Source organism: Leisingera sp. (genome assembly GCF_034669605.1).
Lineage (GTDB): Bacteria > Pseudomonadota > Alphaproteobacteria > Rhodobacterales > Rhodobacteraceae > Leisingera.
Genome location: NZ_JAXMOX010000004.1, coordinates 1 through 52,025 on the forward strand (window position 1 = coordinate 1; position 52,025 = coordinate 52,025).

59 protein-coding genes and 2 tRNA genes are annotated in these 52,025 nt (G+C 63.5%); 34 read left to right on the forward strand and 27 right to left on the reverse strand.

Annotated features, from left to right (window positions below):
* The 3 genes from VOI29_RS00800 to VOI29_RS00810 form a co-directional block, all read left to right on the forward strand.
* A partial coding sequence (locus tag VOI29_RS00800) for a fructose-bisphosphatase class II family protein (protein WP_323775563.1) occupies nucleotides 1-718 on the forward strand: 718 nt, incomplete at its 5' end.
* A 108-nt stretch (nucleotides 719-826) separates the two neighbouring features.
* Complete coding sequence (gene recJ / locus VOI29_RS00805; protein ID WP_323775564.1) at nucleotides 827-2,566, forward strand: single-stranded-DNA-specific exonuclease RecJ; 1,740 nt, start codon at nucleotides 827-829, stop codon at nucleotides 2,564-2,566.
* A 104-nt stretch (nucleotides 2,567-2,670) separates the two neighbouring features.
* Nucleotides 2,671-2,745: transfer RNA gene (locus tag VOI29_RS00810), tRNA-Glu, on the forward strand.
* Nucleotides 2,746-3,179: 434 nt separating this feature from the next.
* On the opposite strand, the gene VOI29_RS00815 is transcribed toward VOI29_RS00810, so the two are convergent.
* From VOI29_RS00815 to VOI29_RS00835, 5 genes are all read right to left on the reverse strand, one after another.
* Nucleotides 3,180-4,229: a GGDEF domain-containing protein gene (locus VOI29_RS00815; protein ID WP_323775565.1), complete on the reverse strand. Its 1,050-nt coding sequence runs from the start codon at nucleotides 4,227-4,229 to the stop codon at nucleotides 3,180-3,182.
* Nucleotides 4,226-4,813, reverse strand: coding sequence for a heme NO-binding domain-containing protein (locus VOI29_RS00820; protein WP_024090866.1), 588 nt, complete (start codon nucleotides 4,811-4,813; stop codon nucleotides 4,226-4,228). The genes VOI29_RS00815 and VOI29_RS00820 overlap by 4 nt, the downstream gene beginning before the upstream one ends.
* A gap of 432 nt (nucleotides 4,814-5,245) precedes the next feature.
* Complete coding sequence (locus VOI29_RS00825) at nucleotides 5,246-6,805, reverse strand: trimethylamine methyltransferase family protein (protein WP_323775566.1); 1,560 nt, start codon at nucleotides 6,803-6,805, stop codon at nucleotides 5,246-5,248.
* Between the two features lie 240 nt (nucleotides 6,806-7,045).
* Nucleotides 7,046-7,735 carry an HAD family hydrolase gene (locus tag VOI29_RS00830; protein WP_323775567.1) on the reverse strand — a complete coding sequence of 230 codons (690 nt, stop codon included), beginning with the start codon at nucleotides 7,733-7,735 and terminating at the stop codon, nucleotides 7,046-7,048.
* Nucleotides 7,736-7,792: 57 nt separating this feature from the next.
* Nucleotides 7,793-8,077: a DUF3572 domain-containing protein gene (locus VOI29_RS00835; RefSeq protein WP_323775568.1), complete on the reverse strand. Its 285-nt coding sequence runs from the start codon at nucleotides 8,075-8,077 to the stop codon at nucleotides 7,793-7,795.
* Nucleotides 8,078-8,192: 115 nt separating this feature from the next.
* Here VOI29_RS00835 and VOI29_RS00840 point away from each other — a divergent pair, with 115 nt between their 5' ends.
* Entirely contained in the window at nucleotides 8,193-9,587 is a 1,395-nt protein-coding gene (locus VOI29_RS00840) for a diguanylate cyclase (protein WP_323775569.1), read from the forward strand.
* Between the two features lie 221 nt (nucleotides 9,588-9,808).
* On the opposite strand, the gene VOI29_RS00845 is transcribed toward VOI29_RS00840, so the two are convergent.
* The 4 genes from VOI29_RS00845 to VOI29_RS00860 form a co-directional block, all read right to left on the reverse strand.
* Nucleotides 9,809-10,309: a periplasmic heavy metal sensor gene (locus VOI29_RS00845; RefSeq protein ID WP_323775570.1), complete on the reverse strand. Its 501-nt coding sequence runs from the start codon at nucleotides 10,307-10,309 to the stop codon at nucleotides 9,809-9,811.
* Nucleotides 10,306-10,680, reverse strand: coding sequence for a hypothetical protein (locus VOI29_RS00850; protein ID WP_323775571.1), 375 nt, complete (start codon nucleotides 10,678-10,680; stop codon nucleotides 10,306-10,308). Before VOI29_RS00850 ends, VOI29_RS00845 begins: the two co-directional genes overlap by 4 nt.
* Nucleotides 10,673-11,254 carry an RNA polymerase sigma factor gene (locus VOI29_RS00855; protein WP_323775572.1) on the reverse strand — a complete coding sequence of 194 codons (582 nt, stop codon included), beginning with the start codon at nucleotides 11,252-11,254 and terminating at the stop codon, nucleotides 10,673-10,675. The genes VOI29_RS00850 and VOI29_RS00855 overlap by 8 nt, the downstream gene beginning before the upstream one ends.
* A 67-nt stretch (nucleotides 11,255-11,321) precedes the next feature.
* Nucleotides 11,322-11,804: an EF-hand domain-containing protein gene (locus tag VOI29_RS00860; protein WP_323775573.1), complete on the reverse strand. Its 483-nt coding sequence runs from the start codon at nucleotides 11,802-11,804 to the stop codon at nucleotides 11,322-11,324.
* 200 nt (nucleotides 11,805-12,004) lie between these two features.
* On the opposite strand from VOI29_RS00860, the gene VOI29_RS00865 reads away from it, so the two are divergent.
* Nucleotides 12,005-12,427 carry a DUF983 domain-containing protein gene (locus VOI29_RS00865; RefSeq protein ID WP_323775574.1) on the forward strand — a complete coding sequence of 141 codons (423 nt, stop codon included), beginning with the start codon at nucleotides 12,005-12,007 and terminating at the stop codon, nucleotides 12,425-12,427.
* Nucleotides 12,428-12,431: 4 nt separating this feature from the next.
* Nucleotides 12,432-13,163, forward strand: a complete 732-nt coding sequence (locus VOI29_RS00870) for an NUDIX hydrolase (RefSeq protein ID WP_024090876.1) — start codon at nucleotides 12,432-12,434, stop codon at nucleotides 13,161-13,163.
* A 93-nt stretch (nucleotides 13,164-13,256) separates the two neighbouring features.
* Here VOI29_RS00870 and VOI29_RS00875 read toward each other — a convergent pair whose 3' ends face one another.
* Genes VOI29_RS00875 through VOI29_RS00885 form a run of 3 tightly spaced genes read right to left on the reverse strand, consistent with a single transcriptional unit; the run spans nucleotide 13,257 to nucleotide 15,291 of the window.
* The gene (locus VOI29_RS00875; protein ID WP_323775575.1) at nucleotides 13,257-14,159 is read right to left on the reverse strand and encodes an EamA family transporter; all 903 of its coding nucleotides are present in this window, start codon (nucleotides 14,157-14,159) and stop codon (nucleotides 13,257-13,259) included.
* A gap of 18 nt (nucleotides 14,160-14,177) precedes the next feature.
* Entirely contained in the window at nucleotides 14,178-15,092 is a 915-nt protein-coding gene (locus tag VOI29_RS00880; RefSeq protein WP_323775576.1) for a fatty acid desaturase, read from the reverse strand.
* Nucleotides 15,085-15,291, reverse strand: a complete 207-nt coding sequence (locus tag VOI29_RS00885; RefSeq protein WP_323775577.1) for a DUF2061 domain-containing protein — start codon at nucleotides 15,289-15,291, stop codon at nucleotides 15,085-15,087. The genes VOI29_RS00880 and VOI29_RS00885 overlap by 8 nt, the downstream gene beginning before the upstream one ends.
* Nucleotides 15,292-15,405: 114 nt before the next feature.
* Between VOI29_RS00885 and VOI29_RS00890 the strand changes: the two genes are divergently transcribed.
* Complete coding sequence (locus tag VOI29_RS00890) at nucleotides 15,406-16,266, forward strand: helix-turn-helix transcriptional regulator (RefSeq protein ID WP_323775578.1); 861 nt, start codon at nucleotides 15,406-15,408, stop codon at nucleotides 16,264-16,266.
* A 114-nt stretch (nucleotides 16,267-16,380) separates the two neighbouring features.
* Here the strand turns inward: VOI29_RS00890 and VOI29_RS00895 are convergent, their stop codons facing one another.
* The 3 genes from VOI29_RS00895 to VOI29_RS00905 form a co-directional block, all read right to left on the reverse strand.
* Nucleotides 16,381-17,154: an SDR family oxidoreductase gene (locus VOI29_RS00895; protein ID WP_323775579.1), complete on the reverse strand. Its 774-nt coding sequence runs from the start codon at nucleotides 17,152-17,154 to the stop codon at nucleotides 16,381-16,383.
* A complete protein-coding gene (locus VOI29_RS00900) occupies nucleotides 17,151-18,626 on the reverse strand; it encodes a carnitine 3-dehydrogenase (RefSeq protein WP_323775616.1) in 1,476 nt (491 codons plus the stop codon). Before VOI29_RS00900 ends, VOI29_RS00895 begins: the two co-directional genes overlap by 4 nt.
* An 84-nt stretch (nucleotides 18,627-18,710) precedes the next feature.
* A complete protein-coding gene (locus VOI29_RS00905; protein WP_323775580.1) occupies nucleotides 18,711-19,628 on the reverse strand; it encodes a 3-keto-5-aminohexanoate cleavage protein in 918 nt (305 codons plus the stop codon).
* Between the two features lie 133 nt (nucleotides 19,629-19,761).
* Here VOI29_RS00905 and VOI29_RS00910 point away from each other — a divergent pair, with 133 nt between their 5' ends.
* Nucleotides 19,762-20,745: a GlxA family transcriptional regulator gene (locus VOI29_RS00910; RefSeq protein ID WP_323775581.1), complete on the forward strand. Its 984-nt coding sequence runs from the start codon at nucleotides 19,762-19,764 to the stop codon at nucleotides 20,743-20,745.
* A 295-nt stretch (nucleotides 20,746-21,040) separates the two neighbouring features.
* Here VOI29_RS00910 and VOI29_RS00915 read toward each other — a convergent pair.
* Nucleotides 21,041-21,130, reverse strand: a tRNA-Ser gene (locus VOI29_RS00915).
* Between the two features lie 241 nt (nucleotides 21,131-21,371).
* Here VOI29_RS00915 and VOI29_RS00920 point away from each other — a divergent pair.
* The 7 genes from VOI29_RS00920 to VOI29_RS00950 all read left to right on the forward strand — a co-directional run bounded on the left by VOI29_RS00920 (nucleotide 21,372) and on the right by VOI29_RS00950 (nucleotide 27,998).
* Nucleotides 21,372-22,307 (forward strand): SPOR domain-containing protein, encoded by a 936-nt coding sequence (locus VOI29_RS00920; RefSeq protein ID WP_323775582.1) that lies wholly within the window; start codon nucleotides 21,372-21,374, stop codon nucleotides 22,305-22,307.
* 52 nt (nucleotides 22,308-22,359) lie between these two features.
* Nucleotides 22,360-23,505, forward strand: coding sequence for a D-alanyl-D-alanine carboxypeptidase family protein (locus VOI29_RS00925; RefSeq protein ID WP_416361467.1), 1,146 nt, complete (start codon nucleotides 22,360-22,362; stop codon nucleotides 23,503-23,505).
* Nucleotides 23,502-24,149 (forward strand): dTMP kinase, encoded by a 648-nt coding sequence (tmk, locus tag VOI29_RS00930; protein ID WP_323775584.1) that lies wholly within the window; start codon nucleotides 23,502-23,504, stop codon nucleotides 24,147-24,149. Before VOI29_RS00925 ends, tmk begins: the two co-directional genes overlap by 4 nt.
* Complete coding sequence (locus tag VOI29_RS00935; protein WP_323775585.1) at nucleotides 24,146-25,264, forward strand: DNA polymerase III subunit delta'; 1,119 nt, start codon at nucleotides 24,146-24,148, stop codon at nucleotides 25,262-25,264. Before tmk ends, VOI29_RS00935 begins: the two co-directional genes overlap by 4 nt.
* Before the next feature lie 41 nt (nucleotides 25,265-25,305).
* Complete coding sequence (locus tag VOI29_RS00940; protein ID WP_323775586.1) at nucleotides 25,306-26,115, forward strand: TatD family hydrolase; 810 nt, start codon at nucleotides 25,306-25,308, stop codon at nucleotides 26,113-26,115.
* Nucleotides 26,115-26,912 (forward strand): MBL fold metallo-hydrolase, encoded by a 798-nt coding sequence (locus VOI29_RS00945; RefSeq protein WP_323775587.1) that lies wholly within the window; start codon nucleotides 26,115-26,117, stop codon nucleotides 26,910-26,912. Before VOI29_RS00940 ends, VOI29_RS00945 begins: the two co-directional genes overlap by 1 nt.
* A gap of 153 nt (nucleotides 26,913-27,065) precedes the next feature.
* On the forward strand, nucleotides 27,066-27,998 hold the full coding sequence (locus tag VOI29_RS00950) for an AEC family transporter (protein ID WP_323775588.1): 933 nt from the start codon (nucleotides 27,066-27,068) through the stop codon (nucleotides 27,996-27,998).
* A 123-nt stretch (nucleotides 27,999-28,121) separates the two neighbouring features.
* Here VOI29_RS00950 and VOI29_RS00955 read toward each other — a convergent pair whose 3' ends face one another.
* From VOI29_RS00955 to VOI29_RS00965, 3 genes are all read right to left on the reverse strand, one after another.
* Entirely contained in the window at nucleotides 28,122-28,856 is a 735-nt protein-coding gene (locus VOI29_RS00955) for an aspartate/glutamate racemase family protein (RefSeq protein ID WP_323775589.1), read from the reverse strand.
* Nucleotides 28,857-28,865: 9 nt separating this feature from the next.
* On the reverse strand, nucleotides 28,866-29,558 hold the full coding sequence (locus VOI29_RS00960; protein ID WP_323775590.1) for a GntR family transcriptional regulator: 693 nt from the start codon (nucleotides 29,556-29,558) through the stop codon (nucleotides 28,866-28,868).
* A gap of 93 nt (nucleotides 29,559-29,651) precedes the next feature.
* Nucleotides 29,652-30,554, reverse strand: a complete 903-nt coding sequence (locus tag VOI29_RS00965) for a LysR family transcriptional regulator (RefSeq protein ID WP_323775591.1) — start codon at nucleotides 30,552-30,554, stop codon at nucleotides 29,652-29,654.
* A gap of 102 nt (nucleotides 30,555-30,656) precedes the next feature.
* Between VOI29_RS00965 and VOI29_RS00970 the strand changes: the two genes are divergently transcribed.
* The 6 genes from VOI29_RS00970 to VOI29_RS00995 all read left to right on the forward strand — a co-directional run bounded on the left by VOI29_RS00970 (nucleotide 30,657) and on the right by VOI29_RS00995 (nucleotide 36,925).
* The gene (locus VOI29_RS00970; protein ID WP_323775592.1) at nucleotides 30,657-31,784 is read left to right on the forward strand and encodes an enolase C-terminal domain-like protein; all 1,128 of its coding nucleotides are present in this window, start codon (nucleotides 30,657-30,659) and stop codon (nucleotides 31,782-31,784) included.
* Nucleotides 31,781-33,034 (forward strand): FAD-binding oxidoreductase, encoded by a 1,254-nt coding sequence (locus VOI29_RS00975; protein ID WP_323775593.1) that lies wholly within the window; start codon nucleotides 31,781-31,783, stop codon nucleotides 33,032-33,034. Before VOI29_RS00970 ends, VOI29_RS00975 begins: the two co-directional genes overlap by 4 nt.
* Nucleotides 33,035-33,083: 49 nt before the next feature.
* Nucleotides 33,084-34,058, forward strand: a complete 975-nt coding sequence (locus VOI29_RS00980; RefSeq protein ID WP_024090899.1) for a TRAP transporter substrate-binding protein — start codon at nucleotides 33,084-33,086, stop codon at nucleotides 34,056-34,058.
* A gap of 74 nt (nucleotides 34,059-34,132) precedes the next feature.
* Complete coding sequence (locus VOI29_RS00985; RefSeq protein ID WP_024090900.1) at nucleotides 34,133-34,666, forward strand: TRAP transporter small permease; 534 nt, start codon at nucleotides 34,133-34,135, stop codon at nucleotides 34,664-34,666.
* A gap of 5 nt (nucleotides 34,667-34,671) precedes the next feature.
* The gene (locus VOI29_RS00990; protein ID WP_323775594.1) at nucleotides 34,672-35,982 is read left to right on the forward strand and encodes a TRAP transporter large permease subunit; all 1,311 of its coding nucleotides are present in this window, start codon (nucleotides 34,672-34,674) and stop codon (nucleotides 35,980-35,982) included.
* 4 nt (nucleotides 35,983-35,986) lie between these two features.
* A complete protein-coding gene (locus tag VOI29_RS00995) occupies nucleotides 35,987-36,925 on the forward strand; it encodes a hypothetical protein (RefSeq protein ID WP_323775595.1) in 939 nt (312 codons plus the stop codon).
* On the opposite strand, the gene VOI29_RS01000 is transcribed toward VOI29_RS00995, so the two are convergent.
* The 5 genes from VOI29_RS01000 to VOI29_RS01020 form a co-directional block, all read right to left on the reverse strand.
* Complete coding sequence (locus VOI29_RS01000; RefSeq protein ID WP_323775596.1) at nucleotides 36,909-37,811, reverse strand: hypothetical protein; 903 nt, start codon at nucleotides 37,809-37,811, stop codon at nucleotides 36,909-36,911. The genes VOI29_RS00995 and VOI29_RS01000 overlap by 17 nt on opposite strands.
* A gap of 82 nt (nucleotides 37,812-37,893) precedes the next feature.
* On the reverse strand, nucleotides 37,894-39,267 hold the full coding sequence (locus VOI29_RS01005; protein WP_323775597.1) for a hypothetical protein: 1,374 nt from the start codon (nucleotides 39,265-39,267) through the stop codon (nucleotides 37,894-37,896).
* Nucleotides 39,257-39,958 carry an FkbM family methyltransferase gene (locus tag VOI29_RS01010; RefSeq protein ID WP_323775598.1) on the reverse strand — a complete coding sequence of 234 codons (702 nt, stop codon included), beginning with the start codon at nucleotides 39,956-39,958 and terminating at the stop codon, nucleotides 39,257-39,259. The genes VOI29_RS01005 and VOI29_RS01010 overlap by 11 nt, the downstream gene beginning before the upstream one ends.
* Nucleotides 39,955-41,523: a class I SAM-dependent methyltransferase gene (locus VOI29_RS01015; RefSeq protein WP_323775599.1), complete on the reverse strand. Its 1,569-nt coding sequence runs from the start codon at nucleotides 41,521-41,523 to the stop codon at nucleotides 39,955-39,957. The genes VOI29_RS01010 and VOI29_RS01015 overlap by 4 nt, the downstream gene beginning before the upstream one ends.
* A 108-nt stretch (nucleotides 41,524-41,631) precedes the next feature.
* On the reverse strand, nucleotides 41,632-43,908 hold the full coding sequence (locus tag VOI29_RS01020) for a glycosyltransferase family 2 protein (RefSeq protein WP_323775600.1): 2,277 nt from the start codon (nucleotides 43,906-43,908) through the stop codon (nucleotides 41,632-41,634).
* Nucleotides 43,909-44,279: 371 nt separating this feature from the next.
* On the opposite strand from VOI29_RS01020, the gene VOI29_RS01025 reads away from it, so the two are divergent.
* On the forward strand, nucleotides 44,280-45,479 hold the full coding sequence (locus VOI29_RS01025; RefSeq protein WP_323775601.1) for a tyrosine-type recombinase/integrase: 1,200 nt from the start codon (nucleotides 44,280-44,282) through the stop codon (nucleotides 45,477-45,479).
* Here VOI29_RS01025 and VOI29_RS01030 read toward each other — a convergent pair.
* Nucleotides 45,476-46,090 (reverse strand): hypothetical protein, encoded by a 615-nt coding sequence (locus VOI29_RS01030; RefSeq protein ID WP_323775602.1) that lies wholly within the window; start codon nucleotides 46,088-46,090, stop codon nucleotides 45,476-45,478. The genes VOI29_RS01025 and VOI29_RS01030 overlap by 4 nt on opposite strands.
* 327 nt (nucleotides 46,091-46,417) lie before the next feature.
* Between VOI29_RS01030 and VOI29_RS01035 the strand changes: the two genes are divergently transcribed.
* From VOI29_RS01035 to VOI29_RS01090, 12 genes are all read left to right on the forward strand, one after another.
* Nucleotides 46,418-46,666, forward strand: a complete 249-nt coding sequence (locus tag VOI29_RS01035; RefSeq protein ID WP_323775603.1) for a helix-turn-helix domain-containing protein — start codon at nucleotides 46,418-46,420, stop codon at nucleotides 46,664-46,666.
* A complete protein-coding gene (locus VOI29_RS01040; protein WP_323775604.1) occupies nucleotides 46,663-46,995 on the forward strand; it encodes a hypothetical protein in 333 nt (110 codons plus the stop codon). The genes VOI29_RS01035 and VOI29_RS01040 overlap by 4 nt, the downstream gene beginning before the upstream one ends.
* Nucleotides 46,995-47,258 (forward strand): DUF2312 domain-containing protein, encoded by a 264-nt coding sequence (locus VOI29_RS01045; protein WP_323775617.1) that lies wholly within the window; start codon nucleotides 46,995-46,997, stop codon nucleotides 47,256-47,258. The genes VOI29_RS01040 and VOI29_RS01045 overlap by 1 nt, the downstream gene beginning before the upstream one ends.
* A gap of 2 nt (nucleotides 47,259-47,260) precedes the next feature.
* Nucleotides 47,261-47,383, forward strand: a complete 123-nt coding sequence (locus VOI29_RS01050) for a hypothetical protein (protein ID WP_323775605.1) — start codon at nucleotides 47,261-47,263, stop codon at nucleotides 47,381-47,383.
* The gene (locus VOI29_RS01055; protein WP_323775606.1) at nucleotides 47,377-47,568 is read left to right on the forward strand and encodes a hypothetical protein; all 192 of its coding nucleotides are present in this window, start codon (nucleotides 47,377-47,379) and stop codon (nucleotides 47,566-47,568) included. Before VOI29_RS01050 ends, VOI29_RS01055 begins: the two co-directional genes overlap by 7 nt.
* Nucleotides 47,569-47,650: 82 nt before the next feature.
* Nucleotides 47,651-47,950, forward strand: coding sequence for a hypothetical protein (locus tag VOI29_RS01060; RefSeq protein ID WP_323775607.1), 300 nt, complete (start codon nucleotides 47,651-47,653; stop codon nucleotides 47,948-47,950).
* Nucleotides 47,950-48,561 carry an MT-A70 family methyltransferase gene (locus VOI29_RS01065; RefSeq protein WP_323775608.1) on the forward strand — a complete coding sequence of 204 codons (612 nt, stop codon included), beginning with the start codon at nucleotides 47,950-47,952 and terminating at the stop codon, nucleotides 48,559-48,561. Before VOI29_RS01060 ends, VOI29_RS01065 begins: the two co-directional genes overlap by 1 nt.
* Nucleotides 48,558-49,154 (forward strand): hypothetical protein, encoded by a 597-nt coding sequence (locus VOI29_RS01070; RefSeq protein WP_323775609.1) that lies wholly within the window; start codon nucleotides 48,558-48,560, stop codon nucleotides 49,152-49,154. Before VOI29_RS01065 ends, VOI29_RS01070 begins: the two co-directional genes overlap by 4 nt.
* Entirely contained in the window at nucleotides 49,151-49,438 is a 288-nt protein-coding gene (locus tag VOI29_RS01075) for a hypothetical protein (protein ID WP_323775610.1), read from the forward strand. The genes VOI29_RS01070 and VOI29_RS01075 overlap by 4 nt, the downstream gene beginning before the upstream one ends.
* 53 nt (nucleotides 49,439-49,491) lie before the next feature.
* Entirely contained in the window at nucleotides 49,492-49,845 is a 354-nt protein-coding gene (locus VOI29_RS01080; RefSeq protein WP_323775611.1) for a VRR-NUC domain-containing protein, read from the forward strand.
* A 103-nt stretch (nucleotides 49,846-49,948) separates the two neighbouring features.
* Nucleotides 49,949-50,611, forward strand: a complete 663-nt coding sequence (locus VOI29_RS01085; protein WP_323775612.1) for a hypothetical protein — start codon at nucleotides 49,949-49,951, stop codon at nucleotides 50,609-50,611.
* Nucleotides 50,612-50,645: 34 nt separating this feature from the next.
* Nucleotides 50,646-51,155 (forward strand): DUF6362 family protein, encoded by a 510-nt coding sequence (locus VOI29_RS01090; RefSeq protein ID WP_323775613.1) that lies wholly within the window; start codon nucleotides 50,646-50,648, stop codon nucleotides 51,153-51,155.
* An 81-nt stretch (nucleotides 51,156-51,236) separates the two neighbouring features.
* Here VOI29_RS01090 and VOI29_RS01095 read toward each other — a convergent pair whose 3' ends face one another.
* Nucleotides 51,237-51,443, reverse strand: coding sequence for a hypothetical protein (locus VOI29_RS01095; protein WP_323775614.1), 207 nt, complete (start codon nucleotides 51,441-51,443; stop codon nucleotides 51,237-51,239).
* 145 nt (nucleotides 51,444-51,588) lie between these two features.
* The gene (locus VOI29_RS01100) at nucleotides 51,589-51,885 is read right to left on the reverse strand and encodes a hypothetical protein (RefSeq protein WP_323775615.1); all 297 of its coding nucleotides are present in this window, start codon (nucleotides 51,883-51,885) and stop codon (nucleotides 51,589-51,591) included.
* Between the last annotated feature and the right edge of the window lie 140 nt (nucleotides 51,886-52,025).

Sequence of the window (52,025 nt, forward strand, 5' to 3'; positions counted from 1 at the left end):
CGACATCGCGCTGGACCCGCTGGAAGGCACCACGCTGACCGCCAAGGACATGCCGAATGCGCTGACCGTGATCGCCATGGGCCCGCGCGGCTCGATGCTGCACGCACCGGACACCTATATGGACAAGCTGGCAATCGGCCCGGGCTTCGCCGAGGGCGTGGTCTCGTTGGAAATGTCGCCGCGCGAACGCGTCGAAGCGCTGGCCAAGGCCAAAGGCTGTGACCCGGCCGACATCACCGTCTGCATCCTGGAACGCCCCCGCCACGAGGCGATGATCGCCGAGGTGCGCGAGACCGGCGCTTCGATCCGGCTGATCACCGATGGCGACGTCGCCGGCGTCATGCACTGCGCCGAGAGCGAGATTACTGGCATCGACATGTATATGGGCCAGGGCGGCGCACCTGAAGGCGTGCTGGCAGCCGCTGCATTGAAATGCATGGGCGGCCAGATCTTCGGCCGCCTCTTGTTCCGCAACGACGATGAAAAAGGCCGCGCTGCCAAGGCCGGCATCACTGACCTGGACCGCGTCTATACCCGCGACGAGATGGTCACCCAGGACGTGATCTTTGCCGCCACCGGTGTCACCGGCGGCTCGCTGCTGCCCAGCATCAAGCGCACCCCGGGATGGGTTGAGACCACCACCCTGCTTATGCGTTCCAAGACCGGTTCGGTGCGCCGCATGTCTTACCGCACGCCGCTGGCGCCGCATCAGGCTTGAAGGTTTCGCCGGGAAGCGGCTTGCGCCGCGGCCTCCGGCGGGAGTATTTGGAGAAAGATGAAAGGGCCGGATCCGATTGGGTCCGGCCTTTGCATATGGGGGCAGATGATGAGCTTTTTGGGTGTTGAGCAGTCCTTGACCGGGCGCCGCTGGGTTGGCCCCGGCGTTGAGGTGGACCGCGCGTCCGAGATGATGGCGCAGCAGACCGGCCTGCCCCGCTCCGTCTGCCAGGTTCTGGCCCGGCGCGGCGTGCCGGCGATGGAAGCCAAGGGGTTTCTGGAACCAAGGCTGAAAGAGCTGTTGCCCGACCCGCGCGAGATGAAAGACATGGAAACGGCCGCTACAAGGTTTCTGGCGGCTGTGCGCGGCCGCCAGCGGATTGCGGTCTTTGCCGATTATGACGTCGACGGCGGCAGCTCTGCCGCGCTGCTGCTGGTATGGCTGCGGCAGATGGGTCTGGAAGCAACTCTGTACATCCCCGACCGCATCGACGAGGGCTATGGCCCGAACGTGCCTGCCATGCAGCAGCTGGCCGCCGCCCATAATCTGATCATCTGCGTGGACTGCGGCACCCTCAGCCATGAGCCGATTGCCGCCGCCAAGGGCGCCGATGTGATCGTGCTGGACCACCACCTGGGCGGCGAGACCTTGCCCGGCTGCGTTGCGGTGGTGAATCCCAACCGGCAGGACGAGAGCGGCGATCTGGGCTATTTCTGCGCTGCGGGCGTGGTGTTCCTGATGCTGGTAGAAGCAGGCCGCCAGCTGCGCGAGGCCGGTGCCAAGGGACCGGACCTGATGGCGCTTCTGGACCTGGTGGCGCTGGCCACAGTGGCGGACGTGGCACCGCTGATCGGCGCCAACCGCGCCTTGGTGCGCCAGGGACTGAAGGTGATGGGCGCGCGCCGCCGTCCCGGCCTGGTGGCGCTGTCCGATGTCAGCCGCATGGATTCGGCGCCCTCCACCTATCATCTTGGTTTTCTCCTGGGGCCGCGGGTCAATGCCGGTGGACGCATCGGCAAGGCGGACCTGGGAGCACGGCTCTTGTCCACCGACAACCCGCATGAGGCCGCTGCCCTGGCCGAACGGCTGGATGAGCTGAACACCGAACGCCGCGACATTGAAAACGCCGTGCGTGCCGCTGCCCTGGAACAAGCGGAAGACCGCGGGCTGGACGCCCCGCTGGTCTGGGCCGCCGGCGAGGGCTGGCATCCCGGCGTGGTCGGCATCGTCGCATCCCGGCTGAAAGAAACCGCCAACCGCCCCGCCGTTGTGATCGGTTTTGACGGGGATGAGGGCAAGGGGTCCGGCCGCTCTGTATCCGGCGTCGACCTGGGCGCATCGATCCAGCGGCTGGCGGCAGAAGGGCTGCTGGTCAAAGGCGGCGGCCACAAGATGGCGGCCGGCCTTACCGTGATGCGGGACAAGCTGGAGCCGGCGATGGCGCGGCTGTCGGACCTTCTCGAAAAACAAGGCGCAGGCCAGGGCGGACCGGCAGACATCAAGCTGGACGGCGCCCTGATGCCCGGTGCCGTGACGGTAGACCTGATCGAACAGATCGAGCACGCCGGCCCCTTTGGCGCCGGCGCCCCTGCCCCGCGCTATGCGCTGCCGGATCTTCAGGTGCGTTTTGCCAAGAAAGTGGGCGAGAGCCATCTGAAACTTTCGCTCAGTGACGGCATGGGCGGCGGCGTGGACGGGATCTGCTTTGGCGCCTTTGACACTGCGCTTGGCCCCCGGCTGTTAGAACACGGCGGCGCCCGCTTCCATTTCGCAGGACGGTTGGAAGTGAACAGCTGGGGCGGCCGCCAAAACCCGCAGTTGCGCCTGGAAGACGCGGCCGAAGCCTGATTTTTCAAAGACTTGGAGGCTGTGGATAAGATTTTTCACTATTGTCCGCTTTTTCCCTTGCGGGATCTGGCTGTTGCCACTAAACACCGCCTCACAGACAGCGTGGCCCGTTCGTCTATCGGTTAGGACGCCAGGTTTTCAACCTGGAAAGAGGGGTTCGATTCCCCTACGGGCTGCCACTTTCCCCGGCATGTGAATTTAGATCAAACACCCGCGGCCCCCGGCCACTCGCTGCTGGAATGCTTTGCTGTTTTACGGTTCAAACAGCCGCCCCAGGCGCGGAGATCCCCGCAGAACACGGTGCGCAGCGCCCTCCGGCTGACCACGCCATACCCTCTCGCCCGCCTGCTCAATTGGTGTATCTACGGCGCCACCTTCCGATCCTGCTCAGGAGATCCGCAGCGCCGAAAACCAGCGCAGGCCAATGCTTTCCCCAGAGGCAGTGGCATTGCAGTTCTCAGCGCACCACCAGCTATCGCGCGTGCCGATGGTGCAGATGGTGCGGTCGCGCTGCTGAAATCCAGGAAAACACGCGTAGCGCCGCCCCGGGGGCCAACGGCAGGTGCAAACAGCCGCGGCAGCGGCTGCTTCCGATCTCGCAAACCGGAATTCCTCAGGCGGCCGGACCTGGTGCCGCCGCTTGGGGCATTGCAGCCTCGCCGCTGCTGCCCAGGTCTTCTTTCTCCATGCCTTCGCGGTAGAAGAAGTGCTGCGCCCGTCCGGCGCGTTTGGCCGCATACAGCGCCAAATCCGCCTGGTTCAGCAATTGCTGAGCATCCGGAACTTTTTGCCAAGTAGACAGCGTTGTGCCGGCGCTGGCGGAAATCCGGCAGGTCAGGGCGCCAAACGGAACCGGCTCCTCCAACCGCTGGATCAGCCGTTTGGCAATGGCGGCCAGCCTGGCAGTGTCCAGAACACCCTCGAGGATCAAAACAAATTCATCACCGCCAATACGGGCAACGGTATCGGACTGGCGGGTGCAATCCACCATGATCCGGGCCGCCTGCTGCAGCACCGCATCGCCAGCCGCATGGCCCATCGTGTCATTGACCTGCTTGAAAAAGTCCAGGTCCAAATGCATCAGCGCAAATTCACGGCCGCTGTTGATCAGCCGGTCCAGCACATGATCCATCGCCCGGCGGTTTTTCAACCCGGTCAGCGTGTCGGTAAAGGCCTGTTCCTCAGCGGCGATCTTGGCTCCCTGCAACCGCGTGTTCAATTGGCGCGACGCTTCCATCGCGGCCGATTTTGCCTCCACCAGGTAGAGCATTTCGATGGTCAGATCGGTTGGCGAAAAATCAGCGCTGGTCAGATCGTAATCGCGCACCGCCTCCAGCACGGAGATTCCGAAAGACAGGTTGACGAAGACGCCCTGCCCACCAGGCAGCGGTGTGCATACGCCTTTCAGGCCGGTTTGCGGCCCGTCCCGGAACTGCAGATGCAGCTTGCTTCCGGAAGTCTTCACCAGATCCTCCATTGACCGCACCGAACGCGGCCGCGACAGGTCGAACACCCGGAAGAACCGCCGCCCCTCCCAGTTCAGCTGCGGCCGCAGCTTTTTCAGCGTCGGCCCGGCAGAAATGATCCGCCCCGCAGGATCGGCAACCAGGTACATCGGACAAATCACGCCTGCCATGTTTGCCAGCTGCTCGAGAGTCATCATAAGGAATGCGCCCCCAGATCAAATTCACGCCCGGCGGCGAATTTGGTTTCGACGAGCGTGATCGAAATCACCTCTGCCCCGTCCTGTGTGCCGCTGTGGTCCAGAAACACAAGATCGCCGTAGTCATCCGCCATCGCCCGCAGAACCCCGATCAGAACATAGGCATAGCCGGGCAATCCAGGCTGGCAAACCAACTCGAACTGTTCCGGCGCCTGTTCCAGAAGCTCAAGCCCCGGCAGGTGCAAATCCGACACCGCCAGCCGGGCCCGGTCCGGCAAGTCATCCAGCGAATGCAAAAATTCAACGTAATTCACCCCGCCAAAACGCAAAAGCCGCCGCAGCGCCTCCACTTGCGGATTGGACACCAGAAATGTGCCCATATCTTCCAGCATTTCCGGCAGCGGGCGTGCCAGAACTTTTTCCATCGCCGTCAGCATCTGGCTCGATTGCTCTTCAGAATAGAACAGCATCGCCTCGAACTCGGTAAAGCCGAGCCCCGCCTCTTCCATAACCTCTTCCCAGCGGTCCGCTCCGTAGGTACTGGTCACAAAAGCCTGAATCGCCCTATTGATCAGACCGTGCATACAATGGCCCCTCTTTGCCTTTGGCACAGTTTTGACGCATCGAGGTTAAGAAAGGACCAACAAAGCGAATTTGCGCGATGGCACGCGCGCGTTTCTTCTGTAACTTTCAACCCTTGCACGAACCCTGCACCCTCAACAGCAAAAACCGGCCATAGGCGCAGCGCGGCCATTGTCTGGCCGCCGGCCCTGCGGCGGACCGCATCTGATACCTAGTACATAATCACACACACCTGCGCTACGGCGCTGATCCGTTCAGCGCCGCTCCCTACTGGACCGGCTGACACCAGGACGCAAGGCTGCGGCTCTGTATCCGCGCCAAACCGGCTGCTTCCAACCTGCCACCCGCACAACGTGTTTGCCCCCTGCTGCCCACGCACAAAAAAAGCGGAGGGGCTGCCTCCGCTTATCCTGCTGGTGAAAGGTCCCGGAGGCTCAGAAGTCCGTCGGCGCCCCGCCCTCGGTCTTGCGCCGGGCAACGAAATCCGCCAGTTCGTCGCGAATCGCCGCATCCATCGGCGGCTCCTCGAAATCGGCAATGATCTCCTTGAACAGTTTGTGGGCGCGCTCGGCTGTCCAGGTCGCACCTGCCGCCTCCCAAGCCTCGTAGTTGCGCCAATCGCTCAGGAACGGCTGATAGAAGGCCGTGGCATAGCGGTCCTGGGTGTGCTGGATGCCAAAGAAGTGGCCGTCATTGCCGACTTCCCTGATTGCATCCAGGGCGATCTCATCGGGGCCGGTGGCCGAGATCTGCGGCTGCATGTAGCGCTCGATCTGCTGCAGGATCTCGCAATCCATGATGAACTTCTCGGGGCTGGCGATCAGCCCGCCTTCCAGCCAGCCGGCCGCGTGATAGACCATATTGGTGCCCGACTGCACCGCCGCCCAGAGCGAATTTGAGGTCTCCCAGACCGCCTGCCCGTCCGGCACATTGGCGGCACAGACGCCCGAGGACCGCATCGGCAAACCGTAGAATCGCGCCATCTGACCGGTCATCTGGGTCGAGCGCATGTATTCCGGCGTACCGAATGCAGGCGCACCCGATTTCATGTCCACGTTCGAGGTGAAAGTGCCGATCACGCAGGGCGTTCCCGGACGCACATATTGGAACAGTGCAATCGCACAAAGGCTCTCGGCAATCGACTGCGCCACCGCGCCTGCCATGGTCACCGGCGCCATTGCCCCAGCCAGGGTGAAGGGTGACACCACGATGGCCTGGCCGCGCCGCGCCAGCCGCAGGCAGCCGTCGATCATCGGAAAGTCGTGCTTCAGCGGCGAGGTGGAGTTGATGTTGGTATACATATGCGGCTTGGCATCGAACTCCTCATGGCTGAGCCCGCCGGCAATCCGCACCATCTCCATCACATCCTCGACCCGTTCCTTGCCCAAGGAGTAGGCATGCATCGCCTTGTCGGTGAGCGTGAGTTTGTCATAGAGCACATCCAGATGCCGGATTGAGGCATGGATGTCCACCGGCTCCACCGGATAGCCGCCGGCAAAGTGGATGCAGTTGAAATACTGGGTCAGCTTCAGCAGGTTGCGGCATTGCTCGCGATTGCCCGCCACTTTCCTGTTCAGCTCCATGTCCCAGTAATTCGGCGGCGAGGAGACATTGCCGAACAGGATGTGATTGCCGCCCAGCGGAATGGTCCGGTCGGGATTGCGCGGGGTAATGGAGAATTCGCGGGGCGCCTTGCCCACCATCTCCATCACAAAGTCCCGGTCCATCCTGACCAGTTCGCCCTCAACCTTGACACCGGCCTGCTTGAAGATCTCCAGCGCCTCCGGGTTCAGGAACACCACGCCGATCTCTTCCAGGATGCGCATGGCGCCCTCGTGGATTGCCTGTATTCCTTCCTCGCTCAATGGCTCGGTCGGCCGGTCGATGTTGACCGGGATCTGCCAGGGCATCTGCTCCAGCGCGGCACTGCCGCGCCGGGCCGCCGCGCCTGCCCTGCCTCCGCCCCGCCGCCTGCGCGCGCTTGTGTCTGCCATGCCGGTCTCCCCTAGATCCGAGTTTCCAAAACGCCGATAGCCACCAACTGTGCCAATCCAAGCCGCCTGAAACAGTCCAAACCCGACCATCGCTGTCGTTTTTGCAGTGCGATCCGGCGGTTCAGGATATTTCTGTACACTTATGCCTAGTGTGCCGCGGAAAAAACCGGCGTACAAAACTGCACGCCGGCCGAAACGGGCGCCGCCGTTTCAAGACGCGGGAATCAGCGGGCGGTCAGCTCAGCGGTCCATCCAGGCCGGGATATGGCCGATATCGGGCAGCACGATATCCGCATGCGGTGTCAGCTCATCGCGCAGGGCCATGCCGGTCAGCACGCCGATCCGCAGCATTCCCGCAGCTGCTCCCGCCTCCAGATCATGGCGGCTGTCGCCCACCATTGCCGCCCGGCCGGGAGCGACGCCCGCAGCCTTGCAAAAGGCCAGCAGCGGATCCGGCGCCGGTTTGGCCCCATAGCCGCTGTCGCACCCCGCGACAAAGGCAAAGCGGTCCAGCACCCCTGCCCGCTCCAGCTGGCTCCTGGCAGAGATTTCCGCGTCATTGGTCATCACCCCCAGTACCTTGCCGCGCGCCAGCAGGCTGTCGAGGAACGCCGCCAGCGGCACCGCCGGCGCCAGCTCCGCCTCCGCCGCGCTCAGCGCCAGGAACACCGCCAGTTCTTCGACGCCCATATCCGCCACAAATGGCGCCAGCACCTCCGCCACCTCATCGTTGGAGCCGGCAATCACCAGGCTGTCGGGGTTGAACGCCTGCCGCTCCAGATCATAGCTGATCACTTCAGCCATAGCCTCCAGCACCGCCCGGTCGCCCTTGGCCAGCGTTTCAAGCACCCGGGCCGCCCAGCCGTTCCAGGTGGCAGCAAAGTCAAACAAGGTTCCGTCCTTGTCGAACAGAAAAGCATCAACAGGCATGGCGGGTCCTTTTTCCGCTGCAGTCGGCCCGGACCCTAGGCACAGGGCCCGCCAATCTCAAGTCCAGTTCACCTGCGCACCGCCCGGAAGCGACATCCGCGCCTGCAGCGGCGCCTCATAGGCCAGCCCCTCGCCGTCGCAGAACTGCATCACCCAATTGTCGTCCATCGTTAAGAAATCGAGCACCGAGCCAAGAAACTCCGGCTCGGACGCCCGCGCCCGCAGATCTGCCTCGCTGGCCCCGGTTGCGCCCAGAAACACCGGCAGCAACTCATCATTTCCGGCCAGCCAGGCCAAAGCCTTCAGCGCCAGAGTCTCTGCTCCATCAGCGGAAATCCGCATGTTCACCACACTCCTGCCGCATTGCGGTCAATTTAGTAAAAATCCGAAAGGGTTTCTTAACCAGTCTCAGCAAAACTCCAAGGCATAGGATTTGCAAGGGGCGAAAGGATACCGCGTGCAAGGCACTATCCTGGTCATCGATGGCGTCTCCACCAACCGCATCATGCTGAAGGTGCAACTGGCGGCTGCCTATTACGATGTGGTCCAGGCCGGCAGCGTCGCTGAGGTGCTGCAGGCCGCTCGCCGGCACCGCCCCGACCTGGTGCTTTGTGCGATGTCGCTGCCCGATGGCTCCGCCGCGGATGTGAAACGCGAATTGGCCGGGGATGACGCCCTGGGCGATCTGCCGGTAATCGCCGTCTCCGACTGGGAGGGCTCCAAAGCCCGGCTGGCCGCGCTGGCCGCAGGCATCGACGATGTGCTGCAGCAGCCGGTGGATGACGTGATCCTGCAGGCCCGCATCCGCAGCCTGCTGCGCGCCCGCAGCGGCACCGAGGAACTCAACCTGCAGCGCGATGTCTCGCACGGCTTCATCCTGCCGCTCAGCGACCGCGCCTGCGCCGAGGATCTGCGCGGTGCCTCCGTCGCCCTGGTGGCGCAGGATCCCCGCACCGCCAGGGCCTGGCGTGACCGTCTTGCCGGCCGGCTGCCCTATGCACTGCGCACCCATTCCATCAGCGACATCCAGGGGCTGATGCAGGCTCCGGTGGCTGATGCCATCATCATCGAGCTGACCGAGGCTTCGGCCGGCCCCGGCCTGCGGCTGCTCGCCGATCTGCGCGCCCGCGCCGCCACCCGCCAATCGGTGGTGATCGCGGTGCCCAACCCGGCAGATCCCCATATCGCCGCCGAAGCGCTGGACCGCGGCGCCCATGACGTCTTGCAATCCGGATTCGATGTCGAGGAGCTGGAGCTGCGCCTGGCCGCCCAGCTGCAGCAGAAAGTCCGCAAAGTCCGGCTGCGCGACAGCGTCCGCAACGGGTTGCGCGCCGCCGTGCTGGACCCGATGACCGGGCTCTATAACCGCCGCTACGCCAAACCCTTTCTCGACCGGACTGCTCATTCCGCCGCCGCCAACGGCGAGAAATTCGCCGTCATGCTTGCCGACCTCGACCACTTCAAGCGGATCAACGACCTCTACGGCCACCCGGCAGGCGACGCCGTGCTGATCGAGGCCGCGCGCCGCATGCAAGCAGTACTCCGCCCGGCCGACCTGCTGGCCCGCGTTGGCGGCGAGGAATTCATGGCGGTTCTGCCTGGCGCCACCGAGGCCGAAGCAGGCCTGGCTGCCATCGCCCTGTGCAACGCGATCAACAGCGCCCCGTTCGAAGTGCCCGGCGCCGCCGAACCGGTCAAAATCACCATCAGCATCGGTGCGGTCATGGGCGGCGGCGGCAACGCGGACAACACTGCGAGCCTGATCGAAAAAGCTGACCAGGCGCTTTACAGTGCCAAGGACGCAGGCCGCAACCAGGTGACCCTGCCGCGAGAATGCACTCAAGCCGCGTGACCGGCGCCGGACAGCTCTCTGCCAACTGCTGAGCTGATGGTCTGCATCACCCCAAGTTCCTGCAGCCCGCAGGGCACACGGAAATCAATAGCAGTGAATTTTACTGCCCCCCCAAGTGCTGTCTCCAGCAGGGAGGGGGCACCAATGCATGTCTCCAGCCGGAACTTGCCACAGCAAGGGTGCCCGGATATTCCCGAACTGCCAGCCTTGCTCAGCGCCCGCTACTCCGAATTGCGCCGCCGGTGCCAATTCTCACCCCGCCGCTCCATTCGCTGTTCCATCCGGTCCGCGAAAGAGGCGCGCTCTTCCGGTGTCATCGCCGCGACCTTGCGCACCCAGGCTTCCTGCACTTTGGTGTGGAAATCATGGCGCGCCTCGGCCTGGCCGCGCAGCATTGCCAGCAGGGCGTCTGCATCGAAAGCGCCGCTGCGCAGGGCCGCGATCACTGCCGCGCCCTCGGCATGGCGGCGCTTGAAATAGCTGCCATGATCGCCGCCCGCCTCCTGCCGCAGAGCTTGGCGGGTGTCACGGTCCAGCCCGCGGAAGATCATCGCCCCGACCGTCGGCGGCCGCTGCCAATGCCTGTCCTTGCCGCTGACCCGCCAGGCTGCCCCAGCGGCAATACCGATCACCGCCAGGTTCAGCGCCAGCGACACCGCCAGCAGCAGTTTCAGCCACAGCTTCATTCCGGGTTTGCCGCCGGTGTTCAATGCAGCGCTCATTGCAGGTCCCCGCTTAGCATCACCGCCATGTCATAACTGTCATCGGGCAGCGCTGTGCTGCTGTCCTCATAGCCGGCCAGCGCCAGCGGATCCGGCACAAAGGACGGCGGCGCCATCCCGATCCACAATCCTGCTGCGCTGGCTGCCGCAAACCCGCCGATGGCCGGCCAGCCGCCGATCGCTTCGATCAGCTGCCGCCACAACGGCTGCCGGGCCGCCCGCGCCGGCGCCGCCGCTGGAAAGCCGGCCTGCGCCCGCGCCGCATCCGCCAGGATGGCCGCATTCAGATGATGCGGCACCGCAGGCGGTTCGCGGCGCGCCGCAGCGAACAGATCGTCCAGCTCTTGCAATGCTTTATCCGTGTCAGCCATCACTATATCCCAACTCTTCGCGCCGCCCGGCCAAAGCCGCGGCCAGCGCCCGTTTGCCCCGGGCGGTCAGACTTTCCACCGCCTCGACGCTGATGTCCATGATCCCGGCGATCTCCGGGTTGGACAGTTCCTCCAGATGCCGCAGCACCACCGCCTGCCGCTGACGTTCCGGCAATTGCATCAGGGCCGCCTGCAGCGCATCCAGCCGCGCCCCCTCCTGCAGCGCCTCGGCCGCCGAGCGTGCCGGATCCGGCGGCTCGGGCACCGCATCCAGATCCACATGCCCGCCGCGGGCGCGCCGCTTGCGGTCGATGCACAGGTTCATCGCCACCCGGTACAGCCAGGTAAAGACCTGCGCCTCTCCCGGCCGCCACTCCGGCGCCATCTTCCACAACCGCAGCATCGCCTCCTGGGTCACATCCTCGGCCTCTGCGCGGATCCCCATCACCCGCATCGCAACCCCAAAGACACGCGGGCTCAGCCGCGCGGTCAGCTCCGCCGCCGCGCGGCCGTCGCCATTGGCATACAGCACCAGAAGCGCATCGTCGGAGACCTCCTCCGCCGTGGCACTCATGGCTGCCGGACCCGAATCAGGGGTCCGGCGCCGGGATATTTCCGCCTTGTGCAGCACCGGTTAGCGATCAGTTCTGCTCCGTGTTGTCCCCGTTGCTGTCCCCGTTGCCGTGACGGTGCTTGCCGCCGTGGCGCATCCGGGCCTCTTCAAACTCTTCCTTGGAGATGCTGCCGCTGCCGTCGGCATCCATCCGGTCGAACATCCTGCCTGCCCGGCGCGGCTGCGGCATCTCGTCCTTACTCAACGCGCCATCGCCGTCCTTGTCAAAGCGTTCCAGCATCCGGGCGGCCCGCTCATTGGCCTGTGCCTGCGCATGCGCCTGCATTTCCTCCAGCGTCAGCACGCCGTCGCCGTCGGTGTCCGCCTTGCCAAAGCGGGCTTCCTTCATGGCCTGGATTTCCGCCTTGGTGACCTCGCCATTGCCGTCGGCGTCGATTTCCTCAAAGGACATCTTCGGCCCATGGCGGCCATCGCCCTTGGCCAGGGCCGCGCCGCCTGCGGCCATTCCTGCGGCGGCAACAATCGCGGCGATGAACGTGACGTGTTTCATATCGTCTTTCCTTTGTCCTGCGGCAGCCTCTTGCTGCCCGATGCATAAGAAAAACGCAGCCGCCCGGCAGATCCGTCGCAAAATTCTCAAATTAATTCCCTGCCCCGCACGTTGCGGCAAACCGGCGCAAGACCGGGCCTTTCCCCTTTCGCCGCAGCCGCGAAACGCGCAAAGATATGCCCAGCACACAGGATAGTTTCATGACCGAGTCTTCAGCCGCGATGGCGTCCGACGCAGACACTGACCGCCCCGCAATGCCGGCCTTGGCCAAGGGCTGGCGCTGCAAATGCCCGGCGTGCGGCCAGGGCAAACTGCTGCATTCCTATCTCAAGGTGAACACCAGCTGCAGCCACTGCGGCCTGGACCTGGCACATGCGCGGGCCGACGACGGGCCCGCATACCTCACGATCCTGATCGTCGGCCACATCATGGCGCCCTTGATGCATGTGGTCTATTTCTCCTGGCGGCCTGAACCGCTGGTGATGTTCACGGTTTTCACGATTGGCTGCGTCGCCTCTTCCTTGTATCTGCTGCCGCGGATGAAGGGGATTGTCATTGCCTATCAATGGGCGCGGCGGATGCATGGGTTCGACAATGAGTCTCTGGCGGGAAAAGGGCAGTAAAGGCATGAGCGACACATATCTCAGCGGTGAAACCACCATCGACAAAACCGCAATCCGCAATGCGGCGACCGTTATCGCCATGCGCGGCCGGATGGCGGAGGACCCGCAGGTTCTGATGGGCCAGCGCGGCGCCAAGGCCGCTTTCATGCCGAACAAATTTGTGTTTCCCGGCGGTGCCGTCGATCTGGCGGACGCAGAAATCCCGCTTGCCGCGCCGCTTTCCCCCCTCTGCCAGGAGCGTCTGCACGACAAGGCGCCCGCTGGGGTGCATCACGCCCTAAGCGTCGCCGCGGTGCGCGAGCTGTGGGAGGAAACCGGCCTGATCCTGGGGGAACCCGGTGCCTGGCACGGAGAGGTCCCGGAAGACTGGCAGGGATTTGCCGCCACCGGCCACGTCCCTTCTGCCCGCGGCATGCAGTTCGTGTTCCGCGCCCTGACCCCGCCGGGCCGTCCGCGCCGGTTTGATGCGCGTTTTTTCCTGATCGACGCCGACCAGATCACCGGCGACCTGGATGATTTCTCGCGCGCCGCGGATGAGCTGTCGCATCTGCAATGGATCCCGCTCAGCCAGGTGCGCAGCTTTGATCTGCCGTTCATCACCGAGGTGGTGCTGGCCGAAGTCACCGCCCGCGTCCGGGACGCCGAGCCGCCGCAAAGCGTGCCCTATTTCCATAACAATGACGAGGCCAGCCTGTTCCTGCGTCTGAAGGGTTATCCGATGCCCGCGAACGGGTAACGTTACCCTGCGCCCAAGACGTCCCGGAAAGCACCTGATTTCCGGGACGGGATTATCGCATGAGACCGGCGCCCTTGCCGCAGGCGGACCCGCTTACAGCGCCAGCACCAGCGCCAGGATTGACAGAACCAGCAGCCCCATGCCCGTCAGTTCGCGGGCCGTTACCTGTTCCTTGAAGAACAGCACCGAGGCCAGCAGCGACAACAGCAGCTCCACCTGCCCCACCGCCTTGACATAGGCGGCGTTCTGCAGCGTGAAGGCCCAGAACCAGCAGAACGAGCCGCCCATGCTGGTCAGCCCCACCCAGACCGCGACCCGGCGCGCGGCCCAGACCCGGGCGATTTCGCCCCTGTCCCGCAGTCCCAGCCAGACAAGCATGAACAGCGTCTGCAAGCAGACCACCGCCGCCAGCGTCACCCCGGCGCGAAAGGCCGCCTCCAAATCCCCCAGCTGCAAGGCGGCCCCGCGATAGCTGACAGCGGAAAAGGCAAACAGAACCCCCGACCCCAGCCCCAGCTGCGACGCCCGGTTGGTCAGATGCCGCCACCAGCCCCCCTGCCCGTCCGGTGTCCTGGACAGCACCAGCACCGCCGTCAGCCCGATCAGGATCGCCACCCAGCCGCCAAGGCTGACCGGGTCGCCCAGAACTGCCAGACCGACGATGGCGGTCTGAATGACTTCGGTTTTCTTGAAGGTGATGCCAACCGCAAAATTGCGCTGCTTGAACAGGGCCACCACGCAGACGGTGGCCAGGATCTGCGCGGTGCCGCCAATGGCGGCGAACATCCAGAACAGCGGCCCCAACGCTGGAAGCGGCCGGCCCGAGGCCGCCAGATAGGCCGCCAGCCCCGCCAGGATAAACGGTGCGGAATAGACAAACCGGGCGAAGGTGGCCCCGCCCGGCGACAACGTCACGCTGCTCAGCATTTTCTGCAGCATGAACCGCACGGTCTGAAAAGAGGCAGCGGCAATCGATACGGGAATCCAGGCGAACATGCTGCCGCTTATGCGCGGTTATTTCTCCTGTTGCCAGAGCGGATGCGGAACCGGATCCTTGGCGTGCAGCAGATAGTTGCGGAGAATCTGCAGGTAGTTGCGGTAGACATAGCCGCCGTTGGCCTGCAGGAACTCCGCCCGGCGCGTCTGATACAGCCTAGGCAGCGCATGCCAGGGAACGCCCGGATGCCTGTGATGCACCGCATGAAGGTTGTTGTTCAGGAATAGAAAAGCCAGCAGCCCTCTGTCCTCGATCACCACCGAGCGGCCCTGGGCGGTTTCATGCGCCCGGTGCTCCAGAAAGGTGCGGATCTTCAGCAGCCCAAGCCCCGCATAGGCGCCCAGCACCGCCGCCCACAGCGGCGCCGGCGACTGCAGCACCACCCATATCACCGGCACCAGGCCCAGAACATGCAGGATCCAGTCGCGGACAATCCCTGGTTCGCCCCTGCGCGCCAGCCGCCAGTCGCCCGCCATGAAGCAGACCTGCCCCATCAGCGGCCCCAGCACCACCCGGCCCAGCAGTGTGTTGTTCATTCGCAGCAGGCCCTTGCGCCAGCCTGGCAGCTTGGTCCAGATTGCCGGATCCTGAAAATTGCTCTCCGGATCATCATATGGATCTGTCAGCAGCTCATCCTCATGATGCGCCAGATGGGTGTCGCGGAACCGGCCATAGGGGATCGCCATACTCAAGGGAAAAAACAGCAGCGCCTCGTTCAGCCAGCGTCTGCGGAACGGGTGGCCATGCAGCGCCTCATGGGTCAGCGAGGAATGCAACGCCGCCATCAGGCCCAGCGCCGGCACGGTCAAGGCCAGACTGACCGGAGGCAGCAGCCACAGCGCCGCCAGCCAGCCGCCGTGGCAGGCCAGGATCAGCGCCAGCGTGCTCCACTCAACACCGTGCGGCATGTAGCCGTTGCGCCCTTCAGACATGGCTGCGCCCCCACTGGACTTTCGACCAGACGCGTTCGTAGATCAGGTAGATGGTGAAACCGATGCCAGTATTGACCAGTGCCATCATCCCGCCGGTCTTGGCAGACCCAGTGGCGATCAGCCCCACGAGCGTCATCATCGCCAGCCCAAGGATGTTCCAAATCACCGCCTTCACGATTGAACGCCTCCGCGTTTCCATTCTGCCTCCTGTCATTTTTTGATAAGTGCTTGTTTCCACACTATCCTGTTCTGCACCTGTGCAGAATTCCGAATGCAGTTAACAAAATTCAGCGGATGTGATAATTTCAAACACATGATGGAAAATATCGACAAACGGGTGCGCGCTGCACAGTTCCGGCAAAGGCTGAACCGGGCGCTGCGCGACAGCGGCCTCAGCCAAAGCGCCCTGGCCCGCGCCGTTGGCGTCGACCGCTCCACCATTTCGCAGCTCTTGACGGATGAAGGCGCGCGGCTGCCAAACGCCCATGTGGTCGGCGCCTGCGCCGGTGCCCTGGGGGTTTCCGCCGACTGGCTCCTCAGCCTCTCCGACCGGCCCGAAAGCGCGGCGGAACTGCTGGCCTCCAGCCTCACTCTCACCGAGGCACCACGGGCGCTGGTGGATGAGCGGATTTTTGAATGGCATCAGGAAGCGCTTGGCTACAAGATCCGCCACGTGCCCGCCGCCCTGCCCGACATGCTGAAGACCCGCGCCCTGCTGGAATGGGAATACTCCCCCCACCTGGGCCGCACCGCTGATCAGGCCATCGGCGCGTCCGAGGACCGGCTTACCTGGATGCGCCAGTCGCCTTCGGACTATGAAATCGCCATGCCGCTGTATGAGCTCGACAGTTTTGCTCATGGGGTGGGATACTACGAGGGCCTTCCACTGGAGATCCGGCTGGAGCAGCTGCAGCAATTCGTACGCCTCTGCGAGCAGCTCTACCCCCGGCTGCGGATCTATCTGTTTGATGCCAAACGGCTCTATTCCTCACCGATCACAATCTTCGGCCCGCTTCTGTGCGTGTTTTACGCAGGCACGCATTACCTCGCCTTCCGCGACAAGGAGCGGATCGCGACCTTTACCAGCCATTTCGACAATCTGGTGCGCGAGGCCGATATCACCGCACGGCAGCTGCCGGGGAGACTCAGAGCGTTGCGGGCGGCGATTTCGTAGGCAGCTCCTTACGGTATCCGCAAAACGCCGAGGGCTGCGCCCGGCCGAAAGGCCGGGGGCAGGTGTTCAGAAGATACGCCGGAAGGCGGGCTATTTGCCTGCCTTCCGGCGGCTTTAAACCTTCGGGTCCGGGTTCACCGTATGACCGTCCACCGCGATCACCTGCCCTGACACCAGCCGCGCCGCCTCCGAGCCCAGGAACACCGCCATATTGGCAATGTCGCGCGCCTCGACAAAGCAGCCCATCGAAGTGCCCGAAGCATAGCCCGCATAGACCTCGTCCCGGGTCATCCCCTTGGCCGCCGCCTCGCGCTCCAGCACGCCTTCCATCCGCGGGCCTTCCACCGCGCCGGGGCAGATTGCGTTGGCGCGGATGCCAAAGGGGCCCAGCTCCATCGCCAGCGTCTTCATCAGCCCGATGACAGCCCATTTCGCCGAACAATAGGGCGCCCGGTTCGGGTAGCCGTACTGGCCCGCAGTCGACGACGTCACGACAATCGACCCCGCCTTGGCCGCCTTCATCATCGGCGCCGCGTACTTAGCCGCCAGAAAACAGCCCTCCAGGTTGACGCTGACGCATTTGCGCCAGTCCTCCAACGCGATATCTTCGATCAGCGCGGTCGGCCCGGCGACGCCCGCATTGGCGCAGAGCACATCCAGCCCGCCCCAGTCCTCGGCGATCTCGGCAAACAGCGCCTTCATGCCTGCCTCATCGGTCGCATCCACCGCCGTTGTCCGCCAGCGGGCCGGCACATCCGCCAGCGCCACCGCGCTCACATCCGTCACCCAGACCGGATGCCCGGCGGCGGCAAAGCCTTCGGCCATCGCCCGGCCGATGCCGGAGCCGCCGGCAGTGATCAGAACCCGGCTCCCCTGTCCGGCTTTCATCTTGGCGCCCCGATCGCACGGCCCAGCCCGTCGGGCACCGGCAGCGCGGAATGCGCCTCGGCCAGCTTCAGCAGATTGGCCTCGATATGCGGCGCTGGCGGCGCCGAACGGCGGGTCTCAAGATCCACATGCAGCAGCATATGCTCCCCAGTCGCCAGCAGCCGTTCACCAGAGAACATCTCGTGCCACAGATGCATCTTCTTGCCCGCGCCCATGATCACCCGCGTCCGCACCTGGATCGGGTCGCCCGCATGCACCTCGTCGATGTGGCGGATATGGGTCTCGGCGGTGAAATAGCTGCCGCCGTTTGCGATATACTCTGCATCGCAGCCGATGATCATCATCAGCCGGTCGGTGGACTGGGCAAAGGCATCCAGGTACCGGCTCTCGGTCATGTGGCCGTTGTAGTCGGTCCAGTCCAGCGGCACGGTGCGGCTCTGGGTCAGCACCGGCTGGCTCAGGTCCGCCAGATCCGCGATCGCGCGCACCAGCCCGGCCTCGCCCTCACGGCCGTTGTCGTGGGCATTCTGCAGCGCACCGGCCCCCCAGTCATTATTGCCCAGCGCCCGCATCATGCCGACCAGGTTGTCATCCCGGATCTGCTCCATTTTTCGGATCGGCAAATGGCCGGACTGGGCATCCGACTGGCCTGCGATCAGATCAACCAGCTCGTCGTTGAATTCCGGCACATCCATCAGCTTGGTCCAGGGCCACGACAGACAGGGGCCGAACTGCGCCATGAAATGCTTCATGCCGGCCTCGCCGCCCGCCACCCGGTAGGTGTCGAACAACCCCATCTGCGCCCAGCGGATGCCAAAGCCGTAGCGGATCGCGTTGTCAATCTCCTCGGTGGTGGCAATGCCGTCCTTGACCAGCCACAGCGCCTCGCGCCAGACTGCTTCCAGGAAACGGTCCGCCACATGCGCGTCGATCTCTTTCTTCAGATGCAGCGGGTACATGCCCAGGCCCGAGATGATCTCCTTGGCCCGCTCGATTACACCTGCCGGGTTGGCCGCTGTCGTGACCAGCTCCACCAGCGGCAGCAGATAGACCGGGTTGAACGGGTGTGCCACCACGATCTGCCCTGGCGCCTCGCGCCCGTCCTGCAGCTGCGACGGCTTGAAGCCGGAGGTCGATGATCCGATCACCGCATCCGGCGCGCTATGGGCCTGCAGCTCGGCATAGACCTTCTGCTTCAGGTCCAATCGCTCCGGCACACTCTCCTGAACCCATTCGGCATCCTTCACGGCCCCGGCAATGGTGTCATGGAACGACAACTGCCCTTCTGCAGGCAGCGCCACATTGCCCAGACCGGGCAGCGAACGGCGGGCATTCGCCAGCACTTCGCCGATCTTGCGTTCGGCTTCCGGGTCCGGGTCGAACACCCGCACGTTCCAGCCGTTCAAAAGGAACCGCGCGGCCCAGCCGCCGCCGATGACCCCGCCGCCGATGATTGCTGCTGTTTTCATGATCTATCCTCTGATCGCCCTCCCTGCCACCAGCCGGTGCACAGGGGGTGTACAGGGGGTGCACCCATGGCACCCCCTGATTTCTGCTTAATGCGCCACCGGCGCACGCTTGGTCAGGCCCAGCTTCTCGCGCACTTCCTGCGGCCCGATCACCCGAGCTCCCAAGTTCTCGATGATGGCGCCGGCACGCTCCACCAGCTGCCAGTTTTCGGCCAGCTGGCCCTTTCCCAGCCACAGGTTGTCTTCCAGCCCGACCCGCACATTGCCGCCCGCCAGAACAGACGCCGCCACATAAGCCATCTGGTCCCGGCCCAGCGAGAACGCCGACCAATTCCAGTCCGACGGCACATTGTTGACCATCGCCATGAAGGTGTTCAGATCATTCGGCGCCCCCCACGGCACCCCCATGCACAGCTGCACCAACGCGTTCTGCTCCAGAATTCCCTCTTTTACCAACTGCTTGGCAAACCACAGATGGCCGGTGTCAAAGGCCTCGATCTCCGGCTTCACGCCCAGACCGGTCATCATTTGCCCCATCGCCCGCAGCATCCCCGGCGTGTTGGTCATCACGTAATCAGCCTCGGCAAAGTTCATGGTGCCGCAGTCCAGGGTGCAGATCTCAGGCAGGCATTCCGCCACATGCGCCATCCGCTCGGTCGCCCCGACCATGTCGGTGCCAGCCGGGTTCACCGGCAGCGGGTTTTCGGTATCGCCGAACACCATATCACCGCCCATGCCCGCAGTCAGGTTCAGCACCACATCGACCTCGGCGTCACGGATCCGGTCGGTGACTTCACGGTACAGCGCCAGATCGCGGCTCGGCGCGCCGGTTTCCGGATCGCGCACATGGCAATGCACCACCGCGGCGCCGGCCTTGGCCGCGGCAATGGCGCTATCGGCGATTTCCTTGGGCGAACGCGGCACATGCGGGCTGCGGTCCTGGGTGCCGCCGGAGCCGGTCACGGCACAGGTTATGAAGACGTCCCGGTTCATTTCCAGAGGCATTTTGATTTTCCCTTCAATGTACAGGGTTTTGCCTCGGGTTATCCCCAGGCTCTTCCCCAGATTCTGATTTGCGCTAAGGGCGACTCTGCCGCAGCCTTTTGCGGCACAGTTTACACCAGGCGAATCGAAGTTGATGAAATCCGCAAAAAACATCCTGCAGCCCGAGCACCAGCCGCTGAAAACCGCGGTGCTGGTGCTGGATGAATGCAACACCCTGTCCTTTGCGGCTGCGGTGGATCCGATGCGCGCCGCCAACCGGCTGGCCGGGCGGGCGGCCTTCGACTGGGATTACGTCAGCGCCACGCATGAGCCGCCGATGCTGACCAGCGGCCTCACCGTGCCCAGCGTTCCGCTGGCCCGGCTGCAGGGCTGCGAGCTGCTGATCGTCGCGGCCGGTTTCCAGCTGGCACGCCACGCCACCCCCAGCCTGCTGGCAGGCCTGCGCCGCATCGCGGCCACCGGCGCCACCATTGCAGGCATCGACGGCGGCCCCTGGCTGATGGCCGAAGCCGGGCTGCTGGACGGCCATCCGGCCACCACCCACTGGGAAGACCTGGAGAATTTCGCCGCCCGCTTCCCGGATGTGGACGCCCGCAACGACCGCTTCACGGTCTCGGAAGGCCGCCTGACCTCCGGCGGCGCAACGCCGGCGATCGAGATGCTGCTGCACATCATCAGCGCCCGCCACGGCGCCGGCTTTGCCGCCCGCGTCGCCGGGCTGTTCCTCTATGACGGCCCCGCCACCGAACCGCGCCCGCAAAGCCGCCTGGGCAGCCACAAACACAATGCGCTCACCGCCAAGGCCAACGCCCTGATGGAGGCCGCGCTGGACGAGCCGCTGCCGCTCAGCGCCATCGCCGAGACCCTGGGCACCAGCCCGCGCAGCCTGCAGCAGCAGTTCCGCCTCCGGCTCAACACCACGCCGCAGGACCACTACCTGCAACTGCGCCTGGCCGAAGCCCGCCGTCTGGTGACTGACACCGACCTGCCGCTGATGGAGGTTGCGATTGCCACCGGCTTCACCTCGCAATCCAGCTTCGCCCGCGCCTTCCGCACCGCGCACGGCACCTCTGCCCGCGACCTGCGCCAGGAACAGGCGCGGCCCACCGCGCATTAGCTGGCCGCTGAATTGGTCAGGCCAGCGGGACGCTGTTTCCCCAGATAGGATGATCCGTCATCGATCTTCCGGGGCACATTCTGGACCGCGGACCTGGAGGCAGGCCAGTAGCCGCCTCAAACTGCCGGCAACCGGGGCAGCCCGGCGGGATTTCCAGCGGCGAACACCCGGATGAAGCGGGACCGCAAGCGCCAGTATCTACGCAATTTTAGATCAGAGAGATATAGAATTCGCAGCGCTGAACTACGCGTCGGGAAACACCGGGCCGGCAAAGGTGCCAATTTTTGTTCGTGAGTGGCGGGGAGACAGGGATTCGAACCCTGGGAACGCTCTCACGTTCAACGGTTTTCAAGACCGCCGCATTCGACCACTCTGCCACCTCCCCGGTCCGTGCAGCGGTTTAGGACGCAAAACCGGGTGAGGCAAGGGGAAATCGGCCGCGCAGGAGAAAAGCCCGGGCCTGGGCCAGCCGCGCGGAATCATGCCACCTTTGCGGGTTTCCCTTGCGCCGCGGCCCGTCAGGGTTTTCATGGCCGGATGCGCAGGCTATCATGCCGCCAAATCAAGAAGACCGGTCATTCCGGCGGGGGCGCAAAAGCGCCGCGGGCACAGGCAAGGATGAGAGCATGAAAGACACCGTGTCGACAGCAAAGACAGCCCCGCGGGTTGCCGCGGCGGCCGTGGGACTGCTGTTGATGGCAGGCTGCGAAGGCGGGCCGACGCTGGCCTTTTTGCAGCCCAAAGCCGAGGCCGGCGGGGAGATTCAGGCCTCCAGCAGCACCAAGCTGGTCGAGCGCGACGTGGAAGCCCCCGAGGTGTTCCAAGTGACCGAAGCGGGGCTTTGGGACGGGCGTCCGTCGATCGGCGGGGTCTGGGTGGCGCATCCCGACACCAAGGACCCGGAGCGGGTGATCATCCGCAACAATGCGAATGGCCAGTTTGTGATCGGCGCCCTGTTCCGGCGCGAACGGGAAATTCCGGGCCCGCGGCTGCAGGTGTCCTCGGACGCCGCGGCGGCGCTGGGAATGCTGGCAGGTGCGCCGGCCGAGCTGAACGTCACCGCCCTGCGGCGTGAAGAGGTCAGCAATGAAATTCCTGCCGAAGATCAGACAGCCGAACGGCCTGCGGCGGAGGCTGAGGCTGCCCAAGTGATGGCCTCGGCGGCCGGGCAGGAAATCTCAGCAACGCCGCTGGATCCGATTGCCGGAGCTGCCGCCGCAATTGACGCCCCGGGCCCGGTCCCGGCCGCACGGGCCGTTCCGGCGCAATCAGCGCCTGCGCAGGCTGAGCCTGCGGCTGCCCCGGCAGCCAAAGCGCAGAAATCCGCGCTGGAGAAACCTTACATCCAGATCGGCATCTTCAGCGTTGAAGCCAATGCCAAGCGGACTGCCAATATGATGCGCAGCGCCGGCATGGTGCCGGTGGTGCGCGAGCAAGCCTTGAGCGGCAAGGCGTTCTGGCGGGTGCTGGTTGGCCCGGCGCAGAACAAGACTGAACGCAGCCAGTTGTTAAAAAGCGTAAAGGAAACCGGATTTGCGGATGCCTATGCTGTCACCTATTGATCCCGGCGCCACGCGCCTGGGGCGCACTCTGATCTCTTCGCTGCGGCTGGCCATGGCTGCAGGTCTGGCGGTCAGCCTGTCGGCGCTGTCTGCCGCGGCCTTTGATACCAAGGCCCGCGCCGCCTATGTGCTGGACGCAGGCACCGACACGGTGCTGCTGTCCAAGAACGCCGATGTGCCGCTGCCGCCGGCCTCGATGTCCAAGCTGATGACGCTCTATGTGGCGTTTGAGGCTTTGCGCGACGGCCGCCTGACCCTGGACGAGCGGCTGCCTGTCAGCGAGCACGCAATGAGCTACAAAGGCTCCACCATGTTCCTGGACACGCAGGACCGGGTGCGGGTCGAGGATCTGCTGCGCGGCATCATCGTGTTGTCCGGCAATGACGCCTGCGTGGTGATTGCCGAGGCGCTGAGCCCGGACGGAACCGAGGCCGGATTTGCCCGTTACATGACCAAACGCGGCCAGGATCTGGGCATGACCGCCTCGACCTTTGCCAATTCCAACGGCTGGCCTGCTGCCGGGCACCGGATGTCGCTGCATGATCTGGCGGTGCTGGCCGAGCGGTTAATCGAGGACTTCCCGGAATACTATCCTCTGTTTGCCGAAACCAAGTTCGAATTCGATGGCCGTGCGCCCTCGAACGTCCGCAACCGCAATCCGCTGCTGAAGCTGGGGATCGGCGCGGACGGGCTGAAGACCGGCCACACCGTAGAAGCGGGCTATGGGCTGGTCGGGTCGGCCCAGCAGGGTGACCGGCGGGTGATTTTCGTGGTGTCCGGCTTTGAAACAGAATCCGGCCGCGCCGAGGAGGCTGAAGCCCTGGTGAACTGGTCGTTTCGACAATTTGCCAAAAAGACCGTCGCCCAGGAAGGCGTTCCCATCGCCGAAGCCGAAATTTGGCGGGGGGCCGAGCAATCGGTAGGGCTGGTGCCCGCGGAGGATCTGGAAATCCTGCTGCCGTCGCTGGCAGGCGGCACCATCGAGGGGGAAGTTGTCTATGCCGGCCCCATCGAGGCCCCGGTCAGCAAAGGCCAGCGGCTGGCGGAACTGGTGCTGCAGCCCGATGAACTGCCGGAGGTGCGGCTGCCGCTGGTGGCGGAAAGCGATGTGCCCGCGGGCGGCTTTGCGGTGCGTGTGAAAACCGCGGCGGAAGTGCTGATCAAGCGCTTCCTGACCGGCCCCGAGGGGGCATTGTGACGGCGGGCGGAGCGCGCGGCCTGTTCATCACCTTCGAAGGCATCGACGGGTCCGGTAAATCAACGCAATGCCGCCTGCTGGCGGACGCCCTGCAGGCGGCGGGCCGTGATGCGGTGCTGACGCGGGAGCCCGGCGGCTCCCCCGGCGCCGAGGAAATCCGCCGTCTGGTGCTGGAGGGCGCTCCCGACCGCTGGTCGGCCGAGACCGAGCTGCTGTTGTTCATGGCGGCGCGGCGCGATCATTTGGAGCGCACCATCGAACCGGCCCTGGCCGCCGGCAAAGTGGTGATTTGCGACCGTTTTGCCGACAGCACACGGATGTATCAGGGGCTGTCCCGCGGCGACCTGCGCGCCGCCGTCGACCAGATGCACAAGCTGATGATCGGGCGTGAGCCGGACCTGACCCTGCTGATCGACATGGACCCGGCCACAGGTCTGGCCCGGGCCAAGGGGCGGCAGGGCCAGGAAGAACGGTTCGAAGATTTCGGCATCGGCCTGCAGGAAAAGATGCGCGCAGGCTTCCTGGCGCTGGCGCAGGAGTTTGCGGACCGCTTCCGCGTGGTCGATGGCGCCCGCCCGCTGGATGCCGTTGCCGCCGATGTGCGGCGGCTGACGGATGAAGCCCTGGAAGGATCCAGGGCATGAGTCCTGATGACGACCTGCCGCGCGCAGACCAGGCCGAAGGCGCGCCGCATCCGCGCGAAACCCAGCGGCTGATCGGCCAGCAGGCCGCGGAACAGGATTTCCTGACCGCATATAACTCAGACCGCCTGCACCACGGCTGGCTGCTGACCGGCCCGCAGGGCGTGGGCAAGGCAACACTGGCCTGGCGGATTGCCCGCTTTCTGCTGGCCACGCCCCCGGCGGAAGAGGGTCTTTTCGGCGCGCCGCCGCCGCCGGACACATTGGAGATCAGCCCGGAGCACCCGGTCTCGCACCGCATCCAGGCGCTGGCGGAACCCGGCCTGGCGCCGATCAGCCGCTCTTACGACGACAAGGGCAAGCTGCGCAGCCAGATTGTGGTGGACGATATCCGCAAGCTGAACCGGTTCTTTGGCCTTTCGGCCACCGATGGCGGGCGCCGCGTGGTGATCGTGGACGCCGCCGACGACATGAATATCAGCGCCGCAAATGCGCTCTTGAAAATGCTGGAAGAACCGCCCGCGCGCACCACCCTGCTGCTGCTCTCGCACCAGCCCTCGCGGCTGCTTCCGACCATCCGCTCGCGCTGCCGCACCCTGCGGCTGAGGCCGCTGACCGCACCGGACATGGAGGCTGCATTGGCGCAATCCGGCGTGGAGCTGCCCGGCAATATGGAGAACCTTGCGGCCTTGGCGGGCGGCTCGGTCGGGGCGGCGCTGCGGCTGATCAATCTGGGCGGGCTGAAAATCTATGCCGAACTGGTGCAGATCCTCGCAACGATGCCGCGGCTGGACCGCCAGCGCGCCATGGCGCTGGCCGAGGCGGCCGCCCAGCGTGGTGCCGCCGCACGGTTTGAACTGCTGCTGTCGCTGACCGAGATGGCGCTGGCCCGGCTCGCGCGCACTGGCGCAACCGGTGCCCCGCCAGCGCCGGAAGCGGCACCGCAGGAGGCCGCGATGCTGTCGCGGCTGTCGCCGGATCCGCGCAAAGCCCGCGCTTGGGCGGACCTGGCAGCAGAAGTGACCGCCCGTGCCCGCCATGGCCAGGCGGTGAACCTTGACCCCGCAGCACTTGTCCTAGATACGGTTTTCAAGATGCAGGAAACCGCGTCGCGCTGAGGCTTTTGAGGCCCCGCGGCACATCTGGCACCAGAGGATTCATGACCGAGACGACCCCCCAGATTACGGACAGCCATTGCCACCTGGACTTCCCCGATTTCGAAGGGCGGCTGGATGAGGTGATTGCCAGCGCAGCAGCGGCCGGCGTCACCCGGATGGTGACCATCTGCACCAAGATGAAGAACGAGCCGTCCGTCCGCGCGATTGCCGAGGCGCACGCACCAGTGTTCTATGCCGCGGGCACCCACCCGATGAGTGCCGCGGACGAGCCGCTGGTATCTGTCGACGCACTGGTGGCGCTGGCAAAACACCCGAAGTTTGTCGGCATCGGCGAGACCGGTCTGGACTACCACTACACCGCCGACAGCGCCGCCGTGCAGCAGGAGTCCTTGCGCATTCATATCGCTGCCGCCCGCGAGACCGGCCTGCCGCTAATCATCCATGCCCGTGCCGCCGATGACGACATGGCGCGCATCCTTGGCGAGGAGATGAAGAACGGCTCTTATACTTGCGTGATGCATTGTTTCTCCTCCTCGGCCGAGCTGGCAAGGGCCGCGCTGGACCTGGGGTTTTACCTGTCGATGTCCGGCATCGCCGCTTTTCCCAAAAGCCAGGAGCTGCGCGGTATCTTTGCCTCCGCCCCGGTGGAGCGCATTCTGGTCGAGACCGACGCCCCCTATCTGGCGCCGCCGCCCTATCGCGGCAAACGCAATGAACCGGCCTATACGGCCTTCACTGCCAAGGTGGGCGCGGAGGTGTTCGGCATCGGCTACGCCGATTTTGCCGCGCAGACACAGGCGAATTTCGACCGGCTGTTCTGGAAAGCCGCCGCATATGAGGCCGCCGCCTGATGGCTGAGATGCGCTTCACGATCCTCGGTTCGGGCTCTTCCGGCGGGGTGCCGCGGATTGGCGGCCATTGGGGCGATTGCGACCCGAAGAACCCCAGAAACCGGCGCCAGCGGTGCTCGCTGCTGGTGGAGCGCGACGGGCCTGAGGGCACCACATCGGTGCTGATCGACACCACGCCCGACATGCGCAGCCAGTTGCTGCAGGCAGAAGTCAGCCGGCTGGACGCGGTGGTTTACACCCATTCCCACGCCGATCACCTGCACGGAATCGACGATCTGCGCATGGTCTATTACAACATGCGCGAACGCATTCCGGTTTATGCAGACGGTCCAACCCAGAACGACCTGTTGAACCGCTTCGGCTATGCCTTTGCGCAGCCGGACGGCTCCCCCTATCCGCCGATCCTCGACCTGAGAACCATCAGCGGGCCTTTCACCATTGATGGCCCCGGCGGCGAAATCAGTTTCCGCCCGTTTGAAGTGAACCACGGCTCCATCGACGCGCTGGGATTCCGCATTGGCGGGCTGGCCTATCTTCCGGATGTGGCCCAAATCCCCGATGCCGCGCTGCCAGAGCTGGAAAACCTCGACATCTGGATCCTGGACGGGCTGCGCCGCACCCCGCACCCGACCCATTTCAGCTACGCCGAGGCGCTGGAATGGTTCGAGAAGATGGCGCCCAAGCGCGGCATTATCACCAACATGCATATCGACATGGATTATGCCACGATCGAGGCCGAGACCCCGGACCATATCACCCCCGCCTATGACGGTATGGTGATCCGGGTGGAACTATAGCGGAATGCACAGCTCTGCTGCAGCGCGCCCGGCTCCATTCGGCAGACCGCAGGCTTCTCCTTTGCTGACATACTCCCGCCGGAGGCATCCGCGGCCTGCGGCCAGACACTGCCCGCCGGCCGGCAGCAAGCCCCGGCCGCCAGGGACAGGCTGATGTTTCAGAGCCTGATCGACGTCATCCTGCCGGTGTTCCTGGTAGTCGGCGCGGGTTATGCCGCCACCGCGCGGGATATGCTGACCCAGACACATATCGAAGGCGTGATGAAATTCGCGCAAGGCTTTGCCATCCCCTGCCTGCTGTTCAAGGCAATGGCGGAGCTGGACCTGTCATCCAGCTTTGACCCGCGGCTACTGGCAAGTTTTTATACCGGCGCTTTCACCTGCTTCCTGATTGGCGTGTTCGGCGCGCGGATCCTGTTCAAGCGGGAGTGGGAGGACTGCATTGCCATCGGTTTCTGCTGCCTGTTTTCCAATTCGGTGCTGTTGGGCCTGCCCATCACCGAGCGCGCCTTTGGACCTGAGAACCTGACCGGCAACTATGCCATCATCGCCTTTCATTCGCCGTTCTGCTATGGCGTCGGCATCACCGTGATGGAGATCGTGCGCAATCGCGGCGCAGGCGGGATCAAGACCGTCTCGGCAGTGCTGAATGCGATGTTCCGAAATGTGCTGATTCTGGGCATCGCGCTGGGGTTTGCGGTGAATCTTTCCGGGCTGGCCATTCCGATGGTTGTGAGTGAAGCCCTGTCGCTGATCATCCGGGCCGCCCTGCCCTGCGCGCTGTTCGCGCTGGGCGGGGTGCTGGTAAAGTACCGCCCCGAGGGCGATCTGCGGGCGATCCTGTTTGTCTGCTTCACTTCGCTGATGATCCATCCGGCGATTGTCTGGGTGCTGGGTTCAGCCCTGGCATTGCCACAGGATCTGTTCCGCTCGGGCGTTTTGAACGCTGCGATGGCGATCGGGTTCAACGGCTATATCTTTGCCAATATGTACGGCCGGGCAAAACGGGTGGCGGCGTCTTCGGTGCTGATTGCCACCGGGGCGAGCATTTTAACCGTGTGGTTCTGGCTGCTGGTTCTGAGCTGAGCCGGGCTGAGAAAAAAGGTCAGAACTTCTGTCCAAATGTTTCGCGCGCGAAACATTTGGACAGCGATGCTGACCTTAAACTTAGGGTTCATTAAGAAATTCCCACTGCACTCCGGCACGGCCTCACCAGCGCGGATCATCCAGCTCCAGCGGGAATCCCTTGGGCAAGAGGCCGGCCTGGAACCAGTTGATGAAAGAATAGATTGAAAACACCGGCAGGCCGGTAGCTTTGCGCACATCGCGGGCATAGGGCACCATATTGGTGCATTCCAGCACGATGGCGCCAAGGTCCGGGATTTCCGCCACCATCGCCCGTGCGGCGTCGATCATGTCGAGGCGGCAGGCCTCGAAGTCGATCTCCGACGCGTCGCCGAGGATGTCGCGGGTAAAACAGCGCAGGCCGTCAGTGCCGGCAATGGGTGTGTCCAGCGGCACGCCTGCGGCCTGCAGATGCGCCGGTGTCAGCGTGGCCTTGGAAATCGTCAGAATACCGCAGCACTTGCCTGCGGGCAGCAGGGCCTGCACCATCGGCACCTGCATCAGCGAGGATGTCGCCACCGGCACCCCCAGCGCCTGTTTCACCTCGTCCTGGAGAAGCGCCAGGAAACCGCAATTGGTGGTGATGCCGTCGGCCCCCATGGCGACCAGATCGCGGCCGGCCTCGACAAACAGGTCCAGCAGCTCCTTGGGGTTGCCGCGCACCACGTTTTCGGGATTGGCGCCGCGCACCACCTTGTAGTGGACCGGGAAGTCCCAGGTCATCGCATTGCCCATATCGCCATGGATACGGGGAAACCGGGTCTCCAGCATCAGGATGCCAACTGCAGCGCCAAAGACTGTCTTGCCGCCGTGTTCCATGTGGCTCCCCTACTCGTCCGGAACGTAGAGCTGGGAAAAGGCGATGCGGACCGCTTCGGTCGCCTCTTCCCGGCGTTTTTCAATGTGGCTGCGCATCGCCGATACGGCGGCCTCGGCATTGCGGGCGGCAATGCCGTCGACGATCTGGCGGTGGGCCGAAATGTCTCCAGGCGCCTTGCCCCCTGCCCGGTCGCGCATGCGTTTGAGGTCGATCAGACGGATATAGCGGATCCGGCCATTCAGGTTGTTGAGGATCCTCTGCAGCTCGCTGTTGCCCGAAAGCTGCGCCAGCCGCGCGTGGAAGCTCTCGTCCATCGCCAAAAGCGCCCCGGGGTCGGTGGCGCTTTCATACTCGGGCTCCATCCGGTTCAGGTAATCCGCCAGCGCCGCGATGTCCTCGTGCGGGGCGCGGGTGCACGCCAGCCGGGCCGCCTCGCATTCCACCGCCACCCGGGACTCGTACAGGTCCATGATGTAGCTGGGCGTCAGCGGGCGGCAGAAAAAGCCGCGGTTGTTCTGGAAGGTCAGGAAGCCCTCGGCCACCAGCCGGTTCAGCGCCTCGCGCAGCGGTGTGCGGCTGGCGCCCAGCACCTCGGACAGGGCGCTTTCGTTGATCCGCTGGTCGGGCTTGAAGGCAAAATCCGCCGCCATCCGCCGCAGCGCCTCATAAACCCGGTCCACATTGCTTTCGCGTTTAGCCATTATCCCGCCATCTGTTCAATCCGCGGTGCAGGTTACGGGAGCGCACAGCCTCGCGCAATATTGAATTCTAAACTGCATACAGTTTAAGGCAAATCAGGAAGCTTCAACCGAATAGGGTGCCAGCTCCTTCTTCAGCAGCGCCAGAAACTCCTGCCCAACCGCCGACAGCGGCCTGGACTTGGAGGTGATCACTGCCATTTCCATCATGATCCGGGGCCGGAACGGGCGCGAGACAAAGCCGCCGCCAGCTTCGAAATCCAGCACGAAAGGGTCGAGGATCGAGACCCCCATCCCCTCCTGCACAAAGCTGAGAAGGTTCTTGAACAGATGCGAATGCACCCGGGCTTTCAGCGGGATACCCGCCTGCTGAAACACCTCGCGGGTGCGGCGGTGGGTCATGTGCTCGGGCCCCATCACGATGAAGGGCACGCCTTCCAGAAGTTCGGGCGTCAGCACGCCGTGTTCCGCCAGCGGGTTGTCCGCGGGGATCGCTAGCCGGGTTTCGACGTTGATCGGATGCGCCTCCAGCCCGTCATGGATCAGCGGCATTTCGCAGACGCCGATCTCAAACAACCCCGAAATCACCCATTCCTGGATCTTCAACGAATACTGCGCCTGAAAGGAGATCGACAGGTCCGGCCGGGTGCGGGCAAAGCGGGCGATCAGCGCGGGCATGAAGCCAAAGGACATGGAATGCTGCGAGGCGACCTGCAGCTGGCCCGCCTGCTTGTTCTGCAGGTCAGTGACCGCCTGCGCCACGTGATCAAGGCCGCGCACCACGGTATCGACCTCTTGAAACAGCACCCCGGCTTCGGGCGTGGGGATCAGCCGGCCCTTGCTGCGCTCAAACAGTTTGAGGCGGGTCTGGCGTTCCAGCTGGTAGAGCAGATTGGAAATGCCGGGCTGAGAAATTCCCAGCTGTTCGGCCGCTCCGGTGACGGTGCCGGTTTCGACAATGGCGTGGAACGCCTGCAGCTGGCGGAAGCGGAAAGACATCGGCAGAACATCATTTTTTGTGATACCTTATTGAATTCTTTGTATTGGTAATGATGATCAAGTCAAGGCAGGGTTCCTTTCGCAGCTGGGAGGAAAACACGCGTGCTGGAAGAAAAGATTGCCGGGATGGATTTGTGGCATCTCGCACTGCCTGTGCGGTCGCGCCGCGACCATGGGATCGGGTCGGTGGAGGGCTCTTGCGAGGTTGTGATTGTCCGGCTGCGCGGCGAGAGCGGCGCCGAAGGCTTTGGCGAGGCCTCCACTTGGTCGGTGTTCACCGGAACGCCGGAGGCCAGCCTGGCGGCGCTTGACCGTTACATCCGCCCGCTGGTGGAGGGCCGCCGGGTGGCGGACCGCGCGGCGATCATGGAGGACGCAGCCAGGGTGATCGCCCATTGCACCGAGGCCAAGGCGGCATTGGAGAGCGCTTTGCTGGATCTGACCGGACGGATCGCCGGTGTGCCGGTTTGGGCGCTGCTGGGCGGGAAATGCCGCGATACCATTCCGCTAAGCTGTTCGATCGCCGATCCGGACTTTGCCAAGGACATTGACCTTCTGCACCGGCTGCGCGCCGACAAGGTCGGGCTGATCAAGCTGAAGACCGGTTTCAGGGATCATGCCTTTGACATCATGCGGCTGGAGCGGATTGCCAAGGACTTTCCGGATTTCCGCGTGCGGGTGGACTATAACCAGGGCCTGAGCATAGAGGACGCACCCGCGCAGGTGCGTGATGTGGCGCAGTTCCGGCCGGACTTCATCGAGCAGCCGGTGCGGTTCCATCATTTCGGCATGATGGCCAAGCTGCGCGGGATGATCGACGTGCCGCTCTTGGCGGACGAAAGCGTATTCGGTCCCGAGGATATGGTACGGGCGGCGCGCGAAGGCATTTGCGACGGCGTCTCGGTCAAGATCATGAAATCCGGCGGCCTCACCCGCGGCCAGACAGTGGCGCGGATTGCGGCGGCCAATGGGCTGTCGGCTTATGGCGGCGACATGTTCGAGGCGGGGCTGGCGCATCTGGCGGGCACCCACATGATTGCCGCCACGCCCGAGATCAAGCTGGGCTGCGAGTTCTATCAGGCGCGCTACTTCCTGAAAGAGGACATTCTGGAGACCCCCTTCCAAGTCGTGGACGGCCAGGTGGTGGTTCCGGATGGGCCAGGGCTGGACATCAAACCGGATCTGGAAAAGCTGAACCGCTACGCAGTCTCCAAGAAGGTTGCGGCATGACCAACGCCAAGAAAACCGTTGCCATCATTGGCGCTGGCATTGTCGGCGTCTCAACCGCGATCGAGCTGCAGCGCGACGGGCATCAGGTCATCCTGATCGACGGCAAGGGGCCGGGTGAAGGCACCAGCCATGGCAACGGCGGCATTCTGGCCTCCTGCTCCATCGTGCCGGTGACGGGTCCGGGGCTGTGGAAGAAGGCGCCGAAGATGCTGCTGGACCCTGAGCAGCCCTTGTTCCTGCGCTGGGAGTATCTGCCCAGGCTGGCCCCCTGGCTGATGAAATATATGGGCCATGCCAATGCCGAAGACACCGCCCGGATAGCCGCGGCACTGGCGCCGCTGGTCGGGGATTCGCTGGCGAACCATCAGGCACTGGCGGCAGGCACCGGGGCAGAACGCCACCTGAAACCCTCCGATTATCTGTTCCTCTACAATGACCGCGCGCATTTCGGCGAGGATGCATTCGGCTGGGGCCTGCGGAGGAAACACGGGTTCCAGTGGGATGAATTGGAGGGCGCGGAGGTCCGCGCTTATGACGGGATTTATGCTGAGGAATTCGGCTTTGCCGCGCGGTTGAAGAACCACGGCATCATCACCGACCCGGGCCGGTATGTGAAGGATCTGGCCGCGTATGTGACGGCCAATGGAGGCTGGCTGATCCGGGCATTTGCCGAGGATGTCGCCCGAGAGAACGGCCAGGTGACCGGCGTGCGCGCAGGCGGCGAGACCATCCCTTGCGACGCTGTCGTTATCGCCACCGGCGTCTGGTCCAAGCCGCTGGCAGAGAAACTGGGAATTTCCGTACCACTGGAAGCAGAACGCGGCTATCATCTTGAATTATGGGAACCTTCGGCAATGCCGAAAGCGCCTGTCATGGTGGCAGCAGCCAAATGCGTGGTGACCCCGATGCAGGGACGGATCCGGATTGCAGGCATTGTGGAATTCGGCGGGCTGGAGGCCGGGCCGTCGAAGGGGCCGCTTGAGCTGTTGCGCAAGAACGCGCGGCGCATCCTGCCCGGTGTCACCTGGAAGCATGAAGAGGAATGGCTGGGCTACCGCCCGGCGCCTGCCGATTCGATCCCGGTGATTGGCGGGGTGCCGGACCTCAGCGGCGCCTTTGTCGGCTTTGGCCATCATCACATCGGCCTGACCGGCGGGCCGAAGACAGGCCGCCTGCTGGCGCAGATGATTTCGGGCCGCACTCCGAACATCGACATGAGCGCCTATGACCCGGCGCGCTATGCGAATTGAAACCAACCAGTGCCTCTTAAGGGGCCGAAACTGAAACAGGGAGAAGACCATGAAGAAATTGACCAGACTGCTTGCCGCCACCGCGCTGACGGCGGCTGCCGCCCTGCCCGCCGCGGCGGAAACCTGGGACATGCCAATGGCCTATTCGGCCTCCAACTTCCACTCGGCGACCGGCGCGGAGTTTGCTGAATGCGTGACCACCGGCACCGGCGGCGAGGTGGAGATCAAGACCCACCCGTCGGGATCGCTGTTCAAGGGCGCCGACATCAAACGCGCGGTGCAGACCGGCCAGGCGCCGATCGGCGAGCGGCTGCTGTCCGGACACCAGAACGAAAACGCGCTGTTCGGCTTTGACTCGATCCCCTTCCTGGCGACCTCGTTCGATGACAGCGACAAGCTGTGGCGCGCCGCCAAACCGTCGATTGAAAAGCTGCTGGCCGAGCAGAATCTGACCCTGCTATATGCCGTGCCGTGGCCGCCGCAGGGGTTGTATTTCAAGAACGAAGTGACCTCGGTTGCCGAGATGAAGGGCATCAAGTTCCGCTCCTACAACAACGCCACCTCGCGCCTGGCAGAGCTGACGGGGATGCTGCCGGTGACCATCGAGGCCGCTGAGATCAGCCAGGCCTTTGCCACTGGGGTTGCGGAAGCCATGATTTCCTCCGGCTCCACCGGCTATGACCGCAAGGTCTGGGAAAGCCTGGGTTATTTCTATGAAGTGGATGCCTGGCTGCCGCGCAACTATGTGTTTGTGAACACCGAAATCTGGAACGGCACCTCCGAGGCAAGCCGGAACGTGATCATGGGCTGCGCCAAGCTTGCGGAATATGCGGGCAACTGGCGGGCCAAGGAATACACCGGTTTCACCCTGCAGGGACTGCGCGACGGCGGTATGAACGTCGGCCCGGCATCGGAGCAGATGACGGCCGAGCTGAAGGAAATCGGCGACACCATGACCAACGAATGGCTGGAAGCCGCAGGCGACGAGGGCAAGGCCATCGTCGATGCATTCCGCGCAGAATAAACAGCGTGCAGGATACGGGCGGCGCAGAATGGGCCGCCCGTAATCTCATAATAAAATAAGCCGATGGGGATGATATGACTGTGCTCAGGGGGCTGCGCTCCGGACTGGATTTTCTTTACCTCGCCGCTGGGGTGCTGGCCGCCCTTTGCCTGATTGCGATACTGGGCCTGATCGTTGTTCAGATGCTTGCCCGCTGGACCGGTGAGGTGTTTCCCGGCGCGCCGGATTACGCGGGCTATGCGATGGCCGCCGCGTCGTTTTTGGCCTTTGCCAATGCGTTGAACCGGGGCAGCCATATCCGGGTGTCGATCCTGCTGAATGCCGTGCCCGAAGGCTTCCGCCGGGTGCTGGAGATCTGGTGCTTTGGCATCGGCACCGCGGTGATGTGGTATTTCACCTATTACGCCTACCGGTTTGTCTACTGGAGCTGGAAATTCAACGACGTCAGCCAGGGCCAGGACCGCACGCCCCTGTGGATACCGCAAAGCGTGATGCTGTTCGGCGGGGCCGTTCTGGCCGTCGCCCTGACCGATCATCTGATTCATGTGATCTTCCGCGGTGACCACCGCATCACCCGGGATCTGGACGACCAGAGCCACGCGGAGTAAGCCCCTTGGAAAATATCTCAGTTATCATTCTGTTTCTCTTCGTGCTGTTCACCCTTCTAGGGTCCGGCGTCTGGGTTGGCCTGGCGCTGATGGGCGTGGCTTGGGTCGGCATGGAGCTGTTCACCGCCCGTCCTGTCGGCGACGTGATGCTGACCACGATCTGGTCGGCCTCTTCCAGCTGGACTCTGACGGCGCTGCCGATGTTCATCTGGATGGGGGAAATTCTGTACCGGACCCGGCTGTCCGAGGACATGTTCAAAGGGTTGGCACCTTGGATGGCGGCGCTGCCCGGCGGCCTGGTGCATACCAATATCGTCGGCTGCACGGTGTTTGCCGCGGTCTCCGGCTCCTCTGCCGCGACGCTGACCACCGTCGGCAAGATGTCGATCCCCGAACTGCGAAAGCGCAACTATCCCGAAACCATGGTGATCGGCACGCTGACCGGCGCGGCCACGCTGGGCCTGATGATCCCGCCGTCGCTGACGCTGATTGTCTATGGCGTCACCATCAATGAATCGATCACCAAGCTGTTCTTTGCCGGCATTCTGCCGGGGCTGGTGCTGGCGGCGATGTTCATGGGGTATGTGGCGATCTATTCCAAACTCGGCAAGGACTGGAACCCAACCCCCGAGGCCAGGCTGAGTTTTGCCCAGAAGGTGAAGAACTCCCGCTTTCTGGCGCCGGTGATTGCACTGATCATTGTGGTGATCGGCTCCATGTACCTTGGCATTGCCACCGCCACCGAGGCCGCAGCGTTTGGCGTCATCGGCTCGCTGCTGCTGGCATTGGGGCAAGGGTCTCTGAACTGGAAAACCTTCACCGGCAGCCTGATGGGCGCCACCCGCACCAGTGCGATGATTGCGCTGATCCTGGCCGGTGCGGCCTTCTTGTCGCTGTCGATGGGCTTTACCGGCCTGCCGCGCGGGCTGGCGGATCTGATTGCCGGGTGGGAGCTCACGCGGCTGGAGCTTTTGATGGTGCTGCTGGTCTTTTACATCGTTCTGGGCTGTTTCCTGGATGGCATTTCCTCGGTGGTGCTGACCATGGCAGTGGTGGAGCCGATGATCCGCCAGGCGGGCATTGACCTGATCTGGTTCGGCATCTTCATCGTGGTGGTTGTCGAGATGGCGCAGATCACACCGCCGATCGGCTTTAACCTGTTTGTGATGCAGGGCATGACCCAACACGAGATGAGCTATATCGCCCGCGCCGCGGTGCCGATGTTCCTGATCATGGTGCTGATGGTGTTTGTGCTGATCGCCTTCCCGGAGCTGGCGACCTATCTGCCCGACAACCTGCGGCCAGGGCCCGTATAGAGCTATGATGACAGCGCTCGCCTTTGCCGCCCGGCATGGGCGGGCTGCCTTGGTGCTTGGGCTGCTGGCCGGGCTGCTGCTGCCCGGCCTGGCCGCCGCGCTTAAGCCCTGGCTGCCGGAAATGGTGGCCGGGCTGTTGTTTTTAAATGCCTACCGGATCGGCTTGCGCAAGGCGGCGGGCGGTCTGGCGGACGGGATCGGCACGCTGAAGGCCATTGCGTTCCTGCAAGTGGCGCTGCCGCTGCTGGCGCTGGGGCTGGCGTCGCTGTTCGGTGTGGTGCAGACCCCTGCCGCAGTGTCGCTGATCCTGATGCTGAGCGCCCCTTCGGTGACCGGCAGCCCCAACATCACCTCACTGATGGGCCACGCGCCGGAGCCTGCCTTCCGCCTGCTGATCACCGGCACGGCTCTGATGCCGCTGACGATAATCCCGGTGTTTCTTCTGGCACCCGGCCTTGGCGATCTTGGCGGCGTGTTGCGCGCCTCGGCGCGGCTGATCGGCGCCATCGGAGTAACGGTTCTGGCCGCCTTCCTGCTGCGGCGCCTGACGCTGCCAAATCTGCGCGCAGAGCAGGCCAAGGCCATTGACGGGCTGACAGTGATTGCGCTGTCGGTGATCGTCGTCGGGCTGATGGCAGCCCTGGGGCCTGCGCTGCGCACGGACCCGCTGCTGGTGCTGCAATGGCTGGGGTTTGCCTTGGCCGCCAACCTCGGCCTGCAAGTGCTGACATTTGCAGTGATGCGCCGCCGCGCGGGCAGTGGCGCCGTGCCCTGTGCTGTTGTCGCCGGCAACCGGAACTTTGCCCTGTTTCTGATCGCCCTGCCCGCTGCCACCACCGAGCCGCTGCTGATCTTCCTGGGCTGCTATCAGATTCCGATGTATCTGACTGCAATTCTGATGAAGCCGCTTTACGGGCGCCCCATCCTCAGGACAGGAACGTGACGCCAGGCATCCGGCGGATCAGCTCGGCATCAGCAAAATAGCTTTCGCTCATGTCATCCACCAGCGCCTGCGACCAGCCCGGCAGATCGATTTCCTCTTCGATCGCCTCTTCTGAGTGGTAATAGCTGAGGAACAGCGCGCGCACCCGTTCACGCTGGTCTTCCGACAGGCCGGGGCGGTTTTCCAGATAAGCCTCCAGCCGCTCGTATCCCGCCTCCGAAATAATGCCGCGGGTGATGTCCAATTCGCCGGCGAAACGGAAACCGTCACCCAGCCCCGTCACCTGCCCCAGAATGTTGGGCCAGATCACCGGCGTTTCCTCGTTGCACCAGACAGTGATGCGGCAGCCGGGGTTACTGTCCTGAATATCCGCAACCACGTCCGACCAGCGCAGATTGAGGAAATCCGTGCCTGCGGTAAACTGCTTCCAGCTTCTGCCGGATTGCGATTTGTAGACCGGGCCGATCAGCGTGGCGGGGTTGCGCAGGCCCAGGAAGAATTCACAGGGAGTGTCCGGAAACACTCCCCGCAGCGCCGCTGTATTGCTGCCCGCATTGCGATAAAGCCGCCCGCCGCTGAGCATCCAGCCCGGCATCCCGAGAAATCCGGAGTTGGTCAGGATGATCCGGGAAATGTCCTGATCCTTGACAATGCCGGCCAGCAGCGCCGCGCGTTCCTGAGCGGAGACAGAGTCCTGGGTCTGCTTGCGCAGCATTTGATTGAGCGCCGCCAAATAGGTGCCTGGACGGCGGATCATGACGCCCTGTTCCAGCAGCCGCTGCGCATCCTTGCGCAGCGACCAGGTCAGCTGGCCGTTATCGGTATTCGGCGCCCCGATATGGAAAGCAAGGGTAATGTCCCGCATGTCAGCCTTTGCCTGGTTCATCGTCCTGTCCGGCCTTTGCCCATTCCCTGATCCGCATAAGATACCGGCGTGCGGCCTGGCGGAAGTCACAGGTTGTAATTGCTTATAACCGCGCCTTCATCCTGCGGAAGAACCGGTCATCCCGCTGGCGCAAAATATACTCGCAGGCTTGTTTCGCAAGGCGCGGATGGCCGCGGTCCAGAGCCAAATTGGCCAGCTCCCGCTGAAACCGCGGGAATTCGTGGCGTTTGCGCAGCAGGCGGTGAAACCGGTGCGGTGTCAATTCGCCGGAAATGGCACCGCGGGCAATCTCCTGCAGGATGCCCATCTGCTGCAGCGAGGTCCCCAGCCGGTGGCCCAGCAGCGGACAGCGCCAGAAAGTGACATTTGCCCCGGAAAAACGGGCCGCATGGGCCGCATCGGGCGTCACGTAGGGGTCGAACATGATATGCACGTCGCCCGCCGCCTGGCTGGCCAGGGATGCATCCCCGAAGGGCCCGGAAAAATCCCTGTCCCAGACCTTCTTGTAGCGCATTTCCCAAGGCACCAGCGTCTTGTCGAGAGTGGATTGCGGGCTGATCGCAAACACTGTCGATCCGGGCGCCGCCGCTGCATAGGCCGCGGCCGCATAGCCCCCCATTGACGCACCGTAAAAGACCACCCGGGAAAACTGCGCAAAGAAACCACTGTCGCGCAGCGCTTCGAACTTGGCGGACACCTCCTGGTGGCGGAACCAGGTCCAGCCGTTGGCCATTACCCCCAGCATCGACCAGCCCTGCGCCTCAATGAAGCCGAAGCCCCAGGGCCGCCGCTCCTCCCGCTTGGACATTGCAATATCAAGGTTGTCGAAAGTCACCACAAGTGTGCTGCCGCGCGGCAGGAACAGGAAGGAATGCTCTTCCAGTTCATCAAAGAAACCTTCCTTGCCGGCCAGTTGGCGGGCCACCTTGGTCCATTCGCCCGAGGGCGGCAGCACCTCCTGCGGTTCGGCGGAGAGGATCGCCAGACCATTCCTGCCGGCCTCAGGCGGCACCAGCGTATTGCAGCTGCCATAGGCCTTGAGGAACGGATAGCTGCCAGAACCTTTGCGGATTTCAATCACCAGGCGGCTAAGCGGATGCAGCGCCCGGTCCAGCACCGGTTTGAGGTGCTGCGGCTTATGCCCGGCGCCGAACCCGTTCAGGGAAATCAGAACGTCGTACTGGCCCAGTCTGCGCGGCCGAGTCACGATGCGGACCGCCTCAGGGTCCACCCCGCCCCGCTTCAGGTCTGCAAGATAGCTTTCCAACTGCTCATCGGGCAAAGACGCAAAGGCCCCCTTGCCGTCCAGGCAGACCACATCCACCGAACAACCATAACGCTGGTGCAGCAGTGCTGTCAGCTCAGGCGCCTGGCCGTTTACATCCGCAACATTGGCGACTTCATCCGCATCCAAGGCGGAAAGGACCGTTTTAAAGTCGAAACCGTCACCCAGCATATTGCTTTAACTGCCATCTTGGGATGCGCCGGAACAGAACTGATCCGCCGCGGCTGACCTGCTGATCGTAGCAAAAACCGCTCTGCGAAAGCGCATCAAAGCACTGCTTTATCCCGATTTTCTTAATTTTACGCGTATGGATCTCAAGAAAGATCTTATCGATACCTGTCAGATCCGCAGGCGCAAACAAATCCCGCTCTCCGCCTTCAATATCAATGATAAGCGTATTGGCACGGAAATCACGGATCAGCTGCGACAGACGGGTACCCGGCACTTCGATGGCTTTGACATAGGGGTCTTCGCCATCCAGGGAGGAGGACCAGAACTGCTCGCGGACAAAAAAGGACATTGGCCCTTCGGCGGTGGCGTCATTCAAGGCAACGCAGTTGCGCACCTGTGCGGCGGTAAGCCCGTTCAGAGCATGCACATTGCCGATGAAGTCGCACAAGGACGGATCTGCCTCGACGCACAGCACGTTCTCAACCCCGAGGTTCACACCCAGGAACGAAGAGATGAACCCGATCCCGGCGCCCAGCTCGATCACCCTGTCGTCTTTTTCGAGGAACTTGGGGGTGCCGGAGACCTCGTCCAGCTCATAGCGGTCCTTGCGGATCGCGCGTGCGATCTTTGAGGTGATGACATCCGGATTCAACGGGATTTTGACACCGTGGGTTTCCAGTATCTCGATCATGACTCCTGCTCCGCCCGGGTGATGACTGTTGAATATTTACCGTGCTTGGCCAGCACCTTGACGGTGCCGAAGCTTTTCATGGCGCCAATGCCGCCGGATCCCTTGCGAATGTCCAGAACAATACCGCCGCCGCTGCTGATCTGGTTGCTGAACAAATCCCGATAGGTGCCGACGGGATAGTGAAACCCGCAAGACGCCAGGCTGATCACCAAGTCGAAGGCGCCAAGCGGCGCAATGTCTTCGATTTTGGGATTAAGGGTGGTGATCTTTCCGGCCGGCACGCCGTTCTTTTCCAGAAACGCACGGGCGGTCTCGAGGCTGGTATAACCCGCGCCCTCGCCCTCAAATCCGAAGTGGCGGCCGTTGCCTTCTTCGATATCGATCAGAACGATTTCGCAGCCGTACCGGCGGTGCAGCAGCAGGCTGGCAAAAGCATATCCGCAGCCGATGTCCGCGGCGCGTTCGGGCGCAATGGGATCGGTGGCCTTCAGAAAGAATTCGCATTCCCGTTCCGCGATCCGGATCGATTCATGCAGGATGCGGTCCCGCTGCGACCGGGCGTCCGCCAGCAGCAGCTTACCGTCACCCGCCACCCAGTCCTTGATGGTCTGTCCTGAACTTGCCAGCTCTGATCGCTGCAGCAGGATATTGGCGACGTCCTGATCGCTGAACATGGAATAATCCAGCGCCACCGGGTCGATCGCCTCCACGGGTTTGTCTTCCGGTTCCGGGGCCGGCTGCAGCAGGTGGCGGGTTTTTCCGGCATCGATCCCATGCTGGGCCAGCAGGTCGTGGACATAGCAGCCCTCGGCGGGCACCCCGCCGTATTTGGCCGCGATGTTGCGGAAGCGGCGGCCCCAGAAGTGGATCGACAGTGTATCGCTGCGGATATGGCCGCGCGCCTGGTTCGCGCGATTCGGGTTCAGCACCACTCCGGCCCGCTTGAACGGCACAGGGTAAATCACATGGCCGGGCCGGGAATGTTTGACCTCGCCGGTTTCCTGCAGGAACCAAGTGAGCGCATCCGGCCCCCAGACACCCCAGGGCAAAAGCGAAACATGAACCCCCTGACCGCCGTCCTTGAACGCCTGCAATTCGGCCTGTTTTTCATCGCTGTACCAGGGCGGGACGGGATATTCATCGCTGGTAAAACGCAGCATCGCCGCAAGGGTCTTGGAGGTCTTGGGCAGCCGCAGAACCCCATTGTTGACCATCGGCTTGCCATCGGAGATCCAGCCATGAAAATGCTTGCCCTTGATATCCCACGGCTGGCAGCAATAGGCATCGGTATCGGCCCAGATGTAGTTGGTCTTGCGCAGCAAATGCAGGCGGAAGATATCGGCATGATAGGCCGGGCTGCCGGTGCGGGCGTGGCGGATGATGCGGTCAGCGGGCAAGATTTCATTGGCATCCGCCACTTTCACCCCGCCGGGCACGCCCTGGACTGGGTCATAAGTGAACAGCACTACCTCGTGGCCCTGATCCAGAAAGGACTGAAGGCAAAGCTGTTCCAGCCAGCTGAGTTCTGGGCCCACCCATAGTGACGCGATGGCCGGAAGTGCCATAAAGACTGCCCCTCAAAAAAACCAATTAATGCAGCTTCTTACCAGCTTTTTTTGTTGCCGGATTCTAACCCGCAGTCCGGAGTCCTGTCAATGTGAGGGCCGCGGGTGTCAATGGTTGGTTTCACCGCGTTCCACCGTGAACCAGAAATCGCTGCCGGGCTCGTTTTCAGCGATCTTGTCCGGGATCACGCCGGGGCCGCTGAGGAACACATTGGCACCAAAATGCGCGTGCATGCGCGACAGCTTGCGCAGTTTCTCGCCTGTCAGCTCCCGGAACAGCGCCAGCATGTCGTCCCGCCCCTTCAACTCCTCGATTTTCTCGCGGTGTTTGCGGCTGGCGTATTCATGCGCAGCAGCGATATCCGGGTCTGTCAGCAGCCGGGCCATTTCCGCCTCCAGCGCCGGGATCATGCGCTGGATCGAGCGCTCTTCCTCGGCGTTGTTGTTCATCCGGAACCAGTAGGACAGCCCCTGATCGCGATCCACATGGTTCACCCGGCCCCGGTCGCGCTTGACCAGAAAACTTTCGGCGCTTCGTACGGCGTAATGGTTGAGCTGCACCAGGTCATAGCCATAGGTGCTCGTCGAGGAGCGCCAGCCGTTGCGGAACATCTCACGCGGCATGTCCTGGCCTGAGCCGTTGACCCAGCGGATATCCTCCCACAGCTGCGGCTTCAGTCCCTTGGGCCGGTGAACCCCCAGCTTCTTGAAGATCCCGGTGTTGCGGAACAGGGTCTTGAAGCCCCAGGCCTGGTGCGGCTTGCGGGTCACCTCATAGGCGCAGCGAGTGAACTCCCGAGTGATCAGATCGCCGGTGAATTCGCGCACATCATTGTTGCCGAACAGCCGCCAGGTCATTGCGATCATGTTGGCATCGCCCACGGCCTGAAACAGGTCGGGCAACCGTCCCTCGCCGCATTTGATGTTGATGAACTCATCCACATCCATGCAGACCAGCCAGTCGGCCTCGCGGATCACCGGCTCCTCCTCTGCTGCCTGCAAAGCCGCGTGCTGCGGCTTCAGATCCGTGTTGCGGAACGGGTTTTCGCGGTGCTGGACAATCCCCTTGTCCTGCAGCAGCTGCAGCATCGTATCGGTGCCATCGGTGCAGTCGTTGGTGTAGACGAGAAAATCATCCACTCCGATCGCGCGGTGATAGGCCAGCCATTCCAGAATGAACGGCCCTTCGTTTTTCATCGTGGTGACAATGGCAGTCTTGGGAGTGCCGCCGGCCCGCTTGACGGCCCGCTCCCCGGGAATGCGCACGGGCTTGGCGTTGAAATAGCCCGTTGCCAGCGCCAGCAGCTCGGGCGTTTCCACCAGACTGGTTTTCGGCACGATCTTGGACACCGTGTCGGTGGGATGCCGCAGGGCCATGCAACGGTAGAACCGCCGATCGTCCGCGGGATCGGGCTCAGCCCCGACCACCCGGACAAGCCGCCAGATGCAGCTGTCGCCGGCTTTGGCCGGCGCCAGGCACCAGCGCGGCCGCAGCCCGGCGGCATCGAACTGCGTGCAGATGTGATCCGCAAAACACGCTTGCGCTCCCTTGCGCACCCGCCAGGGGTAGGCCTGCACCCCGCCGAGACGCAGGCAGCCCGCCGGCGCGGCGACGGTCTGGTCAAAGATATTCGGCCCGTCACAGGGCGCCAAAAGATCAAACAGGTCGATATTGGCCACTGCCCGCGCGCGGCCAAGGAAGCGGGCGCGCAGGATTTCGTAAATCAGGAATTCGCCCAGCGGCGCCTGCCAGGGATCCGCTGGCGGGATGTCCATCCGGTCCTTGCCCGGTGCGCCCGGCACGTTAAAGGGATGCGCCTCTTCTGGCAGGCCATCCTTGCCCAAGGGCAGTTTGGAATGCACCACCACGACCTGCTTCAGCCCGGTGAAGGACGCTGCGAGCGCTTGCAGCTCCCCTATAAAGCGGCGGCTGTTCTGCGGTTGCGCCCGGTCAAGAATGACAGCCCCCTGCAGCCCATGCTGGGTTACATGGAACTGCAGCCATTCGGCAGTGGATCGGGCTGTTTCGCCATTACGGACCGCGGCCACCACGTTGAGCCCTGCAAACAGCTCCGTCTCCTCTGGATGGAGCGGCACATTGTAAAGCGCGCCTTCTGCGGAAACGGTAACCGCGCCGGGGGCTTCTGCAATCTCGGCTTCCAGAACCGGGGCGCCGCCATAATTGTGCAGCACTGTCCGCTCTGCCGGGGACGCAATGCTGAGGCCCGCCCGCGAGGTTCCGGATTTAAAGAACAGGCGGGCAATCCGCCCGCTGGGCGCAGGCAGTTCCACGGCGTCCAGCAGGTTATTTCCTGCCAGGGACAACGCACTGAATTCGCGTTCAAGGATCTTGCCGTCGCAATTCCCGGGATCTGAACTGGGCATACTGCTGCATCACGTTATGGCGTTTTTGGCTCCAGATGCGAGGCACAGGGAACGGGGCCGGTTATAGCCGGCCAGCCGGCTTGCCGGAACCGGGAAACGCCGCCAGCACCGGCCAAAGGCCCGGGCAGCTGATATTCCCGCAACAGACCGGCGCGCGTATACCGCTGACGCACAGGGCATCGGCATTTTGACAAATTTCCAGATAAAAGTTGGTGCGGTCGAGAAGCACAGGCCAAGTGTGCCAGAATGCGCCCGCATGCGCCACTAAGGGTTGTCCTGACTTGAGAAATTCGCCAAATGATGCGCCACTGTGTGCCGCTGCGTGCCGCTAAAGCACGGCACCTATTGGGGGACACATTGGGGGACACAGAATGGCAAGGGCAAAAAACAAGCTGACCGCGGTGGCGGTGAAGAAGGCGGCAAACGGCAAGCTGGACGATGGCGGCGGGCTGCGCCTCTACAAGACCGACACATCGAGCCGATGGGTGTTCCGGTACACCTTTGCTGGCCGCCGCAGAGAAATGGGGATAGGGTCTGCCGACGATTTGACCCTGGCCGTCGCCCGCAGAGAACGCGACCGCTGGGCGGCGGTCGTGGCGGAAGGCAAGGACCCGATTTCGGAACGGGAAAGACAAATGCAGGAAGCCGCTGATCTGATGTCAAAGACTGACCCCACCTTTGAGGAGGTGGCGGAGATTGTGTTCGAGGCGAAGAAGGCCGGCCTGCGCGGCGAGGGCGAGCGGGGGCGCTGGTTCAGCCCTCTGAAAACTCATGTCATTCCGAAGATCGGGAAGCGTCGTATATCCTCGTTGCACCAGTCTGATATCGCCGAAACCCTTCGACCCATCTGGAAGAAGAAACACGCCACCGCCACCAAGGCGATTCAGCGTATCCACATCGTTTTCCGCCAAGCTACGCTGATGGGGATGGACGTGGACCCGTTTACGGTCGAAGCAGCAAAGTTCATGCTGGGCGAAGTAAACAACGCTGTGACCCACATCACCTCGACGCCTTGGCATCGCATCCCCGATCTGTACGAAGCTCTGGCGGGCAATGGGGCCTCTCGCATGTGCCTGCGTTGGATGATCCTCACGGCCACCCGGAGCGAGAGCGCCCGTGGCGCGCGGTTCGATGAAATCGTGGGAGACGTCTGGACCATACCGGCGGAGCGGATGAAGGGCAAAGAGGGCAAGGTGGAGGAGTTTCGAGTGCCGCTATCCCGTGCGGCACTAGACCTGCTCCAAGAGATACGGGCGGCGCAAAGCAGCAAGTTTCTGTTCCCCTCCTACCGCAAGGGATACATTTCCTCGACCGCTCTGGCGAAGGTGTTGAATGGAATGGATGAACCCGGGCGCCCGCATGGTTTCCGCACGTCCTTTCGCACGTGGGTCCAGGACACCGATGCAGCCTCTTTCGATGTGGCGGAGACCGCCCTGGCGCACCGGGTCGGTTCCAAGGTGGAGCGGTCCTATGCGCGCTCCGACATGCTGGACCAGCGCCGTTCCGTGATGGACCGTTGGGGTCGTTACGTCACCCGTTCTGATGCTGACGTTGTGCGCCTGCATGGTTAAATCTCTGCCCTAAGCTCCTGCCAGACCGGCTTGAGCTTTTTCCGTATGGTGCTGATGTCGGGGATCGCGTCTCCGGTGGTGCGAGAAATGAACCAATCTTGCATTTCCTTACAGAGTTCCTCGGCTGTCTCCGGTAGGCCCTCTGAGAAAAGCCGCTTGCAAATCGCCACGTACATCGACTCCCAATCGTATTTCGATTGGCCCCGCGTGGTCATCCGGGGCTTCGGGCCGAATTCGTGATCTTCTTCAAACCGGCGGTAGTCATCTGCTGCAATGTAGATGTCGTGGATCGATACCTCGACGCCGTGTTCACCGTTCTGGTCGGTTACAAAGACCCACTCTCCATCCCCGCCCTGGTTGTCTACGGGGCGGACCCGGTAGACGCGCATCGCCGTTGGCCGCGGTCCGTCCAGCCGGACCATCTGGAAAATGTCCGCAGGCCTCACCTCGACTTGCCCGGCGATGGGCTGGCCGTCTGCCATCGCAAACTGGATGCCGGTCAGAAGCCTGAAATGACCAGCCTCCGACCACCCTGCAATGTCGTTACAAGATTTTTCCCACCGGACGCTGGCTTCGAAGAGGCTGTAAAAAGCGCGGGCTGGTGCCTTCATGGCTGCATTCCTCAAGTCTATGAAAAAGGGCTTTTTTTGCTCTGCCGGATTGATGCCAACACGTCTTCAGGACTGCAACTCTCAAACTAGCAAAAATCAAAAAATTCGCGTTATACAAGAAATTTGCGCCAAAAGCCTGCCCTATATGCGTCACCTTGGACGTTAACTTTTCGGGGCTTGCGGGCCGTCAACTAGCTATTTTCTCTATTCAGGAAATTATAGGCGCGATCTGCGCCTAAGCGCGCCTAAGCGCCCCGCCCCCCCTCGAGTCATCCTACCCCTGAGAAAGCCGCCGCGATTTGCGCGGGACAATCAGGAGCAGATTCGATGAGCAATTTCAGCGAGGGCACACAGGAGGCGCAATGCCACCCAACCCGCATCCTGGACGGGTGGCTGACCCGCCGGGAGCTGGCAGGAGAGCTGGGGTTGTCAATGGACACGCTGGCGCGTTGGAAAAGCCAGGGGCGCGGCCCTGTCTGCATCAATGCGGGCAACAGGATCCTGTACCGCGTCGAGTCCGTTCATGAGTGGCTGCTGCAGGAAGAGCGGGAAGCGCGCACGAGGTTTGCGAAATGAGCCGCGCCGTCCACCCCCGCGCCCTTCTGCCTGGCGCCCGCGAGATCATCGCCGCGCCGGACCTACACGACCGTCAGGAAGTTCTCGAAGCCGCAGACCTACTGATCAAGTTCGGCACGATCGAGGATCTGTCGAATGGCCGCGCCGTGCGTGACGCCATCATCTGCGGCGACCTGCAGCCCGGGCGCATCGCCCGCCGCCGCCGCTGGATCATCGCCGCCGCCATCATTTGCGCATTCGTCTGGGCCGTTGCGCTCGGTTTGGCGCAGTTCACCGCCGCCCAGGAGGCCGGCACCCTTCCAAGCGTTCAGGAGCTAATTTTCCCATGATGGACATGACTGAAGACGAGAAGAGCGAAAACTACCGCGTGACCGCTGGCGAGCTGCGCCAGTTCATCGAGCGGTTCGAGCGTTTGGACGAAGAAAAGAAGACCATCGCCGAACAGCAGAAAGAGGTGATGGCCGAAGCCAAGGCCCGCGGCTACGACACCAAGGTCATGCGTAAGATCATTGCCCTGCGCAAGCGCGACGAAAACGACATTTCCGAGGAGGAGGCCGTCCTCGAAATGTACAAAGAAGCGTTGGGGATGTGACGATGCGGGCTCTGTGCATCGCAACCGTCGCCGCCGCCGCTGTCGCCATCGCGCACATGTCGCTGTCTATGGCGCTGGCCTTGCCAGAGATCGCCGCCGAGGCGCGGGAGCGGTCGGCATGGTGACCTGGCCCGCCGCAGTGGTGATCCTCTACCTGCTGATCTCCGCGTGGGCGACCGCTGCCGCCGTGCTGGCCAGCGACAAGGACCCCATTGCCGATGACAGAAGCTTAGTTCTCGCCGCCTTTGTTGTCGCCTGGATCACCCCCGCAATTCTCGCGGCCAGTTTTTTCAAGAAACCCCGGAAGTGAATTCCGGCCCCATCGGGGCCGGTTCAACGCCCGCTTGGGCTCCAACCGCGGCGCTGGGCGCTGCAATGCAAAGGACGTTTCAATGAGCAAGATTTACTTCAAGGTTTGGATGGATGGTCAGGACACCGGGCGCCCGATGCGCCCCTTCCATGTGATCGAGGCGGATGCCAATCGCTGGCCGGAGATGGCGTCATTCCTCGCCGCTGTGCGTGCCGATGAGTGGTTCGAGGAAACCCGCGTACACAGCATCTGGTCTGAGAACCAGCGCGGCGTGCGCGTAATCACCGCGCGCCATCAGGTGGCATTCCGCGGGCGCGCTGTCGATCGTGTCGAACTGTGCGAATGGCGCATGGTCGATGAGGACGTGGCCGGGGTATCCTGATGAACCTTCCCGGGATGGAAATAGGCGAAGGGTTCGACCTCATCATGGCCGACCCGCCTTGGCATTTCGCCACGCGCTCCAAGAAGGGCGTGACAGCCAAGGGCGCCGGGGGTCAGTACCGGACTATGAGCCTGGACGAGATCAAGGCAATGCGGGTGGCGGATATCGCCGCCCGTGACTGCCTACTGTGGCTCTGGGCCACCAACCCCATGCTGCCGCAGGCCTTCGAAGTCATGGCCGCTTGGGGCTTTGCCCACAAGACTGGCGGCCATTGGGTCAAGACCACCAAGAACGGCAAGCTGGCATTTGGCACAGGGTACATCCTGCGCTGTGCCGGTGAGCCGTTCTTGATCGGGACCATTGGCCGCCCCCGCACCACCCGCAACGTGCGATCTGTCCTCATGGGCCGAGTGCGCGAGCATTCCCGCAAGCCGGAAGAGGGGTTCCGCGAGGCGGAGCGCCTGATCACCCCCGAGTTACTTGGCCGCCCTCCGCACCGGCTTGAGCTGTTCTCCCGCCAGGAGCGGCCCGGGTGGAGTGTCTGGGGAGACCAAACAGACAAGTTTCAGCCGCCTGCGCTGGGCGGCCTCATTTCAGGACCTTCATCATGAGCATCATCATTGAGCCTGTGGCGTGCACACGCCCGGTATCCGTCGCTTCGCACCTGGTGCAGCCAATCATTGCGGAGCGCATCCGCGTGCTGGTCATTCCGGAGGCCTCTGTCGGCCCCATAGAGACCGGAGACGCGCTGTGGGTGCGTGAGGGGTTCACCGTTCTGGAACGGCAGCGCCGTCGCAACCTGCTGTCCTTGCGCTACGCCGGCGAAGGCCGCCGCTATGACGTGCCGTGGCCTTCGGCCATGCCCAAACCCGAGTCTGGCATCAGGGATGCCGGGGGCATGCCGGTTACCGCATCACGCCTGACGCTGCTCGTCAACTCCGTTCGCCGCTGCGCGCTGGGCGAGGTTACAGCCGAGGAAGCCCTGACCGCCGGCGTTTCGATCGATGGCGCCGGGTTTGGCGTGGCCGGTTACCCGTTCCTGCGGCCCTACGACGATCCAGCCGCCGCTCTGGAGTTCATGTTTCGCCAGCTGTACCGGGACGCCGCAGAGGTGCCGCAGGTGGCTGTTGTCCAGTTCCGGGCTCTGTCCCGCAACATTGCGTCTTTGGCCGCCCAGCGCGCAGGTGAGGAGATGCAGGCATGAAAACCGAGCAGCAGATCCGCAAAGAAGTCCTGCGCATGGCCGAGGACCACACCCCTGCGAACATCGCTTCGGCACTGGGCGTGCCTTTCGAGGACGTTATGGAGTTCTTGGAAGAGGGGGCCGAGCCTTCGACTCCCGTAACGGTCATGTGCCATAAGTCCAAGCGGGTGTTTCATTTCCGAAGCTTCCGCATGGCCTACAGGCAAATTTGCATTCGGGGCCTGACCGATTGGACCTGGCATTTCACGAGGGACTACAACGCCTGGCTCGAGGCCAACGCATGAAGCCGCGCCGGTCCAACCCGGAGGCGGAAATCCAGCGTGGGATTGTCAGGGACGTGCGGCGGCTCATGCTTCCGCCGTTCTTCCTGCATCACAGCGCGAACGAGGTCAGGGGCGGCGGAGAGGCCGCCCGCAAGCGTCAGGGCATCCTTCTGGGCATGGGTATCCACCCGGGCTTCTCTGACCTCCTGTTAGGGCAGTCCTGCGGCGAGTGGTCGGGGCCACGCCTACTGTTCCTGGAGGTGAAGTCCAAAACCGGCCAGCTGTCCGAGGCGGAAAAGGAGTTCCAGGATCTGGTGACCGCCATGGGCTGGCCCTACGAGGTCGTGCGGTCCTCGCTGGATGCGATCGACGCCATAAGCCGACACGGCCTCCGCAGCCGCGTCAAACACCCTTGGAGGGGGGCGTGATGCGCGCGGGCGGCCTCCCCGCCCAGCGCCGCGCCTATGCCCGCCTACGCGCCGATCCGGTACCGATGGTGACGTCTGCCTGTTACTTCAGGAGGCAGTTAACATGAGTCACCGAGCATCACACTGGTTGTCGGATATTCCCGCCGAGTCCGTGACCCACGGCGCGTTCCGCGTCATGTTCCACCTGTGCGATGCGCACAATTCCAAACGCCCGCCTGAGACGGCCTGTTTCCCCTCTCAAGCGCTGCTGATGAAGGCCACGGGCCTGTCGAACAGCGGCCTGAACAAGGTGCTGAACCAGCTGGAGGCTGATGGCCTGCTGCGCCGCCGCCGGACTCGCAATGCGGACGGCACGCAAGGCCCAACCTACTACATTTTGGGGTGCGATTTCGAGGAGGCACAACCGGCTCCACTGAGTGGAGCCGGATCAAAACAGGAACAATCGGGTGGAAAATCGCCGGGTGATGCCCCTGGATCGAATGTGGGAAAGCCTGTGGATAAGTCCGCAACCGACTCCACTAGAGGGCACAAACCGACTCCACTAAAGCGCGCCAGCCGACTCCACCACGGTGGAGACAAACCTGTAATAGAACCATTAAAAGAACCGCAGGCGAAAATTTCGGCGCCCCTGACTGCACCGGCAAACCTGATAAAAAGTGGTAAGCCCTTCCTCTGCACGCGCATCTCTGCCCACACCGCAAGGCAGTGCAAGGAGGCAGGCCTGGTAACCATCGAAGAAATCCGGGACGTGGGCATCCCGGTTTGACCTCAGAAGCTGAGAAATGGAAGGAACGAGCGAAATGGCAGGCAAGATTATCCTAACCGTGGCACAGGTCGAGGACCGCTTCGAAGAGGCCGCGCTCACCCTCAAGCGCACGCCCAATCCATCTGGATCAGGAGCGCGGGGGTACGGGTCCAGCTGGCCGCCATACGTGCGGAGCCGCTTCGCCGCCTACGGATCGGAGGTGGCGCGCGTCCGCGTAATCCCCAACGCCACCGAGATCCAGCGAATGGAGGACACCATCGAGTGGCTGTCCCTGCTGAACAGCGGCGACGAGCTGCGCGATGCCGACGACCGGCGGATTGTCTGGATGAAGGCCGAGGGCTACCGCTGGCGCGCGATATGTGCCCGGGTCGGCCTGTCCCGGTCGCAAGCCTGGCGCCGCTGGTCTGCCGCGCTCATCACCATCCAGAGGCGGCTTGAGAAGCCGAAGCGGAAGGCCGACCTTAAACGCGGAAGGGGGGCAACCTTAAACGCGGAAGGGGCCCCTGCCCGATCGACCTTAAACGCGGAAGGGGGACAACCTTAAACGCGGAAGGGCCCCCTGCCCGATCGGCCTTAAACGCGGATGGGGGGGCGCGCGGAACGAGGGGGGATACGGGGGTGGCCGTTAGGCCGCCCCTTTCGCGTTTTTTTCCATGCCGACGTCCAGCCCGTGTTCCAGCGCCAGCACTGCCAGCGCCACCACCCGCGGAACCGGCGCCCTGCCCAGCGCGTAGGCGTCTCCGCTCCGCTTGGAAATCTCGAGGCGGCGGCACAGCTCCCGCCTGGAAATGCCCAGGCGCGCCGGGGCGGCGGCAAATTCATCATTCGTCAAGTTCGTCTGTCTCCTGGTCTGCCCCCGACCTTAAACGCGGAAGGGGGGTGGTTCATTTTGCCCCCAACCTTAAACGCGGAAGGGGGCACCTACTGCCTCAGCCCCGGCGTGGTGCCGGGGCGGGGCGTGGCGGTGGCGCGGTGGCCTATGCCGCGGCCAGCCTGTTCTCCGCCGCGGCGTCTATCGCGGCCGCCGCCGTTCGCATCGCTGCCGCGGCGTGGACCCATGCCTCCGCCGCCTGCAATTCGTCCGGTTCCGTGTAGACCGCCTTTTCCGCGTTGCGGGCCGCCTGGACCGCCTCCGCAGCCGCCTCTGCCGCTTTGCTTGCGTTGCGCATTTGGCTTGACCGCGTCTCCGCGGTCTCTGCCTTGCGGGCCCGTTCACGCGCCTCTGCCCGGAAGTCGCTTGCGGCGGCGGCGTATTCTTTTGCGGTGGTGGTCATCGGTCTGTCTCCTGGTCTGCAGCGGCGGCCCGACGCCGCCCCTCCTACTGCCTCAACCCCGGCGCGTTGCCGGGGCGGGGCGTGGCGGTGGCGCGGCGGGTCAGTCCGGCCAGCCCGCGGCGGTCATCGCCTCCGCCGCA

Coding starts and splice junctions, on each gene's coding strand:
- recJ (WP_323775564.1), top strand. CDS start 827: ATGAGCTTTTTGGGTGTTGAGCAGTCCTTGACCGGGCGCCGCTGGGTT.
- VOI29_RS00815 (WP_323775565.1), bottom strand. CDS start 4,229: ATGATGACTCTCGAGCAGCTGGCAAACATGGCAGGCGTGATTTGTCCG.
- VOI29_RS00820 (WP_024090866.1), bottom strand. CDS start 4,813: ATGCACGGTCTGATCAATAGGGCGATTCAGGCTTTTGTGACCAGTACC.
- VOI29_RS00825 (WP_323775566.1), bottom strand. CDS start 6,805: ATGGCAGACACAAGCGCGCGCAGGCGGCGGGGCGGAGGCAGGGCAGGC.
- VOI29_RS00830 (WP_323775567.1), bottom strand. CDS start 7,735: ATGCCTGTTGATGCTTTTCTGTTCGACAAGGACGGAACCTTGTTTGAC.
- VOI29_RS00835 (WP_323775568.1), bottom strand. CDS start 8,077: ATGCGGATTTCCGCTGATGGAGCAGAGACTCTGGCGCTGAAGGCTTTG.
- VOI29_RS00845 (WP_323775570.1), bottom strand. CDS start 10,309: ATGAGCGCTGCATTGAACACCGGCGGCAAACCCGGAATGAAGCTGTGG.
- VOI29_RS00850 (WP_323775571.1), bottom strand. CDS start 10,680: ATGGCTGACACGGATAAAGCATTGCAAGAGCTGGACGATCTGTTCGCT.
- VOI29_RS00855 (WP_323775572.1), bottom strand. CDS start 11,254: ATGAGTGCCACGGCGGAGGAGGTCTCCGACGATGCGCTTCTGGTGCTG.
- VOI29_RS00860 (WP_323775573.1), bottom strand. CDS start 11,804: ATGAAACACGTCACGTTCATCGCCGCGATTGTTGCCGCCGCAGGAATG.
- VOI29_RS00865 (WP_323775574.1), top strand. CDS start 12,005: ATGACCGAGTCTTCAGCCGCGATGGCGTCCGACGCAGACACTGACCGC.
- VOI29_RS00870 (WP_024090876.1), top strand. CDS start 12,432: ATGAGCGACACATATCTCAGCGGTGAAACCACCATCGACAAAACCGCA.
- VOI29_RS00875 (WP_323775575.1), bottom strand. CDS start 14,159: ATGTTCGCCTGGATTCCCGTATCGATTGCCGCTGCCTCTTTTCAGACC.
- VOI29_RS00880 (WP_323775576.1), bottom strand. CDS start 15,092: ATGTCTGAAGGGCGCAACGGCTACATGCCGCACGGTGTTGAGTGGAGC.
- VOI29_RS00885 (WP_323775577.1), bottom strand. CDS start 15,291: ATGGAAACGCGGAGGCGTTCAATCGTGAAGGCGGTGATTTGGAACATC.
- VOI29_RS00890 (WP_323775578.1), top strand. CDS start 15,406: ATGATGGAAAATATCGACAAACGGGTGCGCGCTGCACAGTTCCGGCAA.
- VOI29_RS00895 (WP_323775579.1), bottom strand. CDS start 17,154: ATGAAAGCCGGACAGGGGAGCCGGGTTCTGATCACTGCCGGCGGCTCC.
- VOI29_RS00905 (WP_323775580.1), bottom strand. CDS start 19,628: ATGCCTCTGGAAATGAACCGGGACGTCTTCATAACCTGTGCCGTGACC.
- VOI29_RS00910 (WP_323775581.1), top strand. CDS start 19,762: ATGAAATCCGCAAAAAACATCCTGCAGCCCGAGCACCAGCCGCTGAAA.
- VOI29_RS00920 (WP_323775582.1), top strand. CDS start 21,372: ATGAAAGACACCGTGTCGACAGCAAAGACAGCCCCGCGGGTTGCCGCG.
- VOI29_RS00925 (WP_416361467.1), top strand. CDS start 22,360: ATGGCTGCAGGTCTGGCGGTCAGCCTGTCGGCGCTGTCTGCCGCGGCC.
- VOI29_RS00935 (WP_323775585.1), top strand. CDS start 24,146: ATGAGTCCTGATGACGACCTGCCGCGCGCAGACCAGGCCGAAGGCGCG.
- VOI29_RS00940 (WP_323775586.1), top strand. CDS start 25,306: ATGACCGAGACGACCCCCCAGATTACGGACAGCCATTGCCACCTGGAC.
- VOI29_RS00945 (WP_323775587.1), top strand. CDS start 26,115: ATGGCTGAGATGCGCTTCACGATCCTCGGTTCGGGCTCTTCCGGCGGG.
- VOI29_RS00950 (WP_323775588.1), top strand. CDS start 27,066: ATGTTTCAGAGCCTGATCGACGTCATCCTGCCGGTGTTCCTGGTAGTC.
- VOI29_RS00955 (WP_323775589.1), bottom strand. CDS start 28,856: ATGGAACACGGCGGCAAGACAGTCTTTGGCGCTGCAGTTGGCATCCTG.
- VOI29_RS00960 (WP_323775590.1), bottom strand. CDS start 29,558: ATGGCTAAACGCGAAAGCAATGTGGACCGGGTTTATGAGGCGCTGCGG.
- VOI29_RS00965 (WP_323775591.1), bottom strand. CDS start 30,554: ATGTCTTTCCGCTTCCGCCAGCTGCAGGCGTTCCACGCCATTGTCGAA.
- VOI29_RS00975 (WP_323775593.1), top strand. CDS start 31,781: ATGACCAACGCCAAGAAAACCGTTGCCATCATTGGCGCTGGCATTGTC.
- VOI29_RS00980 (WP_024090899.1), top strand. CDS start 33,084: ATGAAGAAATTGACCAGACTGCTTGCCGCCACCGCGCTGACGGCGGCT.
- VOI29_RS00985 (WP_024090900.1), top strand. CDS start 34,133: ATGACTGTGCTCAGGGGGCTGCGCTCCGGACTGGATTTTCTTTACCTC.
- VOI29_RS00995 (WP_323775595.1), top strand. CDS start 35,987: ATGATGACAGCGCTCGCCTTTGCCGCCCGGCATGGGCGGGCTGCCTTG.
- VOI29_RS01000 (WP_323775596.1), bottom strand. CDS start 37,811: ATGAACCAGGCAAAGGCTGACATGCGGGACATTACCCTTGCTTTCCAT.
- VOI29_RS01005 (WP_323775597.1), bottom strand. CDS start 39,267: ATGCTGGGTGACGGTTTCGACTTTAAAACGGTCCTTTCCGCCTTGGAT.
- VOI29_RS01010 (WP_323775598.1), bottom strand. CDS start 39,958: ATGATCGAGATACTGGAAACCCACGGTGTCAAAATCCCGTTGAATCCG.
- VOI29_RS01015 (WP_323775599.1), bottom strand. CDS start 41,523: ATGGCACTTCCGGCCATCGCGTCACTATGGGTGGGCCCAGAACTCAGC.
- VOI29_RS01020 (WP_323775600.1), bottom strand. CDS start 43,908: ATGCCCAGTTCAGATCCCGGGAATTGCGACGGCAAGATCCTTGAACGC.
- VOI29_RS01025 (WP_323775601.1), top strand. CDS start 44,280: ATGGCAAGGGCAAAAAACAAGCTGACCGCGGTGGCGGTGAAGAAGGCG.
- VOI29_RS01030 (WP_323775602.1), bottom strand. CDS start 46,090: ATGAAGGCACCAGCCCGCGCTTTTTACAGCCTCTTCGAAGCCAGCGTC.
- VOI29_RS01035 (WP_323775603.1), top strand. CDS start 46,418: ATGAGCAATTTCAGCGAGGGCACACAGGAGGCGCAATGCCACCCAACC.
- VOI29_RS01040 (WP_323775604.1), top strand. CDS start 46,663: ATGAGCCGCGCCGTCCACCCCCGCGCCCTTCTGCCTGGCGCCCGCGAG.
- VOI29_RS01045 (WP_323775617.1), top strand. CDS start 46,995: ATGGACATGACTGAAGACGAGAAGAGCGAAAACTACCGCGTGACCGCT.
- VOI29_RS01050 (WP_323775605.1), top strand. CDS start 47,261: ATGCGGGCTCTGTGCATCGCAACCGTCGCCGCCGCCGCTGTCGCCATC.
- VOI29_RS01055 (WP_323775606.1), top strand. CDS start 47,377: ATGGTGACCTGGCCCGCCGCAGTGGTGATCCTCTACCTGCTGATCTCC.
- VOI29_RS01060 (WP_323775607.1), top strand. CDS start 47,651: ATGAGCAAGATTTACTTCAAGGTTTGGATGGATGGTCAGGACACCGGG.
- VOI29_RS01065 (WP_323775608.1), top strand. CDS start 47,950: ATGAACCTTCCCGGGATGGAAATAGGCGAAGGGTTCGACCTCATCATG.
- VOI29_RS01070 (WP_323775609.1), top strand. CDS start 48,558: ATGAGCATCATCATTGAGCCTGTGGCGTGCACACGCCCGGTATCCGTC.
- VOI29_RS01075 (WP_323775610.1), top strand. CDS start 49,151: ATGAAAACCGAGCAGCAGATCCGCAAAGAAGTCCTGCGCATGGCCGAG.
- VOI29_RS01085 (WP_323775612.1), top strand. CDS start 49,949: ATGAGTCACCGAGCATCACACTGGTTGTCGGATATTCCCGCCGAGTCC.
- VOI29_RS01090 (WP_323775613.1), top strand. CDS start 50,646: ATGGCAGGCAAGATTATCCTAACCGTGGCACAGGTCGAGGACCGCTTC.
- VOI29_RS01100 (WP_323775615.1), bottom strand. CDS start 51,885: ATGACCACCACCGCAAAAGAATACGCCGCCGCCGCAAGCGACTTCCGG.